This is a genomic window from Amycolatopsis sp. lyj-112, assembly GCF_046549055.1.
Lineage (GTDB): Bacteria > Actinomycetota > Actinomycetes > Mycobacteriales > Pseudonocardiaceae > Amycolatopsis.
Window position 1 is genome coordinate 278,271 of the sequence record NZ_JAJPWS010000007.1, and the last position, 57,671, is coordinate 335,941.

The window sequence follows — 57,671 nt, forward strand, 5'->3', positions numbered from 1 at the left end:
GGCCGCGTCACGGTCGCGGCCACCGAGGTGGCGGGCACCAGCACCGGGACGGCCAGCACGGCGGCGGCGACGGCCACGGCTCGCAGGAACCTCGGCATGTGATCTCCCCACGTCTTCGTTCGACAGTCAGGGAGATCCTGTCATTTCTCGCCGAGACTTACGACCTGCCGGTAGACGGTGCGCATGCCTCGATCTAAACGTGGGTCAGCTTCGCGTAGGCGATCACGTTGTCGAGGTAGTTGCCGGTCGAGGAATCGAAGTCCCCGCCGCAGGTGATCAGGCGCAGCTCCGGGCCCGCTGTGTCGCCGTAGACCTTCTCCGTCGGGAAGGACGCCTTCGCGTGCTTCTCGACGCTGTACACGGTGAACACCGCGGTGCTCCCGTCCTTGCGGTGGACCCGCGCCTCGTCACCGGACTTCAGATCCTTGAGACGGACGAAGATCCCCGGCACCTTCTTGTAGTCGACGTGACCCGCGAGCACGGCGGGCCCGATCTCGCCCGGCGCCGGGCCGCCGGTGAACCAGCCGGTGGTGACCGCGTCCTGCGGCACCTGCAGGCTGCCGTCCCCGGACAGGCCGAGGTCGATGATCTCGCCGGTGCGCACGCCGATCGCCGGGATTTCGAGCGTCGCCGGTTTCGCCGAAGTGAGCGGTGGTGGTGCCGCGGCCGAAGACGCGGTGGAGGGACCGGCCGGCGTCGCGACCGTGCCCACCGCCGGACTGGCGCACGCGGTCAGCGTGGCCGCGAGCACCACCCCGAGGAGAGTGCCGATGACCAGCGGAAACGGCCACCGGCGCCAAGAAGCCTTGGTCATCGCTCGGCACGCCGCCGGAGGGCGAGGGCCGCACCCGCGGCCGTCACGGTCAGCAGAGCCGCACCGGTCAGCGCGACCGCGCCGATCTCGAGGAGGCCGCCGTTGGCTTCGACGACGTCGCCGCCACCGGTCGCGACACCGCCGACTGGCTTGACCTTCACCTGGCCGGACTTCGCGGGCTCACCGAAACGCGACTCGCAGGCATACCCGTCGTGATCGGCGTCCAGCTTGTGCGGGTCACGCGGGTTCTTCTTGAGTTCGGCCTGGGCCGCGGCCTGGCTGGGGAAATCGGCGCAGTCCTTGTCCGTGGATTTCGTGGTGCCCGGCGCGGGTTTCGTTTCCGTCGTGATCGGCGGAAGGGTGGGGGTGATCGTTTTCGTAGCCGAAGATCCACGCTTCGGCCGATTCTCGCAAGCTATTCCGTCTTTGTCGCGATCAAGATCGTGCGGATCGGATCGATCTTGGTCGAGCACCGCTTGCGCGTCTTCCTGATAAGCGAAGTCTTCGCAGTTCAGATCGGCGATCGCAGGCGCGTCTGCCAGCGCGAAGGCGACCGAAGCCGGACCGAACAAGGAGAATCCGGCGAGGATCACTGCCGTGCCGAGGGCGCGACGAACCGAGGACATGAGGTGTCCTTTCAAGGGAGAATTAACGCTTGGAACGCGTTAGATACCCCTACAATCGCGCCCTGGCCCCGACTGTTACGGATTAATCGGAAAACTCGAACCATCACCCGATCGAGCGACCGAAATTCGTTAATTTCACACGGGCTGGTCGAGGGGAACGTCGAAAGCGACCAAAGTCCCCAGGCTCGGCGAGGAATTGATCGAGAACCGCCCGCCGGACGTCGTCGCGCGTTCGTCGAGGTGCTTCAGGCCCCGTTTGGCGACACCCTGCGGGACACCGGATCCGTTGTCCCGCACCCGGAGTTTGACGCCTTCGGCATCGCGGCTCAGCGTCACACGGGTCTCGCTGGCGCCGGAGTGCCTGACCACATTGGACAGTGCTTCGCGCAGGGCGGCACGGACGTGGTCGGCCTGTTCGGCCGGGATATCGGCCAATTCCCCGGACAGTTCGAGGGTGGGCGGGTAACCGAGCAGCTCGCCCGCGATGCGCACTTCGCCGCGCGCGGACTCGGCGAGGTCGGTGGCGGACGGTACTTCGTGGGCGGGTTCCGGGCTGCGCAGGGCGCGCACGGTGCCGCGGATCTCCTCGATGGTCTGGTCGAGCTGGTCGATCGCCTCGGACAGCCGCGCGCCATCGGCCTGGGCGAACCGTTTCCGCATGTTCTTGCGGACGCGGTCGAGTTGCATCCCGGCGCCGTAGAGCCGTTGCACGATGACGTCGTGCAGTTCGCGAGCGATACGTTCGCGCTCCTGGTAGAGCGTCACGCGGTGGCGGGCGTTGGCGCCTTCGGCCAAGGCGAGGACGACGCCGGCCTGCGCGGCGAAAGCGGTGAGCACCTCGACGGTGCTGGCGGAGAACGGCTCACCGCCGTGGCGCCGGTACACGGTCAGCGCGCCGAGAACACGCCCTCCGGCGCCGAACGCCGAAGCCGCGAACGGACCGAAGCCCTGGAGTTCCGCGGGGACGAACCGTGCCGTCCGAGGGTCGACGGTGAAGTCCTCGCTCACCACCGGTTTCCCGCCGCGGGCGACCTGGCCGGCGGCGGAATCGGCGGGGAACGCCAGCCCTCGCAGCCCTTCGGTCAAGGCACCGTGCGCGGCCTCGGCGACCAGCTGGCCGTCGTCCGAGCGCACCATGACGAGACCGAGATCCGCCTCGGCCAGTTCGACGGCGCGCGCCACGACGGTCTCCAGCACGTCACCCGGGTCGTCGCCGGACAGGGCGGTGCCGGTGATCTCGGTGGCGGCGGACAGGGCACGCGCGGCAAGGGTGGGATCCATGAGCGTCACCGACATTAGCGCGCTCCCGCCGGGGTGCGTGTGGTGACGCGACCCTCTCGCACCTCCAGGACGACGTCGGCGTCCGCGGCCTCGGCGGCGTTGTGCGTGACGTGGATGACGGTCTTCCCAGCCAGCGCCTCGCCGAGGCGTTCACGGATGGTGCGCGCGGTCGGCTCGTCGAGGTGCGCCGTCGGCTCGTCGAGCAGGACCAGGTCGGCCTGGGCGGCGCCGAGCATCGCGCGGGCGAGCGCGACCCGCTGCGCCTGCCCGCCGGAAAGGCCGGCACCCGCGCTGTCCAGCATCGTGCTGATCTCGACGTCTTCGAGAACGGCCTGGTACAAGGCTTTTCGCAGGTCCGCCTCGGACGCCGCCGGCTTGGCGAGGCGCAGGTTCTCAGCGACCGTGGTGGACACGAGCATCGGCTCCTGCGGCGCCCAGACGACGTTCTCCGGGGTGGTGACCTCGCCGCGGCTCGGCTTCAGGAAACCGAGCAGGGCCGCGACGAGCGTCGACTTCCCTGCGCCGCTCGGGCCGACGACGGCGACGTGCGTGCCGGGCGCGATGTCGAGGTCGACGCCGGTGAGCACGGGGTCGGAGGCGCCGGGCCAGCCGAGGTCGGCGTTCCGGATCCGCACCCCGCCGGTGTCATGAAAGGGACTAGGAGGACAAAAAACGTCCCGCAAGTCCCTTTCATGACACGCGGCGAGGCGCAGACGGGCCTGGCGAAGGGTGTCCCAGTGCTGCGCGGCCGGAGGAAGAAGGGAGAGGACTTCCGCCAGCGCGAGCGGGACCAGGGCGACCACGGGCGCGAGTACCGGGTTCAGCGCGCCGGCGGCGACGGCGCTCACCGCGAATCCGGTACTCACGATGGCGGCCACACCCGTCGCCAGGATGATCAGTGCGTCGGCCGCTCCGGCACCGAAGGCCTGACGCCGCGCTTCGGCGGTCAACGCGGTGTCGGTAGCGGCGATTCGGCGACGTCGCTCTTTGTCGGCCCCGAAGGCGACCAGCTCCGCCGCGGCCTCGAACAGGCTCAGCACCTGCGCCGACACCGAACGTCGTCCGGTGGCCAAGGCGCTCGTCGCCCGTCGTTCCACAGCCAGCGCGAGCAGCGGCGCGAACGCGCTCACCAGCACCGCCGCGGCCAGTGTGAGCCCGGCTTCGGGCAGCACAGCGGCCTGCACCGCGACGGCGCCCATGGCCACAAGGCCGACCACGACCAGCGGCGTGATCACGCGCGGCAGCAGGTCGCGCACGGTGTCGGTGTCCCCGACCAGCCGCCGCTGCTCCTCACCGGCGCGCAGTGCCCGCGCCGGGCCGAGCCGCACCAGCGAAGTCCACAGCCGGACCCGGAGCCGTCCGGCGATCCGGAACGCGGCGTCGTGCGTGACCAGCCGTTCGAGGTACCGCAGCCCCGCGCGGCCGAGGCCGAACGTCCGTACGCCGACGATCATCACGGTGAGGGTCAGGATCGGCGGCTGTTGCGAGGCCTTGGCGATCAGCCAGCCCGACAGCGCGGCCAGCGCGACGCCGGCGAGCAACGCGGCGGCGCCGAGCAGGGCGCCCCCGAGGAACCTGCGGTGCAGCAGACCGCGCCACGGCAGCGGCCGGACCGACGGCACCTCGTCCGTCGTGCCGGCCTCGACGGTCGAAGTAGTCGGCATGTCGACACCCGAGCTGCGTTCGTGCGCGGCGATGATCGCGGCGGCACCGTCGCCGACTGCCTTCCGGACGGCGGCCATGACGAGTCCGGCGTTGGCTTCGTCGAGGTGGGCCGTGGGCTCGTCGAGCAGAAGGAGCCATGCCCCCGACCGGACCCGCACCAGCGCCCGCGCCACCGCGACCCGCTGACGTTGTCCTTGCGAAAGCTTCGAAACCGGGCGATCGGCCAGGCCGGTCAGCCCGAGTTCGCCGAGGATGCCTTCGGCCCCGACCTCTTCGCGGACCGTTCCGCCGCCGAACACCGGCGACTGCGGCACCCACGCGACGTTCTCACGCCAGCGGTCGAGATCGGCGTCGGCCAGGCTGGTGCCGCCGACGGTGATCGCCCCGTCGTGCGCCTGCACGAAGCCGAGCAGCGCGGCCAGCGTCGTCGACTTGCCGCCGCCGCTGGGCGCGCGCAGCCAGGTCAGCTCGCCCGGCCGGACGGTGAACGTCTCGCCGTCGGGCGCGAAACCGCCACGCCGCGCGACACGCAACCCTTCGACGCGGACCTCGCCCTTGGCCGGCGTCTCGGAACCGTTGACGGGTAAGGGTTCCGCGAGTACGTCCGCGACCCGACGCACCGCCTCGACGCCGTCTTCACTGGCATGGAAAGCGGTGCCGACCGCGCGCAGCGGCTGGTAGCACTCCGGCGCGAGGATCAGCACGCCGAGCCCGATGGCCAGCGGAAGTTCGCCGGACACCAGCCGGACGCCGATGACGACCGCGACCAGTGCGACCGAAAGCGTCGCGATCAGTTCCAGGGCGAACGCCGACGCGAACGCGACCTTCAGTGTTTTCAGCGTCGCGCGGCGATGACGTTCGGAGATCTTCCGCACCGTCTCGGCCTGCGCTTCGGCACGGCGGAACGCGCTGAGCACCGGCAGCGCGCGGACGAGTTCGAGCAGGTGGCCCGACAACCGGTGCTCGGAGTCGGCGGCTTCGGCGACGCGCTCGGCGGTGTGCTTGCCGATCAGGATGGCGAACACCGGCACCAGCGGCACGGTGATCGCGATGAGCACGGCCGACGGCCAGTCGGCGAACAGGATCGCGACCCCGGCGGCGAGCGGCACGATCGCGGCGGTCACCAGCGCCGGGAGGTACTGGGTGAAATAGGCGTCGAGCGCGTCGAGTCCCTTGGTGGTCAACGACGTCAGCTCGCCGTGGCCGCGGCGGGCGATCCATTCCGGGCCCAGCCGCAGCGCGTGGTCGACGGCCTTGGCGCGCAGTTCTTCCTTCGCTCGCGCGGCCGCCCGGGCGGAAACCGTCCGCACCGCCCAGCCGGTCAACGCGCGGCCCGCGACGAGCGCGAGCAGCACGGCCAGCTGAGCGGTGCGGCCCCCGGATGCTCCGCGAACGACCGCGGAGAGGACGTCGGCCAGCAGGAACGCTTGTCCCACCAGCAATGCGGCGTTGACGAAGGACAGGAATCCGCTGAGGATCAACGCCCGGCGCGCCGCCGCCGAAAGCGGGGCGAGCGCGCCGAGCGGACCCTTTCCCGGCCGCGCTGGGTCCATTGTGGACTCCTTGGCGGAAAGGGTGTCGCGGCCGGGAAGCTCGGTCATGGTGCGTGCACCGGTGGGATGTGCCGGGTGCCGATGCGTTTGCGGAACACCCAGTACGTCCAGCTCTGGTAGACCAGCACGGCCGGGGCGCCGAACAGCGCGACCCAGCTCATCACCTTCAGGGTGTACGGGCTCGATGCCTCGCCGGCGATGGTCAGCGTGTTCGCCGGGTCCAAAGTGGACGGAAGGACGTTCGGGTACAGCGCGACGAAGATCGCGACGGCGGCTGCGGCGATGACCCCGCCGAGCGCGGCGAACGCCTGGCCTTCCCGGCCCGCGCGGATCTTGAACCACGCGAGAGCGGCCGCGAGGACGGCGATGCCGATCAGCAGCAGTGTCCACAGGTCACCCGAGCGCAGTTGCACGACGATGAGGAACGCGAGCAACGGCAGCAGCGCGAACGGGAGCAGGCGCGTGGCCAGCTTCCGGGCCCGGTGGCGGAGGTCGCCTTCGGTCTTGAGGGCGAGGAACGCGGCGCCGTGGACCAGCGAGAACCCGACGACCGCGATCGCGCCGAGCAGTGTTTCGAAGCGGATCGCGGCGAACGCGGAGCCGACCCGGTCGCCGTTCGCGTCGAGCGGGAGCCCGAGGACGGTGGTGGCGAGAAGCAGCCCGACGCCGAACGGCGGGATCCACGAGCCGATGCCGATCACGCGGTCCCAGTTGCGGCGCCAGCGATCGGAGTCGACCTTGCCGCGGTAGTCGAACGCGACGCCGCGGCCGATGAGCGCGAGCAGGACGACCAGGAGCGGGAGGTACGCGGCGGAGAAGAGCGATGCGTACCAGCCGGGGAACGCGGCGAACATCGCTCCGGCCGCGACGATCAGCCAGACCTCGTTGCCGTCCCAGACCGGGCCGATCGTGTTGACCAGGACACGGCGCTCGGTGTTGTCCTTCGCGAGCGCCGGCATGAGCATGCCGACGCCGAAGTCGAACCCTTCGAGGAAGAGGTAGCCGAGCCAGAAGAGGGCGATGACGCAGAACCAGATCGTTTCGAGGGTCATCGGGTGCTCCTGCTTGCTTCGTTCGCCTGGGCCTGGGCTGCTTGCCCGCACCGGACGTTGTGAAAGCCACTTTCACAACCTTCAACGTTGTGAAAGTGGCTTTCACAACCCGCCCGTACCACGCCGAGGCGACCAAACCGGCCCCTCGGCGCCTCGTCGCCCTGAGTTATCCACAACCGGCCAAGTTGTCCACAGATTGGCTGTGGGTAACCCGCCTGAGCGACACCCCCGATACGCTGGGTGCGGGGCCGTCCCCCGGGAAGGGCGGGGGGCTGGGTACGTGAGGTCAAGAGGCGATCAGTAGGCGAAAGCGAGTGCTTCGTCATCGCCGTCACCGCCTTCTGGGTCGTCGTTCTTGCTGGTCGGGCCGGGTTTCTCGGGTGGCATGACAGCGTCGACACCGCCTCGGACGTACTTGCGCATGAGGAACACCTCGACGACGCCGAGTGCCAGGTAGACGGTCGTCAGCGCGATCAGCGAGGTCCACACCTCGCCTGTGGACAACTTCGAGACCGCCTGCGCGGTGAACATCCACACTCCGTCGACACCGGTCGGATTCGGCACCACCACGAACGGCTGACGGCCCATCTCGGTGAAGATCCAGCCGGCGCTGTTGCCGATGAACGGTGTCGCGATCCCGCCGAGCAGGAGCCACGGGAACCACCGCTGTCCGGGGATCCGTCCGCGCCGGGTCAGCCACAGCGCGAGGACGCCGATCCCGGCCCCCATCGCGCCGAAGCCGATCATCGCGCGGAAACCCCAGTAGGTCACCGGCAGGCTGGGCACGTAGTCGATCGGCTTGCCCGCGAGCGAGCCGAGTTGCGGGTCGTCCGGGTAGTTCGTCCCGTACTTCGCCTGGTATTCCGTCACCAGGTTCTCCACACCCTTGACCTCGGTGGAGAAGTCGTTGTGCGCCAAGAAGGAGAGCAACGCAGGCACGTTGAACGTCTTGACGTCCTCACAGTTCGCGTCCCGGACGTCCCCGATCGCGATGATCGAGAAGCTCGCCGGTTCCTCCGTGTGGCACAGCGCTTCCGCCGACGCCATCTTCATCGGCTGCTGCTCGAACATCAGTTTGCCCTGCACGTCACCGGTGATGGCCAGCACCGCGAACGCCACCACCCCGACCCAGCCGCCGAGCCGCAGCGACGAACGCCACACCGCGCGGTGCTCGTCGTCCCCCGAACGCTTGCGCCACAACTGCCAGCCGGCCACCCCGACCAGGAACGCCGCCGCCACCGAGAACGCCCCGGCGATGGTGTGCGGGATCGCGGCCAGCGCGGTGTTGTTCGTCAGCACCGCCCAGATCGAGTTCATCGTCGGCTTCCCGTCGACGAACTCGACCCCGACCGGATGCTGCATCCACGAGTTCGCGGCCAGGATGAAGTACGCGGACGCCACGGTCGCCAGCGAGTACGCCCACGCGCACGCCAGGTGGACCTTCTTCGGCAACTTGTCCCAGCCGAAGATCCACAGCCCCAGGAAGGTCGACTCGACGAAGAACGCGACGAGCCCTTCCATCGCCAGCGGCGCACCGAAAACGTCGCCGACGAACCGTGAGTACGCGCTCCAGTTCATCCCGAACTGGAACTCCTGCACGATCCCGGTGACGACGCCCATCGCGAAGTTGACCAGCAGGAGTTTCCCCCAGAACTTGGTCATCTTCAGATAGCGACGATCACCTGTCCGGACCCAGGCCGTCTGCATCCCGGCGACCAGGATCGAAAGCCCGATGGTCAGCGGGACCATCAGGAAGTGATAGACGGTGGTGATGCCGAACTGCCACCGCGCTAGATCGAGGACCTCCACGCCTCAAGCCTGGTCACCGCGCGGGGTGCCCGCCAGTTCAAGTGGTCCTGATCTCGGCGGGACGTAGGTCCCGCACGCGGCTCAGCCGAGACCGGTGAGGGCGAGCCGCGCCTCCTCGGCGATCTGCCGCCGCGGGCCCGAATCCCCCAGTGTCAGCACGTGTTCCAGCGCCAACGCGTACGCGGTATCGAACGCCGCTTCGACGTCGACTGCGATATCGGGCTGGACGCCGACGCCTTCCCAGTTGGTCCCCGTGACCGGGTTCACGGCCCGTCCACCCGGGACGGTGATGTCCAGATGAGTGTCCACTTTGTACTGCCGACGCGGATTCGCGCCGCCGCCGGTCACCGCGCCGACCGTCTTCGCCCGCCCCAGCTGCTGGAGCGAGTAGCCCAGGTCCTCCGCGCCGGAGAAGGTCTTCGGGCCGGTCAGCACCCACACCGGTTTGTCCGCGCCGAACTTGCGTCCCGGCACGTACGGCAGCGTCCAGAACTGGTTGGTCACGTCGCCGTCGCGCAGATAGATACCGTTGAAGTGGGTCGGCTCGTCGACCAGGTAGCTGATCAGCATGGCCACCGCCATCGGGTCGCCGCCCCGGTTCTCCCGGACGTCGATCAGCAGCGCGTCCGCGGTCGCGAGCAGCGTCATCGCCGCCGCCAAGGCCTCGCCGGAGAGGTCCGGCTCGTAGAGCAGCTTCGTCTCCAGGTAGCCGACGTTCCCGGACAGCCGTCGCGCCGACGCGATGCCGAAGCCGTTCAGTTCGGCCTCGCGTCGGTACACCTCGGGATCGAAGGACCAGCCGTCCACCTCGGGCACCGGGTCGACGTGGTGGCGCAACCGCAGGTGCCCGTCCCCGTTGACCGACTGCAGGTCCTGCGTGACCGCGACGGCGAACGCCTGGTCGTCGAGCCCCGCGTACGCGCCCTCGCCCAGCCTCGCCTGCAGGAACACCACCAGCTTCTCGGCCACCTCGGGGAACACGTAGTGGGCCCGCAACCGTCCGCATACGTCCTCGATACGCGCTCTCTCGTCCATGATCGGCGACGCTACCAGCGGGCCGGAAAAAAGAATTCGGTTCGCCGAAATCTCATTTCAGCCCGGCCAAGAAATGCAATTCGCCCGCACATGCCGCCTGATTCGGAAAAGCCATCAGCTTGCCCTTTTCTGAATCGCCCCTTTATCGTTGCAGCGAAAGGGGTGAGTAATCGTCATGTCGAGCGGGATGCTGGCGCTCATCAGCGCATTCGGCCTGGTACTGGCCGTGGAACTACCGGACAAGACCCTGGTCGCCACCCTGGTTCTCACCACTCGTTTCCGCGCCTGGCCGGTATTCGCCGGGGTCACCGCCGCGTTCGCCGTGCAATGCGCGATCGCCGCCACATTCGGCAGTGTGCTGACTTTGCTGCCGGAACTGCTGGTGACCGCGATCGTCGCCACGATGTTCGGTATCGGCGCGTTCATGCTCCTTCGTGAAGGATTCACTCCGGGAAAGGACGGCGGGGAAGACGCGTCGCGTTCCGGACCGAGTCCCGCGACCTTTCTTCGCTCGGCCCTGACGTCGTTCGGCGTGCTGTTCGCCGCCGAGTGGGGCGACGCCTCCCAGCTCGCGACGGCCAGCCTCACGGCCCGTTTCGGCAACCCGTTCGCGGTCGCGCTCGGCTCCTTCGTCGCGCTGGTCGCCGTCGCCGGGCTCGCGGTGTTCATCGGCGCGAAGGTCCGGAGCCGCATCAACCCCAAGCTCATCCAGCGCGTGGCCGGTTTCATCTTCGCCGGGTTCTCGCTGTTCGCGGTCAGCCAACTGGTCTTCTGACCGGGGCATATCAGGTCTTTCACAGGTTCGACGGGTAACCTTTCGGAAACGAAAAGGTGTGGGCAAGGTGAACAGTCACCTTGCCCACTGCTTTGTCTCGTTCCCCGACGTGCCTGGAGTACCGCTCGTGACCTCGCCGAAGATCCTCGCGGCCCGTGCCGTCTCCCCGGTGCACGGCAGGCTCGCGATCGGCGGCATGGCCGTGGCCGTCGCGATTTCGATCGACCTCCACCTGCGGCTGTCCAGCCAGGTCAGCCCGATCTGGCAGACGCTGTCCGAGTACGTCTACGGCTATCTCTCGCCCGGCTCGTCGGCGGCGCCGTTGTTCGGCGCGATGTGCCTGGCGCTGGCGCTCGGCTCGCTCGCGCTGCTCGGCGGCATCGCCAAGGCGCACCGCACCGGCTACGGGGCCGTCCTCGTCCTGCTCGGCGTGTGGTGTGCCGGGCTGCTGACCCTGGCGCTCGTCCCCGTCGATCCCGAAGGCCAGGCCCGTTCGCTGGCCGGGCAGATCCACAACTACGCCGCGCTGACGGCCTTCCTCGCGCTCCCCGCCGCCGCCTGGGTGCTGACCAGGCCCGGCCGGGCACGCTGCCCGTGGGAGCCGCGCCGCACGACGATCCGACGGCTTTCGGTGGCCAGTTTCGCCGCCGTGGTGATCGTGCTCGGCGGGTTCGTCTGGACGATGCTCACCGGCCCCTCGCACCAGGAGATCACGCTCGGACTGTTCGAGCGGCTGCTGTTCGCGGTCGACCTGACGCTGCTCGCGACCATGGTGCGCCCGCTGCTCAGCGACCGCTGAGGGCTACTCCGGCTGCTTCAGGACCTCGGCCAGCCGCAGGGCCGCCGCGACGACCGCCGGTCCCACCACAGAGGCGTCCAGCGGCTCCAGGGAGACGACGCCGATACTGGCGCGTAGTCCCGGCACCCCGCGCACGGGCGCGGCGACACCGCACGCCCCCGCCTCCAGTTCACCCGCCGAGGTCACCCAGCCGTCGCCGCCCGGACGCAGCGTCATCGCCTTGCCCGCCGCGCCGGCGGACAGCGCATGACGCGTGCCGACGCGGTAGGCGACGTGGAAGCTCGTCCACGAGGGCTCGATGACCGCGACGGCTTGGGCCTGGTCGCCCTGCGCGACGGAGAGGTGCGCTGTCGCGCCGACCTTCTCCGCCAGCTCGCGCAGGACCGGCCGGGCCGCCTCCCGCAGCTGCGGGAGGACCTGCCCGGCGAGGCGGAGCAGGCCGACACCGAGGCGCACCTTGTTGCCGTCGCGCCACACGAGACCGCGTTCGGACAACGGGACGAGCAGCCGGTAGACGGCCGCGCGGCTGGCGCCGATGGCGACGGCGAGCTCGGAGATCGTCGCCGCCTCGCCACCGGCGTCCGCCACGGCTTGAAGTAACGCCAGTCCTCTGTCCAGGGTCAAGGACCCTTCGCGGGTCACAAGAGCTCGAGTTCCCCGAGGTCGGCGACGGGCTCGTCGAACGACGCGGCCGCGTAGGACGCGAAGAGCCCTCGGACGGCCTTCGCGGCCGGCTCGGGCATCTCCTTGGCCTCCGCGGCGAGCGCGGCGCTGTCGGTCGACTCGAGCGCTCCGCGCACGTCGCCGCCGGAAAGGCTGCGCGCGCACGCGACGATGAGGTTCAGGAACCCGTGGTGGGTGAAGCCCGAGGTCTCGTCGGTGTGCCGGACGGCGCGGTGCAGGCTGTTCGTCGCCTTGAACGACGCCCCGCTCGAACCGCTGACCACCGCGAGGAAGTCGGCGACCTCGTCGACGCTGGGGAAGTTCTCGCCCGCCTTGCCGCCGCAGCGGATCTTCGGCCAGCTGCCGTGCTCGATCACCTTCCGCACGCCGTCCAGCCAGCCGACACCGCGCCGCGGCTCGACCACCCGGATGACGTCCTCGGGCACGAACTCGGAGACGCGTTCCAGCCAGACCTCGTCGACGTCCGACGGCGCGGGCATCTCCACCATCCGCAACGCGAGGATCTCGCTGCGCGATTCGACGATCGAGATCGCCTTCGGGACTCCGCCGAGCCCGGTGTCGATGATCAGCGACAGTGGCAGCGGCTCCTTCGGCTTGATCTTGATCAGCTCGGTGATGAGTTCGGGCAGCCTCGACGCCTGGCACAGGAACACGCCCAGTACTCCGGAGTGTTCACCCGCCCTCGACGCGAAGTGCGCACGCAGCGCCTCGGGCATGGACGCCTCACCGGGCGGGAACAACGCCGAGTCGTCGACGAGCCGCGCGAACAGGGGAGGAATTCCTCGGGGGCCGGGTGGCGTGAGTTCCACAGCGCTTGACACGACTGACACGCTAGTAGCGTACGACATCAGAACAAAATCGTTCGCACAACGGACACGTTCCGGGGAGATTCCGATGCCTTACTACCGGCAGGTAGGCGAGATCCCGCACAAGCGCCACACGGCGTTCCGCAAGCCCGACGGTGGCCTGTACGCCGAGGAGCTGATGGGTGTCGAGGGCTTCTCGGCGGACTCCGCGCTGCTGTATCACCGCGGCCTGCCCACCGCGATCGTCGACGCCGTCGCGATCGAGGACGAGCGCGGGCCGATCGCCCCGAACCACCCGCTCAAGCCGCGGGCCTTCAAGACCCAGGACCTCAAGTTCGGTGACGGGGCCAACGCGGTCACCGACCGGCGGCGGCTGTTCGGCAACGCCGACGTCACCATCGGTTTCGTCCACGCGACGCAGCCTTCGCCGCTTTACCGCAACGCGGCCGGCGACGAGCTCTTCTACGTCCAAGGCGGCAGCGCGACCGTCGAGACGATCTACGGCACGCTCGAAGTCGGCGACGGTGACTACCTGGTCATCCCGACGTCGTGCACCTATCGCGTGCTCCCCCACGACGATGGCGGAGTCAAGCTGCTGACCATCGAGGCGCGAGGCCACATCGGCCCGCCGAAGCGATACCTGTCGGCGAAGGGCCAGTTCCTGGAGCACTCGCCGTACTGCGAGCGCGACATCCGCGGCCCGTCGGAACCGCTGGTCGTCGACGGCACCGATGTCGACGTCCTCGTGCGGCACCGCGCAGGTCTCACGCGCTTCACCTACGCGACCCATCCGTTCGATGTCGTCGGCTGGGACGGCTGCCTGTATCCGTGGGTGTTCAACATCGACGACTTCGAGCCGATCACCGGCCGCGTGCACCAGCCGCCGCCCGTGCACCAGACCTTCGAGGGCCCGAACTTCGTGGTCTGCTCGTTCTGCCCGCGCAAGGTCGACTACCACCCCGAGTCGATCCCGGTGCCCTACAACCACGCGAACGTCGATTCGGACGAGCTGATGTTCTACGTGCGCGGGAACTACGAGGCGCGCAAGGGTTCCGGCATCGAGGTCGGCTCGCTTTCGCTGCACCCGTCCGGTTTCACGCACGGGCCGCAGCCCGGCGCGGCGGAGGCTTCGATCGGCGCCCAGTTCTTCGACGAGACCGCGGTCATGGTGGACACCTTCGCTCCGCTGGACCTCGGCGAAGGCGCGGACGCTTCGGAAGACCACCGCTACGCGTGGACCTGGTCCGGACGGGGTCCGGGCGCCTAGTACCGACCGCGTTTCGTCCTCTGGTTGCGGTACTTGCACGAGCAACTACCGCAACTAGAGGACGAATTGCGACGGCTTGGCGGGATAACTACCGCCACCGCCGCAACGGTTCGGCAACGCAGGACCCATGCGGGACCGGTCCGGGCGAAACCTCCGGATAATCGGTGTTCAGACCGATTGGAGCTCTCCATGGTCGTGAATCCCGGCCCGTCCCGTGGCGGCCGCAAGGTCCTGGCGTTCGTGGCCGCGGCGGTGGTCGCCATCGGCCTGATCATCGGCTTGCGTGCCATCACCAGCGATTCCGGCGAAGACGCCGTGGCGGCGAAATGCACCACCGGCGACGCCGTCAAGCTGCAGATCTCGTCGTCACCCGAGAAGGCCGGGGTGGTCGCCGAGATCGCCCAGGGCTACAGCGGCCGCACGGTCGCCGGGCGCTGCGTCGACGTCCTGGTGCAGTCGAAGTCGTCGGGGACCGCGATGCAGGCGCTCGCGCGCGGCTGGAACGAGGCGGTGGACGGGCCACGGCCGGACGTCTGGACGCCCGCCGCGTCCGGCTGGGTGAACCTGCTGCGCCAGAACCTCGCCGGCACCGACCATCCCGCGCTGGTGCCGGAAGGGGACTCGGAATCGGTCGCGAACGCGCCCTTGGTGGTCGCGATGCCGAAGCCGATGGCCGAGGCGCTCGGCTGGCCGGGCAAGGGCATCGGCTGGAAGGATCTCGCCGCGCTCGCCACGGATCCGCAGGGCTGGGCGAAGTACGGCCATCCGGAGTGGGGCAGGTTCCGGCTCGGCAAGACGAACCCGAACATCTCGACGTCCGGCCTCAACGCCACGATCGGCGCCTACTACGCGGCGACCGGGACCTCGTCGGACCTCACCGCGGCCGCGCTCGCGAAGCCGGAGGCGCGGACGTTCGTGCAGAACGTCGAGCAGGCCATCGTCCACTACGGCGACAACACGCTGACGTTCCTGACGAACCTCCAGAAGGCCGACGATCGCGGCGCGGCGCTGTCGTACATCTCCGCGGTGACGGTCGAGGAGAACTCGCTCGTCGGCTACAACCAGGGCAACCCCACGAACGACCCGGTGAAGCGCGGGCAGCACGCTCCGCCGAAGGTGCCGCTCGTCGGGATCTACCCCAGCGACGGCACGCTCAACTCCGATCACCCGTTCACCGTGCTGAACTGGGCCGACGACGTCCACAAGCAGGTCGCGGCGGACTTCCTGGCGCATCTGCGCGGTCCCGAGGCGCAGCAGAAGTTCAGCGACATCGGCTTCCGCACGTTCGACGGGAAACCCGGCTCGCAGACCACCGCGCAGAACGGTGCTCAGCCCGACGCGAAGCTCAACCTGATCCGCCCGCCGAGCCCGCCGGTGCTGACCGAGGTGCTGAAGTCGTGGAAGGACCTGCGGAAGAAGGCGAACGTGCTGCTGGTCGTCGACGTCTCCGGTTCGATGGGCGACGGCGTCAGCGGGACCGGCAAGAACAAGATGGATCTCGCGAAACAGGCGGCCGTGGCGTCGTTGCCGCAGTTCAGCGACGCGGACAAGGTCGGGCTGTGGATGTTCTCGACGCGGCTGGACGGGGACAAGGACTTCAGGGAACTCCGGGCCGTGACCCCGATCGGCGGGGAGCCGGGCAGGCAGGAACTGGCGTCGCGGCTGAACGGGCTGACCCCGCAGAACGGGACCGGGCTCTACGACTCCTCGCTCGCGGCCTACGAATTCATGAAGCAGCGGCTGGATCCGAACGCGATCAACGCCGTCGTCGTGCTCACCGACGGCCGGAACGAGGATCCCGGCGGGATCGATCTGCCCAACCTCGTCGGGCAGTTGCGGAGCGAAGGTGGCGGTGAGGCGGTGCGGATGTTCACCATCGCCTACGGCTCCGACGCCGACTTCGACATCCTCAAGGAGATCGCCGAGACGACCCAGGGCGTGGGGTACGACTCGTCCAAACCGGACTCGATCGACCAGGTCTTCACCGCCGTGATCTCGAATTTCTGAGATCCTCGGATATGCGCTTCGTCCGTGAGCTAGCCGAACCGTGGGGATTGCTCCTCGCGGCGACTTCGGCGGGTGCGGCCTGGGCGGTGCAACTGCCGGTGCTCGCCGCGGTGGGCGTCGGCGCGGCCGTGCTCGCCGCGCGCGCCGGGATCGCCGCCGCCACCCGGCCGAAACCCGAGGCCGAACCCGAGGAGAAACAGCCACTGGACGTCGCAGCGGGCTCTCCCGAAGCGGGCTGGCTGCGGCGCGCGGAGGCCGCGGCCGAGGGGTTCGAGTCGATCTCCGGCTCGCTCGACGCCGGCCCGCTCGCCGACCGGGTGGCCGACATGGAGCCGGTGGTGTCGGAGACGGTCGACACGCTCCGGCGGCTGGCAGGGCGCACGACGGCCACCGGGAAGGCGCTGGCGCGGGTGAACCTCGCCGCGGTCGCCGCCGAGAAGGCCCGGCTGCGGAAGGCGCTGAAGACCGCCGACGACGACATCCGCGGCGACCTGCTGCAGTCGCTCGAATCCGTGCAGACTCAGGAAGACGTGCATGCGCGGCTGACGAGCGCACAGCGGAAACTGCTGGCACAGCTGCAATCGGGCGCGCTCGGGCTCGACGGCCTGGTCGCCAGGGCGGCCGAACTGTCGGCCGCCACCGGCGATTCGCTGGTCGACACCCGGACGATCGGTGAGCTGAGCGAACAGCTGGAAGGCATCCGGCGTGGTGTCGTCGAGACCGAAGAGGCGACGCGGCGCTCCAGCTGGTCGTGAGTGATTTGGGTCGTTCTAACGACCCAAATCACTCACGACACGTCCACGCTTCACCTGCCGAACTTGACCGGGCCGGATACCGCGTGACCAGGCACTCCGGCCTTCGCCGTCTTCCCGGCCACCGGTACGCCGAGCACCCACAGCCGACCGGTCGCGGCGATGTCCGCGGCCAGAGACGGGTCCGAGCCGCCGGCGCGTACCGAGACCTCGCGGCCGCCGGGCAGGACGGTCCGCCCCTTCACGGTGACCATGCCGAAGAGGTTGACCGACGCGGGCCCGGACACGACGAACAGTTCGGTCCACACTGGTTCGGGAACCGGCCTGGCCACCACGAGCGCGGCGACGGCGAGCCCGAGCGTCGCCAGTCCACAAAGGACCGCGAGGACCCCTGCGTTCGGGACGAGGGTGGAGCCGCGGTCCGGGAAATCGACGGCCACCCAGACCGAGAAGGCGCCGGCTGCCAAGGCGAGCCCGGCGCCGAGGACGTAATACGACGCCAGCAGCCGGCGTTGCAGTGAGACCAGGCGTCCCGGCGACACCGGCTCGGCGGCGAAGGGTGTCGAGCCCTTCGGCGGGGTATCGCGGAACGAGCCGCGCCGGGGGACGAGGACACCGGGGAGCAGGACGAACGGGCCCAGCACCCACAGCCTTCGCTGGGCCGCGAGTTGCGCCCGGTTCGGGGCGGGCTGCCGCACGACCAGCCACCGTCCGTCCAGCGGCACGCTCACCCGCGAACCGGCGACGACGGCGCCGTCCAGCCCGTTCACCAGTCGGAACGGCTTGTCCACCAGCTTCCGCATCGACAAGGATCCGGCAATCGTGAGGATGCCGTAGAAGAGCGAAATCGGTGTCATATAAGCGAGGAGGAAGACCGGTGCCGCGATCCCGTGCCGTCCGTTGACCAGCAGCACCACGCCCAGTACGACGAGCAGCGCGGTGGCGAAGGCCAGGGTGCCGGCGGTCGCGGCCGAACGGTCGAGTGTGGCCACCAGGACCGGCATGTTCTTGGCCGGAACCCCTTCGGGTGGTTCGAACACTGGGATTCTTCGGTCTTCCACCTGGTCAACCTATAGCCGTCAGGTGAGACGTGATCCAGGCTACTTCCACTGGGCGCGTAAATCAGGTTAGGCTCACCTAACTTAGGAGGTGAGCCGTGACCACACCGACGTCCATCCGCCGCCCGCCGGCGCCGAACCCCGCCGAGCGCGCGAAAACGATCGCCACCCGCAACGGGCCGGCGACGTTGATGCCGACAGCCGAGCAGCGTGACCAGCCAGGACAGTACGGCCGTGTCATCCCCGTGCTGCACCACGTGCACACGAGCGGCAGCGTCAGCATCCTGCTGCCGGACGAGCACCACCTGGTGAAACGGGCACACGAGGCCCAGCGCGGCGAGCTCGCGGTGATGGTCGAGCTGACCGATCAGGCGCCGGTCGAGCTGCGCGAACCCATCCGCGGGCTGCTGTGGATCACCGGCTGGCTTCGCCCGCTCTCCGCCGTCTCAGCGCGCGCCCGCGCGGTCTCCATCGCCGAGACCCGGCCGGACGAGCGGCTGCTCGACGTCGGGCACGGCGTGACCCTGCTGCGGCTGACCCCGGCGTCGCTGGTGCTCGCGGACGCCGAGGGCACCCACTCGCTCCGGCCGCATATGTTCAGCGCCGCGCCGCCGGACCCGTTCCACGACTACGAAGCCCAGTGGCTGCGGCATCTGGAGAGCGACCACGCGGACGTCGTCCAGCAGCTCGCCCGGCATGTGCCCGCCGACCTGCGCGGCGGGCGGATCAGGCCGCTGGGCCTGGACCGCTACGGCCTGCGGTTGCGCGTCGAGGCCGACTCCGGTGACCACGACGTCCGGCTCGCGTTCTCACGTCCGGTCGAAGGGCCGCAGCAGCTCGCCGGCGAGATCCGCCGTCTGATCGGCTGCCCTTACTCGTTCGAATGAGGCCCCGTATTTGAATGAGCCTTAGGCGAGTTCCGCCGGGAAGCCGCCCTTGGCGACCGGACCCCACGATTCGAGGGTGACGCGGATGATGCTCTTGCCCTGCTTCACCATCGCTTCGCGGTACTCGTCCCAATCGGAGTGCTCGCCCGCGATGCCGCGGTAGTACTCGACCAGCGGCTCGACCGAGTCGGGGATGTCGAGCACTTCGGCGACGCCGTTGAGCTGCACCCACTGGTCGTTCCACTCGTCGGACAGGATGCAAGCCGAAACCTTCGGCTCGCGTCGCACGTTGGTGACCTTCGCGCGCTTCGGATACGTCGAGATGACCAGCCGTCCTTCGCCGTCGACCCCGCAGGTCACCGGGGACAGCTGCGGGCCGCCGTCGGCCTTCGTGGTCATCAGGATCGCGCGGTGGCGAGTGGACAGGAACTCGACGAGCGCGGCACGGTCGACGGTTTCGTTGGTCGCGATGCTCCTTGGCATGCTTCGACGGTAGCTTGTGCGGGATGAGCTGGCTGCGTCCCGAACGTCCGGCGTCGCCGGAGTTCATCGAAGATCCGGCGCGCCGCCGCGCGATCGTCATCGAACTCGTCGTCGTCTTCGGGATCACCCTCGGCCTGTCCGGGCTGCGCAGCCTGCTGTCCCTTGTGGACTCGCTGCTGCAGCCGGTTCCGCTGGCGCAGCAACAGGCCCAGCTCAACGTTCCCCAGGCGACCCTGGGCCTCGTCGACCTGCTCAAGCAGGTGCTGAGCGCGGGACAGCTGATCGGCTGGGGCGCGCTCGGGCTGTACCTGCTGTGGCGCGGCGGGATGAAGCTCGCGCAGATCGGGCTGGACCGCGGCCGCCCGGGCCGTGACGTCGGGCTCGGCCTCCTGCTCGCCGCGACGATCGGGATCCCGGGGCTGGGCCTGTACTTCCTGTCCTACAGCCTCGGGTTCAGCCTGTCGGTGCAACCGTCCACTTTGGGCGAGACCTGGTGGCGCCCGATCACCCTGACGCTCTCGGCGTTCGGCAACGCGTTCGCCGAGGAGGTGCTCGTCGTCGCGTATCTGCTGACCCGGCTGCGGCAGCTCGGGCTGCGCGAGAACACGTCGCTGCTCGCCTCGTCGGTGCTGCGCGGGTCGTATCACCTGTATCAGGGTTTCGGCGGGTTCGTCGGCAACGTCGTGATGGGCCTGGTGTTCGGCAGGCTGTGGCAGAAGACGAACCGGCTCTGGCCCCTGATCGCCGCGCACACCGCCCTCGACTTCGTTTCTTTCGTCGGATATGCGCTGCTCAAGGGGCGAGTTTCCTGGCTTCCCTAGCTAGGGTGAACTGGTGATTGACGAGACGACTCCACCCCGAGTTGACAGCGAAGTCGGCCCCCTGCGCGCGGTGCTCCTGCACAGGCCCGGCAACGAGCTCAAAAGGCTCACGCCTCGCAACAACGACCAGCTCCTGTTCGATTCCATCCCCTGGGTGGACCGCGCGCAGGAGGAACACGACGCGTTCGCCGAGGTGCTGCGCGGCCGCGGTGTCGACGTCCTGCTGCTGGCCGACGCGCTGCGTACGGCGCTCTCGGACACCCGCGCCCATGCCGCCGGCGTGCATGCCGCGGTGGACGAACGGCGGCTCGGGATCGACCTTGCCGATTCGCTGCGCTCGCACCTGTCGAGCGTCACCCCCGAGGTGCTGGCCGAGGCCCTGATGGCCGGGATGACCTTCGAGGAACTCCCCGCCGCGGAGGGCGCCTCCCTCGTCCGGCTGATGAACCATCCGAACGACTTCGCCGTCGACCCGCTGCCGAACCTGCTGTTCACCCGCGACTCGTCGGCGTGGATCGGCAACCGTGTCGCGGTCTCCTCGCTCACCATGCCCGCCCGGGTCCGCGAGACAGCGGTACTGGACCTCATCTACGCCTACCACCCGTGGTTCCGCCACGCGGCGCGCGCGTACGGCGCGCATTCGGCGCCGATCGAGGGCGGCGACGTCATGCTGCTCTCGCCCGGGGTCCTGGCCATCGGTGTCGGCGAGCGCACCACCGCGGCCGGCGCGGAGTCGCTGGCGCGTTCGGTGTTCGCCGACGGGATCGCGCACACCGTGCTCGCCGTGCCGATCCAGCAGACCCGCGCGACCATGCACCTGGACACCGTCTGCACGATGGTCGCGGCCGACGCCGTCGTGATGTACCCGCTTTCCCGCGATTCGCTGACCGCATTCACCATGCGGCCCACCGACGACGGTTCGATGAAGGTCGAGGGCCCGGCGCCATTCCTCACCGCGGCCGCCGAAGCAATGGGAATCGAACGGCTCCGCGTCATCGACACCGGACTCGACCCGATCACCGCGGAACGCGAGCAATGGGACGACGGGAACAACACTCTCGCGCTCGCTCCCGGCGTCGTCGTCGGCTATGAGCGTAATGTCGAAACCAACGCCCGCCTGGAGGAAGCCGGTATCGAGGTACTGGCCATCACCGGCTCCGAGCTGGGCTCCGGCCGCGGCGGCCCGCGCTGCATGTCGTGCCCCGTCCGGCGCGAAAGCATCTGATACAGAAATTAAGTAAGCCTTCCCTCATCACCCGGAATTGATGAGGGAAGGCTTACTTAATTGAGGTGAACCTATTATTGGGAATGGTAACCTAATAGGGGGTAGATCACCAGGTAAAAGTGGAAATCGAATAGGCATTGACGTATCGTCGAACGCATGGCCCTCAAGAAGCAACCGCGCTCGAAGTTCTACGAACTGCTGCAGGCGCAGATCCACAACGAGTTCAACGCCTCCCAGCAGTACATCGCGCTGGCGGTCTGGTTCGACGCCGAGGACCTGCCGCAGCTCGCGAAGCACTTCTACAAGCAGTCCGTCGAGGAACGCAATCACGCGATGGCGCTGATCCAGTACATGCTGGACACCGACCACCACGTCGAGATCCCCGGCACCGGCGACGTGCGCAACACCTTCTCCGACGTCACCGAGCTCATCGAGCTCGCGCTGCAGCAGGAGAAGGATGTCGCGACCGACATCCAGCAGCTGGCCAAGGCCGCCCGCGCCGAAGAGGACTACATCGGCGAGCAGTTCACGCAGTGGTTCCTCAAGGAGCAGGTCGAAGAGATCTCCCAGATGTCCACGCTGCTCAACATCGTCAAGCGCGCGAACGGCAACCTGTTCGAGGTGGAGAACCACCTGCACCGCGAGTCCATCGGTGACGGCGGCGCCGACTCGGGGATGCCCCCGGTCGCGGGTGGATCGCTCTGACGCACTGATCCACCGCTCCCACCACACACACAGAGAAACCCGGGCTTTCTCCCCCTGAGAAGCCCGGGTTTTCCGTCTGTGCGGGACTTGGTCAGGCCGAGCAGGACCTGTTGACGTGGGAGATCTGCAGGTTGTCGACCACGCCCTTGTTGTCGATGAAGATCAGGTAGGCGCTCACCGGCCCGGTCGGCGCGGTGTACAGGTACTGGGCCTCTTTGGTCGCCCCCGGATAGGCGGCCTTGACCTCGGCCTCGGTCGACCCGGTGCCGATTCCCTCCGGGGTGTGCGCCTGCCCGGCCGGGCTGATCAGCTCCACACCCGAGGCCTGGGACACGACGACACTGGCCAGCGCCGGGCTCCGCACGGTGTACCAGGCGCAGGTCTCGGTGGCACTGTCCTTCTCGAGCGCGACGCCCGCCGCCTGAGCCTCGTCCGCCGACATGCCGAGGCGTAACTTCCCGAAGTTCGAGGCGTTCAGAAGCACGCCCGTCGTTACCTTGCCCTGCGGAGGCGGCTTCGCGGCCGAAGTTGTCTTCGGCGGCTTCGCAGGCCCGCCACCGGAGATGGTCGACGGAGGCGCGTCGGGGATCTGACTCGTCTGCACCGACGACGACACCGGTGCCGGCACCTGGCTCCCGGGGGCCGGCCGTATCTGGCTGCTCGCGGACGCCCCCAGGCTGAGCTCGTCGGCGGAGATGACCGCGCCGTTGTCCTTGTCGTGGATCGAAAAGACCGTGAGCCCGCCGCCCAGCATGACCACCGCGGCCGCCATCCCGGTCGTCGTCTGCATCAGCTGGCGGCGACGACGGCGGCGACGGGCGCCCGCCACGATCGTCTCGGGATTCAGCGTGGATCGCACACCGAGCCGCTCATCGGAGAACAGGTCGCGCAGCTGTCGCTGCACGTCCTCCTCGGACATGTTCATCCCGCTTCACTCCCTTCACCCTTTGGCTCGAGTAGCGCGAGCTTCGTTCGCAGCGATCCGATCGCCTTGCTCGCCTGACTTTTGACGGTGCCCTGACTGATACCGAGCGAGTCCGCGATCTCGGCTTCGGACAGCCCCTCGTAATAACGCAGGACCATCACCGCCCGTTGCCTCGGCGGCAGCGCACGTAACGCCAGCCACAGCGGCTCGTGCTCGAACGGGTCGGCAGGACTGTACGGCTCGGTGTCCGGAAGGTCGGCGACCAGGCTCTCCCGCTTGGTCCGGCGCCACCGGCTGACGTGCGCGTTGGCCATCGAACGGCGGATGTAGGCCATCGGGTCGCCGGTCTTGTGCTGGACGTAGGACCAGCGGGCGCCGATCTTCTCCAGGACGGTCTGGACCAGGTCGGCGGCGTCGTGCGGGTTACCGGTGAGGGCGTGGCCGTACCTCAGCAGACCCGGCAGGCTGGCCTGCACGAAGTCACCGAAGTCTGCGAGTTCGCCCGGCACGGACTCGGCCCTCCCTCGGGTCTCGCCGGACACCCAGACGTCCGTCCCCGACAGGACCGTCGCGGCAGCGGTCACCGTATCGCCTCCTCCCACGGTCACTCGGCCAGGCGTGCCTTGCTCGCCTCTCCTCAAACGCATGGCCACCCCCGCAGGTTGTCTCGTGCCGCGAACTCAGTTCGAGAGACGCCCGTATGGGTGAGGAGTTGCCTGCCTCAACGTCTCGACAAGGAGTCGGGAATTCTGAACGTACCGTCCCCCCGAACAGGGAATTCGTGCACGGCGATCACGGCGTTACTCGGGATGGGCCCGTAGAGGTGCGGGAACTGGATTCCGGCTGGATGCGGCGGGTCGCCGTCCTCCCAGACGACCGGCGCGCCGACGCGAGCCGGGTCGATCTCCAGCAGCACGAGGTCGGTGCGGCCGGCGAAGACGGCGTTGGCCGGGATATGCGCGGTGCCCGGGTCCGAGCAGTGGATGAAGCCGTCGGAGTCGAGGGACGCGGCCGTGTAGACGCCGCCTTCGGGCACTTCGGCCCACTCGCTCTTCGTGCAAATATGGAGGATCACGCGACCATCCTCGCGCAATTCGTCCTCTGGTTGCGGTGGTTGCGCGTGCAACTACCGCAACCAGAGGACGAAACGCGAGGGGGATCAGCGGATGGTGAGCTGACGGCCGATCAGGCCGTCGCGGGAGCGGCGCTCGGTGGCGTTGAGCGGCTCGGTGTCGAGCGACTTCAGCGCGGCGTCGAGGCGGACTCCGAGCTGCTCCTTCGCGTCGGCCCACTCGCGAGCATGCGCCTCGGGGTCGAGGTCCCACACCGGGACGAGCAGCCCGTGCGCACGGAACGAACCGGCGTAGCGCGAGCCCTCGCCGAGGCCCAGCTCACCGGCGGCGGACAGCCGCGCAAGCGCTTGCAGCAGCAGGTTCTCCGGCTCGGGGCGGACCCAGCGCAGGTGCGCCTTCTCGCCGGCGAGCACCCAGTACGCGCCGGCACCGAGGCGCTCGGTCGGCATGATCGCCGCGTTCGCGCGCTCCAGGGACAGCGCGACGTCGCCGCTCGCGTCCGCGTCCTCGGGCAGCCACCAGGCGAAGTCGTTGTACAGGGTGGCGTCGAGTTCGACGTCCGTGTCCAGCAGGTCCTGCAGGCGGGCCTTCTCGTCCGCGGTGGGCGGCGTCGTGGTGTCCGGCACGGACAGGACGTCGCCCTCCTTGGCGTCCAGCACCCACTGCAGCGAGCGGCCGAGGTCGCGGCTGATGTCCGAGGACCGGGTCTGGACCTGCATCCCGACGTACCGCTCGCCGTCGGACCGGACGAACGCGGCCGCCGCCATCGGCAGCACCGTGCCGAGGGTGACCTTCTCGCCGGAGCCCGCCAGCGTGAGCGAAGCCGTCGCCGAGGGGACGAACTCGCGCAGCGCGATGAGCTCGGTCTCGGCCGCCAAACCCTCGAAGGGCTGGCCGACGAAGACGTCGCGCACCTTCGGCTTGCGATCCGACGTCGTCTTGGGACCCTTCTTGCGCGAACCCTTGCCCACTGCAGCCTCCTCAAGCTCGGTTCGGAACGCTATCGCGGGAAGGGGACGCGCCGCGTAAGGCCCCCGCCGAACCCGGGCCGTCATCGCGGGTGAACCCCGCCTCTCCCGAATTAGCCGGATAGGCCGGTTTCAGCGGCCATTCGTGTACCACGCAAACGTGACTGAAAATGGTTGTCATCATCCGGATGATCTAACCGCGGGTGATCAGCCTGCCGTTTTCCCCTCACCGCACCGAATACTCGAGAGGACGCCACCTGGCGCCGTTCTGCGGAGAAGGGATCTACAGATGAGCACCTCCAGACGCCGGGCCGCGCTGGCCGCGTTCCCCGTGGCACTCGGCCTGCTGCTGGCCGGGCCCGCGGCGGGCACGGCCTCGGCCGCGCCGCAGTCCGGCTCGGCCGAGCAGTCCCGCCACTGCCTGCTCCTGTGCGTCGGCCACCACCATCACCCGCATCATCACCACGGGCATATCCACGTTCTGGGCTTGCACCTGGGACTCTGGCTGCATCTGTAGCTCCCGGCCGCGCCGGGGCGCCCTCCCCGGCGCGGCGCCGTCAAGGCCGGGCCGGGCTACAGTCGGCGGGTGTTCGACCTCGCCGATCCGGCCTTTCTCGCGAACCCGTATCCGTACTTCGCCGACCTCCGCGAACGCGGCGAAGTGCATCGTCACGAAGGGCTCGGCATCGCCGTGGCGGTGTCCCACGCCGCGTCGTCGGCCGTGCTGCGGCACCGCGGGCTCGGCCGGATCTGGCAGGACGCGCAACCGGTGGAACGGTTCGCGTCGTTCAACCTGCTGCACCGCAACTCGCTGCTGGAGAACGAGCCGCCCGCCCACACGCGGCTGCGGCGGGTGATCGCCGGCGCGTTCGGGCGCGGGCACGTCCAGCGGCTGCGGCCGAGGGTCGCCGAACTGGCGGACGGCATGGTGGACAAGCTCGCCGCCGAGATCGCCGAGACCGGCTCGGCCGACCTGCTCGAACATCTCGCGCAGCCGCTGCCGGTCGCCGTCATCGCGGAACTGCTCGGCGTGCCGATCGAAGACGGGCCCCGGATGGTCGTCCTGTCGAACCACATCGTGAAGATGTACGAGTACGGCCTCGCCGAGGACAAGCGCGACGCCGCCGAAGCCGCCGCGGCCGAGTTCGTCGAGTACCTGCGCGGGGTGGCGAAGCAGCGCGCAAGCTCTGCCCTGGGCGGCGACGGTGACGACATTGTCAGCGACCTCCTGCGCAGCGAGCTCACCGAAGACGAACTGGTCGCGACGGCGGTCCTGCTGCTGATGGCCGGGCACGAAGCGACGGTGAACGTCATCGGGAACGGCGTCAACGCACTGCTGACGCACCGCGACCAGTGGGACCGGCTGCTGACGTCACCGGATCTGCTGGACCCGTGCGTCGAAGAGCTGATCCGCTACGACGCGCCACTGCAGCTTTTCGAGCGGACGGCGACCACCGACGTCGAGATCGCCGGGTTCCGGGTCGCCGAGGGCGAGAAGATCGGCGCCCTGCTCGGTTCGGCCGCGCGGGACCCGAAGGTGTTCGAGCGGCCCGACACCCTCGCCATCGGCCGGACGCCGAACGCGCACCTCGGCTTCGGGATGGGCATCCACTACTGCGTCGGCGCCCCGCTGGCGAGGGTGGAGATCGCGGCCGCGCTCAACGCGCTGACCACGAAGCTGCCAGGGCTGAGGCTCGCCGAGGAGCCGGAGCGCAGGCCGGAGTTCGTGATCCGCGGCCTGCGGTCGCTACCGGTCACCACGCGATAGCAAAGGGGCTCTTCGCAATTTGACGGTGTAGCCGCGGGCCTGGGCCTGCGGGTCTTGGGCCAACACATCGGCACTCCCTCCTTCGTTGTCCTCACGGGGATGCCTCGCGAACACCCTTGGGGCGGTGGGGTTCATTCGCGGTCGGCGAAGCGGCGTACCGGGCGACGATGGTGCAGACGGCCTCGTCGACCACCTGAGCGACGCGTTCGGCGCTCACCTCCCAGCCCGGCACTAGGAGTGTCGGCCAGAAGACGTAGTTGGAGATCATGCCCAGGAACTGGGTGGCTGCGAGGTCCACGTCTTCGACCCGCACCGTTCCCGCCTCGTGCTCGGCTAGCAGGTAGCCGCGTACGGACTCGAAGTAGGGCATCTTCCCGTGCGAGAACTGCGCATTGGCGAGTTCGGGGAATCGCGGCAGCTCGGCGATGACGATCCGGAACAGGTCGGTCATCTGGGGCCGGCTCAACAGCTCGGCGTAACGGCGACCGATCGCGCTGAGTCCGTCGACGACGTTGCCTGCCGGCGGAGGATCCTCTTCGTCAGCGGTTGACCAGGACTCGGTGACTATGGCGTCGAACAGGGCGGCTTTGGTCGGAAACTGCTTGAACAAGGTGGCCCGCGAGACACCCGAGCGCTCCGCGATCCGCGCCAGCGACGTCCGGTCGTAGCCCAACTCGAGGAACAGTGCGGTCGCGGCCGTCACGATCAGCGCGCGCTTCTCCTGGGCGACGCGCTGGTGATACGTCGTCACGACCCTGCTCATGGGCCGAGCATACGAGGTGAGTGGCTTGACTCGCCACTGCCGCCGACCTAGTGTCAGGGGGGATGGTGAGTCGTCTGGCTCACCACTGGCCGGCCATTCATCGCCGATGATCCCGGTCCTTCACCCACCTACCGAAGGAACATCTGTTGCCCCGCTTCGACAACCAGACCGTGCTCGTGACCGGTGGGACCGGCGGCCAGGGAACGAGCCACGTGCGCGCCTTTCACGCGGAGGGAGCGAACGTGGTGATCGGCGACATCGACGCGGAACGCGGCGCCGCACTCGCCGCCGAGCTCGGGACCCGCGCTCGCTTCGCCCGCCTCGACGTCACCGACGAGAGCTCGTGGTCCGCCGCCGTGCTAGCCGCTGAGAGCGCCTTCGGCGCCCTGAACGTGCTCGTCAACAACGCGGGCGTCCAGAACCCGCCAGCGCCGATCGAGAAGACGGACCACGCCACGTGGTCGCGCATCCTCGACATCAACCTCACAGGGACCTTCCTCGGCATCAAGGTCGCCGCCCCCGCTCTGCGCCGCGCGACAGGGGGAGCCATTGTCAACATCGCCTCGACCATGGGCCTGGGCGGCACGGCGCACTACGCGCCGTACGTCGCCAGCAAGTGGGCCGTGCGCGGTCTCACCCAAACGGCAGCGCTCGAGCTCGGCCGGGACCACATCCGCGTGAACACCATCCACCCCGGTGTGATCGCGACCGCCTTCATCCAAGAACCAGCAGCCGGCGCCACCGCGGCAATCGCCGACTTCTACTCACCCGAGCCGTTCGCCATCCCCCGACTTGGAGAGCCGACCGACGTCACCCGGCTTCTCCTGTTCCTCACGTCATCAGACGCGTCGTTCATCACGGGGTCGGAGTACGTCATCGACGGTGGACTCCTCCTCGGCCCCGCCCTTCAGACCGAGACCGCATGAGCACTCCAGACACGACCGGATGGAACGACTCCGCATGGGACGCGTCTTTGTCGCACCTGCCCGATCACATCCGGCGAGCCATCGAGATCACACCTGCCGCGGGCACCAGAGAACGGATCATCGACATCACGACGCTGGGGCGCCGCACCGGCCGACCACGCCGCATCGAGATCTTCTTCTACCGAGCCGCGGGCACCACCTACCTGTGTAGCGGCGCCGGCGGGGCCGCTACCGACTGGCATGCGAACCTTCTCGCCGATCCTGCTTTCACGTTCCACCTCAAGAACGGGATCCGTGCAGATCTGCCTGCACGGGCCACGCCGGTCACCGCCCCAGACGAACGTCAGACCGTGCTGGCGGAGATCGTCGCGGATCTCAATCAGCCCCACGACCCCGGCACCATCCGACCGACACGGCTCGAAGACTGGGCCGACAGCCGGCTGATGCGAATCAGCTTCCGCCGCCGGTCGTGATCGCGAGATCCTTGACAGATGAACCTACTCCCAGGGACTGGGTGTAGGTCATGGCCCAGAGCGGCTCTTCGCCACATGAAGCTCATCCTGCCCGGCTACACCCTGGATTGGACTGAGCCGGCAAAGGTCCCTTGCTCTCTTTCCTCAGGTCAGCGGGCCAGGGTACTCGACGACGACCTCGTAGAGCGCGGCGTTGGCGGTGGCCGTCTCCGCGGCGCGTTCGGTCGACGCCTGGAAAACCTGGTTCTTCCCGGCCGCCTCCCAGGCTTCCTTGCTGTCGTAGTGCGTGACGTTGACGAGCTGGAAGCGCGAATCCGGCAGCAGCGCACGGTGGAGCTTGGCATCGCGGAAGCCGGGCGCGTCCCGCATGAGCTTCGCGCGCTCGCCCCACTTTTCGACGAAATCGTCCACGCCCTCCGCGGGGATCTCGAAGACATTGATGAAGGTGACGCCGTCGTCGCTCATGATCGCCAGTCTGGAACCTCCAGCGAACTGGAGGTCAACAGTGACCTGTGTTACACCTTCCCGCGAGACGACAGCAAAGGTCCCTTGCTCTCTTTCCACAGGTCAGCGGGCGGAGGCGGCGGGACGTTCGCGGCGTTCCGGGTCCGGGGCGCCGTCCACCTTCAGCACGCGAAAGTGCCGAAGCCGCTTCTCCGCGACAGGCGACAGCAGGCCGGACATGCGCCGCACGAGCAGCGCCGTCGCCACCGCGAGCCCGGCCGCGGCGAGGTCGGTCAGCGCGACCAGGATGACGCCGTCGGCCAGCGCCTGGACGCCGTCACGGAACCGCCAGACGACGACCAGCCCGAGCAGCAGCCAGTTCAGCACCCAGACGCCCCACCAGACCAGCACGAGCCTCGACGGCTTCGGGCGGTCGCCCCGCGAGCGGCGGAGGACGGCGTGTTCGAGCTCGGCGATGATCGGCAGCACCAGCAGCAGGTTCACCACCGGCACCAGCACGAACACCAGCACCTGCCACAGCGGCCTCGGCGAGACCTCGCCGGAGGCGTCCGCGGCGGCGTGCCGCGCCACGAGCAGCCACCACACGGCGAGCCCCGAGGGCAGCAGCGAAAGGATCGTCGTGAGCAGGCCAGCGGTGATCACGAAGCTGTCGGAAACCGTGACGACGGACGTCGACAACGCGGAGTCGCGGCTCTGCACGAGCAGGATGTAGCGCCAGGTTTCGGCGGCCGACGCGACGAGCGCGAGGGCGGCGAAGGTCCACAGCACCGGCAGCAGGCTGCGGGTGATCACGCGGAGCCGTTCGCCGGGCGTGACCTCGCTGGACGCCGTCCCGGGGACCGCGGTCGAGCGGCGCCAGACCAGGTTCGGGAAACCCCAGCGGGGCGGGACCGGATAGGACGGCGGCCCGGCGTAGCGCTCGGCCGCCGGTTTGCGCCGCTGCGGCCAGGCGCCAGGGGGCGGCGAAGCGACCCAGCGGACGCGATGACGCACCGGCTGGGCCCGCGGGTGCTGGACCGGCGCCGGGCGCACGGGCGGCGCCGGCGTCCTGGGCGGATAGTGGCCTGGCTGCACGATTACAGGACTTCGGGTTCGACGCCGGGATGGTCGCCGACCATCGGGCGCCCTTCCTGCTTCCACGAACCCATCCCGCCGGCGACGTTGACCGCGTCCCAGCCGCTCGCGTTCAGCCACGCGGCCGCGCGGGCGGACCGGCCGCCGCTGCGGCAGATCACGTGCACCGGCTGATCGTCGGGCAGGTCGTCGAGTTCGCCGACGCGCGCGGGCAGTTCACTCATCGGGATGTGCTTGGCGCCCGGGGCGTGCCCGGCTGCCCACTCGTCGTCCTCGCGGACGTCGAGCAGCGCGACGCCGTCCTTGGGCAGGTCACGCACGGCAACGGTCGGGATGTCAGCAGGGCTCACCACCGTGCCATCCTCGCATCCCGTCCCGTTGCGCGCGCGTGAAGAACGACTCAATGCTGCGTCGCCTTTTCCGCGCCCGCACCGGTGAGCGACCGGACCTCCATCTCGGCGTACTTCTTCTCGTTGTGCTCCTTCGACAGCACGGTGCCGAGCCAGCCGAGGAAGAACGCCACGGGGATCGAGACCAGGCCCGGGTTGTCGAGCGGGAACCAGTGGAAGTCGACGCCCTGGATCATCGAAGCGCTCTTCCCGGTCGCGGGGTTGACCGGTTTCCCGGACACCGCGGGCGAGAAGACGATCAGGACGACGCAGACGATCAGCCCGCCGTAGATGCTCCACACCGCGCCCTGGGTGTTGAACCGTTTCCAGAACAGCGAGTAGAGGAGGGTCGGCAGGTTCGCCGACGCCGCCACCGCGAACGCGAGCGCCACCAGGAACGCCACGTTCTGGTTCTTCGCGAGGATCCCGCCGACGATCGCGACCGCCCCGATCACCAGCGCGGTGATCCGCGCGACGCGGACCTCGCTGTCGGAGTCGGTCTTGCCCTTCTTGATCACGTTCGCGTAGACGTCGTGCGCGAACGACGCCGACGCGGTGATCGTGAGACCCGCGACCACCGCGAGGATCGTCGCGAACGCCACCGCCGCGATGAACCCGAGCAGCACCGGGCCGCCCAGTTCGAGCGCCAGCAGCGGCGCCGCGGAGTTGGTCGTCCCCGGCGCCTTCGAGATCACCTCGGGGCCGACGAGCGCGCCCGCGCCGTAGCCGAGCACCAGTGTGAACAGGTAGAAGATGCCGATCAGCGCGATCGCCCAGACCACCGAGCGGCGCGCGTCCTTCGCGGTCGGCACGGTGTAGAAGCGCATCAGGACGTGGGGCAGGCCCGCCGTGCCGAGCACCAGCGCGATACCGAGCGAAAGGAAGTCGAGTTTGGTCGTGCCGGTCTTCCCGTACTGCTTGCCCGGGCCGAGTAGTGCTTCACCGGTCGCGCCGCCCTTGTCGACGGCGGCCTGGAACAGGCTGGAGAGGTTGAAGCCGTATTTCCCGAGCACCCACAGGGTCATCGCGAACGTCCCGGCGATCAGCAGGACGGCCTTGATGATCTGCACCCACGTGGTGCCCTTCATCCCGCCGATCAGCACGTACACGATCATGATCACGCCGACGACGGCGATCACCAGGTCCTGGCCGAGGTTCCCCTCGATGCCGAGCAGCAGGTTCACCAGCCCGCCCGCGCCCGCCATCTGCGCGAGCAGGTAGAAGAACGAGACGGCGAGCGTGGAGATCGCGGCCGCGGCGCGGACCGGCCGCTGCCGCATCCGGAACGCGAGCACGTCACCCATCGTGAACTTGCCGATGTTCCTCAGCAGTTCCGCGACCAGCAGCAACGCCACCAGCCACGCGACGAGGAACCCGATCGAATAGAGGAAACCGTCGTAACCGTTGATCGCGATCGCGCCGGCGATACCCAGGAACGACGCGGCGGAAAGGTAGTCGCCCGAGATCGCGATCCCGTTCTGTGGCCCGGTGAACGCTCGCCCGGCGGCGTAGTAGTCGGACGCGGTCTTCGAATTCCGGCTCGCCCGGAAAACGATCACCAGGGTGATCGCGACGAACACCGAGAAAATGGTGATGTTGAGCGCGGGGTTGCTGCCTTCGACGCCTGCCGCCAGCGTGGTCACTGTTCGGTCCCCTCGACCTCGTGCCGGATCTTGTCGGCGAGCGGATCCAGTTTACGATTCGCATACCGGACATAAAGCCCGGTGATCACGAACGTCGAGACGAACTGCAGCAGGCCGAAGACGAGGCCCACGTTGATGTTTCCGAAGAGCTTGGTGCTCATGAACTCGGTCGCGTAGTCGGCGAGGAGCACGTAGAGCAGGTACCAGAGAAGGAACACCGCCGAGACCGGGAAAACGAATACCCGGAGCCTTCTCCGCAGTTCGGTGAATTCAGGACCTGCCTGAATCTTTTCCCAGTCGGATTCCGGACCTGACCCGAGGTCTTGCTCGGTGTCACTCACGTCGGACCTCCACCTGCCGCGACCATGGGGTGATTTCGATGTCACGGAAGATCATGCCCCTCAAAGGACTCGAGGGGAGCAATCCATTTGAGTGAACGGTACGACTCTGAGTAGAGGATCGCACCCCGACCGGGTGAACTACTTCCGGTGACGGCCCTTTCCGGCGGTCCGGGTCTTCTCTTCGGCCTGCCCGAACCGGGCGACGGCGCGGTCGCGCATGAAGCCGAGCGGATCGGGCGCGTGCAGGCGGAGCATCACGCCGTGGACGTCGTCCGGCCGCCCGTAACCGGTCGCCCGGCTCACCACGTAGGTGGTCAGGAACGCGGCGGGCACGGTGATCAGCGCGGGCTGGTTCGAGAACCACGGCGCCCAGCCGCCGGTGTACTTGCTGACGATGTTGACCACCAGCGCGGTCAGTACCAGGCCGCCGCCGACGACCATTCCGGCCAGCGCGCCGGGCCAGCTGAGTTTTCGCCACCACACCCCGAGTAACAGCAACGGGCTGAAGGTGGACGCGGCCAGCGCGAACGACATGCCCACCGAGAGCGAAAGGTCCTCCGAGGGCAGCAGGACCGCCAGCCCGAACGGGATCAGCGCCACGATCGCCGTCGCCACCCGGAAGTCGCGGACCCGGCCGGGCAGCACGTCGGTCGACACCACCCCGGCGACGCTCACCAGCAGCCCGGACGAACTCGACAGGAACGCGGCGAACGCGCCCGCGGCCGTGACCGCGCCGAGGATCTGGCCCGGCAGCCCGGGCAGGACCGCGGATGGCAGCCGCAGCACCGCCGCGTCGGTCTTCCCGGTCACCAGCAGTTCCGGGACGTACATCCGTGAGAGCGCGCCCAGCAGCGTCGGGAACAGGTAGAACAGGCCGAGCAGCAGTAGGACGTGCACCGTCGTGCGGCGCGCGGCCTTGCCGTCCGGGTTGGTGTAGAAGCGGACCAGGACGTGCGGCAGTCCCATCGTCCCGAGGAACGTCGCGAGGATCAGCGAGTAGACCTGCAGCAGATCGGTGAGACTGCCCGACCCCGGCCGCAGCCAGTCCGCATTGGACGCGGGCGCGTCGCTGACCACCGGGACCGGCGTGCCCGCGGTGAACTTCAGCGTCGTGCCCTCGGAGACCTTGTGCGGGGCTTCGGGCGTCCACACCGCGAAACCGTTGGCGCGCGCGCCTTCCACCTCGCCGTACGCCTCGAGGACGGTCACCGAGGTGACCTTCACCGTGACGTCGGTCTGCACCGAGACGGTCGTGTTCTCGCTGAAGGTCGGCGGCGCGGGCTGCCCCAGCGGCCGCGCGTTGCCCGCGCCGTTGTCGCCGAGGAACACGATGCACAGGATGAACGTCGGCACCGCGATGGCGAACAGCTTCAGCCAGTACTGGAAGGCCTGGACGACGGTGATCGCGCGCATCCCGCCCGCGATCACGTTGAACCCGACCACACAGGTCACCAGGATCGCGCCCGCCCAGGCGGGCACCGGCAGGATCGTCGCCAGGGTCAGGCCGGCGCCTTGGAGCTGCGGGACCATGTAGAGGATCCCGATGAACACCACGAACGCCGTCGAAACCCGGCGCAGCAGCGTCGATCCCAGCCGCATCTCGACGAAGTCCGGCAGCGTGTACGCGCCGGATCGCCGCAGCGGCGCGGCGACGAACAGCATCAGCGCGAGATAGCCCGCGGTGAAGCCGATCGGGAACCACAGCGCGTCGGCGCCGTCCTTGAGCACGATGCCCGCGATACCCATGAAAGAGGCGGCGGACAGGTACTCACCGGAGATCGCGGCGGCGTTGCGCCGGGAGCGCACGGTGCGGCGGGCGACGAGGAAATCGTGCGTGCTGACGGCCGACCGCGAGGAGCGATGTCCCAGGTAGAAGGTCAGCACGGCGACCAGCACAATGCCGGCCACAGCCCACGGATTCAGCGCCACGGCACGAATCCTCGCATGGGCCGCTCCGGATCAGTTTTCGATCATGTCTACGAAGTCGCGTTCGTGTCGTTCGGCCAGCCGGTTGTACCAGAGCCCGATGCCGAACAGGAACGGAAAAGGTGCCACACCGAGGATCAACCAGGGCAACGGAATGCCGACCACCATCACCCGTCCGAATGACGGGACCAGATAGAAGAGCACCGGCAACGAGCACAGCGTGACCATCACCAGCAGCGCCAGCAAGGCCGCCGTCCGCAACTGGATCTTCACCAGATCCTTGACCAGCAGCTTTCCCCAGCTGGTCTGCTCTTCGAGCTCGACCCTGGCCCGCAATGTGCTGGTGGCCTGCCGCGGGTCGGCGAGGATCACCCGCTGCCGCTTGGGTTTCGCGTGATGTTCGGGCTTCGGCTGCTCGTGCTTCGGCCCGGTCGGCGCGCCCGGCACCGGCTCGACGGCGGCGCCGTCGGACGGCGCGGGCTTCTTGTGCCTGCCCTTGCCCAAGGTCGGGTCCGGCTCACGAACACCGTTGACCCGCTGGTAGTACTCCTCGCTCATGAGCGGCGGCCGGTCACGCTAAGAGCTGCGGTTGGCGCCGACCAACCGATCCTTCAGCGCACGCGTGTGACGCCGGCTCACCGGCAGCACCTTCTCCTCGTTGCCGATGACGACCTGGTAGCCGCCCTGTCCCATCCGCAGCTCGGTGATGAGCGGCAGCGCGACCAGGAAGGACCGGTGGATCCGGACGAAACCCGCCTTCTCCCAGCGTTCTTCGAGCTGGGCGAGCGGGATGCGGACCAGATGGCTGCCGTCGGTGGTGAACAGCCGGGCGTAGTCGCCCTGCGCCTCCACCCAGCGGACCGAGGAGCGCGGGATCAGTTTCGTCGTGCCCGCGAGCTCGACGGGGATGACCTCGTCGTCGTTCTTGATCTGCCCCGGCCCGGCGACACCGGGCGGTGGCGCGGCCGCGGCGGCGAGCTTGTCGATCACGCGAGTGATCGCACGGTCGAGGCGATCCTGCTGGTACGGCTTCAGTACGTAGTCGAGCGCGCCGAGGTCGAAGGCGTTGACGGCCTCCTCCGCGTGCCCTGTCACGAACACCAGCGCCGGTGACGGCCGCAGCGCGGCGAACACGCGCGACATCTCCATCCCGGACAGGCCGGGCATGTCGATGTCGGCGAACACCGCGTCGACGATCGGCAGGCCACGGGCCTTGCGATCACCCAGCCGCGGGTCGTCGGTGGACAGCAGGCGCAGAGCCTCCGAAGCGTCTATCGCCGGGAAGACCAGGGCGACGTGCGGGCTGTTCCGGAGACAGTGGACCAGTTCGTCTAGCCCTTTGGGCTCATCGTCCACCGCAAGGACAATGAGCTTCCGGGTGTCATCGTGAGCACTCACAGTGAGTCGCATACTGCCCATTTGCGGGTTCCTTGTCCAGCCCGCTTCACGAATGTCGAACGAAAGGACGGCACCGGCACCCCCGCGCCCGGGGTGGCCGGTGCCGTCATTTTTTCCGGTGACACGAACCGCCTAGCCGTGCCACACCTTTCCCTTCTCGCCCCGGTCAGGGTGTGAAGGTGAACCAGTTGACGCTCACGAAGTCGGCGGGCTGTCCGCTCGTGAAGGTCAGATAGACGTTGTGCTTCCCGGTGATCCCGCTGACGTTCGCCGGTACGGTCCGCCAGTTCTGCCAGCCGCCGGTGTTGGCGATGGCGAAGCTGCCGACGGGCGCGCTGGTGGGACTGTCTAGCCGGACTTCGACGAGGCCGCTCACCCCGCCCGCCGCCCCGGACGCGACCCGCGCCTGGAACTGCCTGCCGGTCTGGGTCCCGAAGTCGACGCCTCGATACAGCGCCCAGTCGCCGTTGCCCGCGGGGCCGATGTTCTGGCCGCCGCCGGTGTCGCTGGTGGCCTGCTTGGCGATCCCGGCGGCCTGGCTGTAGGACTCCGCCTGGATCGTGCCGTACGCGCTGCCACCGCCCGGATTACCGGTCGTCGGAGTCGTCGGGGTGGTCGGTGTCGTGGGTGTGGTGGGGGTCGTCGGGGTGGTCGGGTTCGTGCCGCCGCCTCGGGTCAGGACGGTGACGTAGTCGACCAGCATCGGGCGTCCCGGCACGATTCCCGGGCCCGGCGTGACGGTGCCGGAGTTGTTGTTCGGGAACGCGCCGCCGATGGCGACGTTGAGCAACACGAAGTAGCCCGCATGGTTGGTCATGTTGGCCCAGGTGGTGGCGTCGACCTGGTTCTGGCTGACCGAATGGAACTGCTGGCCGTCCACCATCCAGCGGAACACGTGGGGGCTGACGCTCGTGTCCCATTCGAAGGTGTAGGTGTGGAACGCGCTCTGGCAGCTGGCGCCGGGGCAGGCCCGGTTGGCGACGATGCCGGTCGTCTCGTTGCACGGGCCGCCGGGGTTGACGCCGCAGTGCAGCACGCCCCAGACGCTGTTGATCCCGTTGACGTTCTCCATGATGTCGAACTCGCCGACGGCGGGCCAGTTCCAGTAGTTGCCGCGATACGGCGAGCCCAGCGCCCAGAACGCGGGCCAGTAGCCCAGCGCCGCGGCGCCGGTGACGTTCGGCATCTGGATGCGGCTTTCGATCCGCAGCGCGCCGCCCGCCGGCGGTTTGAAGTTGGTGCGCTGGGTTTCGACCCGGCCCGAGGTCCAGTTGCCCGCGCCGTCGCGCAGCGGGGTGATCCGCAGGTTGCCCGCCCCGTCGTGGGACAGGTTGGCCGGGTCGGCGGTGTAGTTCTGGATCTCGCCGGTGCCCCAGTTGCCCGGGCCGCCGGGATAGGCGTGGCCGGTGTCGATGATCCAGTTCGCGCCGGACGGGAGCGAGCCCGCGGCGCCGGTGAAGTCGTCGGTGAACACGGTGGTCCACCCGGACGGCGGCGGCGGAACGGCCGCCGAAGCCGGAATCGTCAGGGGGACCGCGATCAGTGCCGCGCCGATCGCCGAGCCGAGCGCGATCTTCCAGCGTCGTGGAGAGGAAACGGACATCGGACCTCCTCGTCACCATTGTCGAGGTTTGTTGCCGCTCACAACAAAGCGGTATGTCCGATATGACACATGGTCTGAACCACCTGTGCCTACCACCGATCGGGTGAACCGGCCGGCGCGCGACTGCCCCCCAAACGCCATGAACGGCCCGTTCCTTGCAAATTTCGCAAGGAACGGGCCGTTCATGGCACGAGGGTCAGAGACCGAAGCGGCTCCATGCGGCCTTGTGCTGAACCGCGTCCAGCAACGCGCTCGCCGCGGCGGGAGCGCCGATGCCGAGCCGCGCCAGAAGCGCCTTCTTCGGCTCGGCGACGGAGATCTCGGCATTCGGGTACCGCTCGGTGATCACCTGGCGAAGGCTGCCGACGCCGTCGATGAGGCCGAGTTCGACCGCGCGGGCGCCGAGCCAGATGTCCCCGGTGAACAGGTCCTCGGCTTCGGCGAGCCGGTCTCCGCGACGCTCGGTGACCCAGTCGACGAACAGTTCGTGGAGCTGGCTGTGCATCTTCTTCAGCCACTCGACGTCTTCCGGCTTCTCCGGGCTGAACGGGTCGAGCCGGGACTTGTTCGCCCCCGCGGTGTGCAGCCGCCGCTCGATGCCGAACCGCTCCAGCAGGCCGGTGAACCCGAACCCGCCGCTGATCACGCCGATGGAGCCGACCATCGACGTCCGGTGCGCGAAGATCTCGTCGGCCGCGCAGGCCAGCCAGTACCCGCCCGACGCGGCGACGTCCTCGGCGAAGGCCAGGACCGGCACGTTCTTCTCGTCGGCGAGCTGGCGGATCCGTTCCGCGATCAGTCCCGACTGCGTCGGCGCGCCGCCCGGCGAGTTGATCTGCAACGCCACGGCCTTCAGCCGCTCGTGCCCGAACGCGCGGGTCAGCGCCGATTCGACGGCGGTGAGGTTGATCGACCCCCTGGCCAGCGGTGACGGGGTCGGCGTGATCACCCCGTGCAGCTTGACCACGGCGACGACGTCTTTGCGCTCACCCCGGTCGCCGATCATCGGGAGACGGGAGGTCAGCTTGTCCGCAACGCTCATACGGCCAGGCTACCGACGTTCGGCGTCTCGCTCAGGACGGCAGCACGCCGCTGCGCGATCCGCTCACCCCGCTGGATTCGTTCGGGCCGCCCTGGGGCGGCACTGCGGTGGCGTCGGTGGAGAAGTCCGGCAGGTTCGGCCGCACGCCGGGCATGAACTTCGGCACCCGCAGGGTCACCTTCATGCCGGCGCCGGGGGCGGTCTCCACCATGAGCGCGTAGTCGCGGCCGAACACCTGCTGCATCCGCTGGTTGATGTTGCCGAGCCCGACGTGCGCGCCCGTGCGGTGCTGGCTGCGGAGGTCCGCGAGCTTCGCGGGCTCCATGCCGATGCCGTCGTCCTCGACGCTGATCAGCGCCTCGGCGCCGTAGTCCTCGGCGATCACCGTGACGCAGCCGCCCGCCGGTTTCGACGCGAGGCCGTGCTTGACCGCGTTCTCCACCAGCGGCTGGATGATCAGGAACGGGACGACCACCGAAAGCACCTCGGGCGCGATCTTCATCCGCACCTCGAGCCGCCCGCCGAACCGGGCGTTCTCGATGGTCAGATACCGGTCGATGTTGCGCAGTTCTTCGGCGAGCGAAGTGAACATTCCAGACGTCCTGAACGAGTAGCGCGTGAAGTCCGCGAAGTCCTGAAGGAGCTCTCGCGCTTCCTCCGGATCGGTCCGGATCAGCGACGAGATGGTGTTGAGCGCGTTGTAGACGAAGTGCGGCGAGATCTGCGCGCGCAGCGCCTTGATCTCGGCCTGTTGAAGCTGGTTCTTCGACTCGTCCAGCCGCGCCAGCTCGAACTGGGTGCAGACGAACTGGGCGACGGCGTCGGCCATCTGCACCAGCCGCCCGCGCGTGCGACCGACGACGAGCAGCGCGGCCTCGGTCTCGCCCTCGACGATCAGCGGCACGATCACCGCCGTCCGCATCCGGCAGGTGCCGCGGTGGTTGCACGGCATCTTGTCGTGCGCGACGACCTCGCGGCGATGCTTGCGGATCGCGTTGCCGATGGCGTCGACGAGGTCGACGTAGTGGTCGTTGGCCTCGCCGTCCCAGGACAGCAGCGTGCCCTCGCTGTCGGTGATGCCGACGGCGACGCAGTCGAGCATCTCCAGCAGCTGGCTGGTGATCTTGTCGGCGACCTGCTCGTCGAGGCCTTCACGGAGGTCCGGTGTCGCCTTCGACATCCGGTGGACGGCCTGCAGTACCGCGTTCTCCACGATGCTCGCCGGCCGCCGCAGCTTGATCAGCAGCACCACCACGAGGACCCCGAGAAGCACCGCGACACCCCAAGGGATGATCTGCGCGATATCGAGCCCGGACACGGCGTCCATGCTCTGCGCTCGACCAACCGGGTGCAAGGCCTACTCCCCACTTTCTGTTGAGTTGTGACAACTGAGGGTGGGGCCGACCCTACCCAAGACGGGGGTGTTCTCCCCATGGTCACTCTTGGTGGACCTCGGAAGACTGTGCGCAGGCAATCGCTTCCGGGGGAGGAACACCATGCGCGGAACGGTGAAAGTCGCGGCGGGGATGCTGGCGGGGGCACTGCTGGTGAGCGCGTCGGTGGGGACGGCGGCCGCGTCGGGGGACGCGGTGCGCACGGCCGTCGGGGATCTCGTCGACCGAGGGGGATTCCCGGGAGCGGTCGCCCACGTCCGGAACGGTGATGCGGTCTCGCGGTTCGGAGCCGGGTACGCGAACACGGCGACCGGCGAACTCGCGGGACCGCACCACCGGTTCCGGATCGCGAGCAACACCAAGGCGTTCGTCGGCACGGTGGTGCTGCAACTGGCGGGTGAGGGGCGCCTGTCGCTGGACGACACGATCGAGCGACGGCTGCCGGGCGTCGTCCGCGGGCCGGGCTACCAGCCGGAGAAGATCACCCTGCGGATGCTGCTGAACCACACCAGCGGCGTGCACGACCCGCTCGACCCGCACTTCTTCGACCCGTACCTGGTGGACGGGAACCGCGCGCACATCTACACCCCGGCCGAAGTGATCCGGCGGTCGCTCGTCGACCCGCCTTCGTTCGCACCGGGTTCGAAGGCCGACTACTCGAACACTGGATATCTGTTGCTGGGCAAGGTGATCGAGAAGGTCACCCGCAACGACGTCCGCGAAGAGATCCAGCACCGTCTCCTCGACCCGCTCGGCCTCGGCCGGACGTACTTCCCGCTCTGGTCGCCGTTCCTGCGCGGCCCGCACCTGCACGGCTACGACCTCAGTAAGCCCGTGAAGGACATGACGGTGTTCAGCCCGTCCTACGACTGGACCGCCGGCGCCATGGTGTCGACCGTGGACGACCTCGCGACGTTCCACCGGGCACTCCTCGCGGGACGACTGCTGAAGCCGTCGGAACAGGCCGAACTCAAGCGGCTGGTGCCGAACGACGAGGGCGGCGCGTACGGGGCCGGGATCGAGACGATCAACGTGCCGTGCCCTGGCGGGACGAAGACGATCTGGGGTAACACCGGTGCCGGCCCCGGGTTCTACAGCGTGTCGATGAGCTCCGGAGACGGCTCGGAACAGCTGGTCCTGGCGCTGAACGTCTACGACCTGGCCGCCGACGTCCACGGCGGGAAGCGGGTGCCGAAGTCCCCGATGCCCGCCATCACCGCCGCGCTCTGCTAATTCAGTGAGTGGCTGATTCAGTGAGTGGCTGACTCACTTGAGGAGTCGCGACATCCGCCGGTCCGCGAGCGGCTTCCCGCCGGTCTGGCAGGTCGGGCAGTACTGGAACGACTTGTCCGCGAAGGAGATCTCGCGGATCGTGTCGCCGCAGATCGGACACGGCAGACCGGTCCGCGCGTGCACTCGCAGCCCCGAACGCTTCTCCCCTTTGAGCCGGGCCGCGGACTGCCCGACCGAGCGCGTCACGGCGCTGGTCAGCACCTCGCGAATCGCCTCGGAAAGCCCGTCCAACGCACCTTCGGCCAGCTTTCCCGTTGTGGCGTAGGGGGAAAGTTTCGCCATGTGCATGATCTCGTCGGAGTAGGCGTTGCCGATCCCGGCGATCAGCGACTGGTCCGTCAACGCCGTCTTCAGCCGCTCGGTGCGCCCGGCGAACAGCTTTTCGAGCCCCGTCCGGTCCAGCGACAACGCGTCCGGCCCGAGCCGCGCGATGCTGGGGACCTCCTTCTCCGGATCGCGCACGATCCAGACGGCCAGGCCCTTCTTCGTGCCCGCCTCGGTGAGGTCGAAGCCCGGCCCGGCGGCCGCGTCGAGGTGGACGCGCAGCGAGATCGGGCCCTTGCCGGGTTTGAGCGGTGTCGGCGACAGCGCGTCGGACCAACGCAGCCAGCCGGCCCTGGCCAGGTGGACCACCAGGTGGAGGTCGCCGGCCACCAGGTCGAGGTGCTTGCCGAACCGGCCCGTCCCGGTGACCTCGCGGCCGTGCAGCTCGGTCCACGGCGGTGTCGCCGTTTTCAGCACGCTGAGGGACGACACGTCGACGCGGAAGATCGTCTTCCCGACCGCGTGTTCACGCAGGTGGTGGGCGAGCGCTTCGACCTCGGGTAGCTCCGGCATGAGCCCAGTCTCGCGTGTTCAGGCCGCCGCGACTACTCCACCGGATGCAACGGGCCGTCGAAATCGGGCAGCGAATGCTTCTGGATGGTCTTGCTGATCTTGGAGACCTCGCCGCGCACGGTGAACATGCCGCGGATGGTGCCCACCCAGCGCTCCGACGGCCTGTCGCCCGCCAGGTCGCCCTCGGTCTCGGCGACCACGGTCCACGGGCGGCGCAGGATCCAGCGCAGAGGGAAGAACAGCGCGATCAGCAGCAACGCCAACGGCACCCACGACGGGATCATCACATCCACCGGCGTCCACACGATGAGCACGATCGCGAGCACCGACGTCACGACGATCATCGCGATGCCGGGGCCGTAAGTGCCCGCCACATCGTGCTCGAAGTCGTCCGCTGTCGCGGGAGCACGCCATTCCATCTGGGCTCGGACCACCCAGTCACGGCCGTCCTCGCCGTGCACCAGCCGGTTCATTCAGTCGCCTCCCGCGCGGCCGCTCGCTCGTCGTGAGCGAGCTCAACCGTACCGTGATCACGGTCGGCTTCGCGAGAGTTCGAAAGCGATATGTCCCTCTCGAGCGTTACGGGCACGTCGGGTAGTCGACACCCGGCTCCGGGTAGTGAGGAGTCGGTTTCACCGGGCTCGGCTCGTCGTACCGAGGCTCCTCGGACGAACTTTCGGAGTCGTCCGAGGTCGGCGAAGAAGACTCTTCCGGGTCAGTCGACGACTTGGGCGTGTTCGACTCCGTGGACTCCGGCGGCGTCGTCGTGGTCGTCGGGCTGAGCGACTCCTCCGTGGGATTCAGCGATTCCTCGGTCGGAGGGAGGTCGTCCCGCTTCGTCGTGGTCCCGTTAGGGCTGGTCCCCGGCGGATCAACGCGCGGAACCGTCCCCTGCGGCGGAGTGTCCTGGCCCGCCGGTGGCTGCCCTGCGTCGCCGCCGTCGAGCCCGTTCGAGGGAGTGTTCACGCCGGGCAGGCTCGGCATGTCGCCCGCCCCGAGTTCGGAGCCCTGGCCGGGTACGGCAGGCGTGTAGCCACGGCCGTTCAGCTGAGCGACGCCGACCCGCTCCGGCGGGATGTGCACGGCCGGCGGGGCGATCTGCACCGGCGGCAGCAACGCCAGCTCCGGCAGCCCTCCCCCGGACAACCCGATGGTGTGAGTGACATCGGTCCCGAAGACGGCCGGGCCGGCGACGATTCCGACCGCGCCCGCGGCCGCCGTCGACGCCACCGCCATGCCGACCTTCATCTTCGAGCCCAGCAGGATTCCCTTGACCGAAGCGGCGAGCCCGGACAACGCCCCGGACGACCCGCCCGCGTAAAGCCCGGCGATACCCGGCAGCAGCAGGGCCACCACACCGGCATGCGCCCGCAGCGACGAGCACACGTCCCGCAGCTCGTCATGCGTCGCACGGCAGGACTGGCACGCGATCAGGTGAGTCTTGATGCGGCGCGCCTCGGCCCCGGTGACACTGCCCGCGGTGAACCCGCCGAGCTTCTCCACCACCGCCCGGCACGAATCCGGCCCGCGGTTCACCGACAGATGCGCCTGCAGATACGCCGCCCGCAACCCCTGCCGCGCCCGGCGCGCCAACGCCGCCGTCGCGTTCGCGCTCAGCCCGAAGTGCGGCGCGACCATCGCGGGCTGCTCACCCTCGACCTCGGTCTGCCACAACACCGAACGCCAGCGCTCCGGCAGGCTCGTGAACGCGGTCGTGATCAACGAATGCTCGGCCGTCCGGGCGTTCGTGTCCGCCCCGGCCCCGGCTCGGAAGGTCAGCTCGTCGTCGCTCACCGGCACGTCACGACGCGCGCCGTGCCACTCCCACGAGACCCGGCGGGCCACCGTCAGCAGATACGCCCGGACGTAGTCCCGCGGCCCGGCGCCCCGGCGCAACGCCTGGAGCACCCGGAAGAAGGTTTCGGCCGTGATGTCCTCAGCCTCCGACCGATCGGAGGCCAGGCTTCTCGCCAGTCTCCGCACAGCGGCGGCGTGAAGCTCGAAAAGCTCCCCGAAGGCGGCGTCCTCCCCCTCGCGGAGCCGCTGGAGCAATGCCTGCTCGTCGGATTCCGAGGCCGCCTGTAGCGGCACCGTGCCCTGCTCGGTCATCCGGCCAGGCACCTCCTCCCCGAAGGACTCACCATTCGGTCGAATGGGGACACCATACGGAGGTATGCAGCCGTCGTCACCCCTTGTACGCCAGCTGTGACACCGAAGCACCGGTCGGGGTGGGTAAAAACGGCTACTGACGGTCGGTGTAGGGTGTGTACACACTGCTTCAAACGAGTGTTGACGCAGAAAACTTCACATGCGGATGTAGCGCAGCTGGTAGCGCATCACCTTGCCAAGGTGAGGGTCGCGGGTTCGAATCCCGTCATCCGCTCGCAAGTGGGTAGGTCATGTCCAGGGAACGCCTGGACCTCGACTTGCTCACCATAATTCCCGGGGGCCCGAGCCCCCGGACCCCCACGTCGCTTGTGCCTCGCGTTGGCGGGTGGGTTGTCGGTACATCGATCTTGGTTGCTGGTCGATGGTTACCACGTGCTACAGGTCCGGTGAGCGGAGTCACACGACCGTAGTAATTCGGATTTGTGCATAGGCAGAGGCGAGGGCGCACCGGCAGTGAGCGGGTGCACCCTCGTTTCGTCATGACTCAGGACGGCACGCAGGTGGGCTGCGGGCGCTTCCACAAGGTCACCGACCAGCCGTTCGGCAGGGGATGCGTCGCGACCGGCATGAACCCCGAAGCCATTGCGGCGGACACCATGGACGGCGGATCCACCTTCGGCTCGAACTCGTTCACCGTCCCGGTCGCGGTGAACAGCAGGCACGTCTTGCTCGCGTCACCGCTGTTGCTCCGGTACGAGGTCAGCCAGGCCCGATAGTCCGGCTCGGTGTTCCCGTTCTCCGTCGGACTGACCTGCGGCAAAGCCACCCCGTAGCCGAACCTTCTCAACATCTCCAGCTGCAGGGTGTTGATGTTGAAGAGCCGGTCACGGAACCCGAACGCCGTCGCGCCGCTGAGCGCGTGGTGCTCCGCCACCTGCCCGGCCGCCCACTCCGAAACGGCCCGCCACTCCCGCACGGTCTCCACACTCAGCGGTTCGGTGACCTGGCCCCCCGGATCGACGTAGACCTGCGGCGCACCACGTCCGTCGGTGACCTTGGACGATCCCAGCACGGGCAGATCCACCTCCCAGGGATGCGCGGTCGGCAGCCGCAGATCCACCATCGGCACCAGCGCCAGCAAACCCACCAGCGCGACCGCCACCGGCAAGGCCTTCCGCAGCGAGCGGTGCGCCCGGTACAGCCCCCACAGCGCCAGGATCGCCATGGACGGAATCAGCGGGAGGAAGAAGGCGGTCCCCGTGTTCTTCGACGTCAGCACCGCCACCCCGCCTTCCGCGACGAGCAGCGCCGACGGGAACAGCGCCGACGCCACCATCGAGCGGAGGGTGTCCTTCGCCGGACCGGTCCGGACCTTCGTGACAGCCACGACGATCGCGGCGACCAGTCCGGCGCACAGCAGCAACGCGTGCGGCAGCCCGTGGTCAAGGATCAACAGTCGGAGCCGCTCGACCCAGGCACCAGGATTGAACACACCCGCGTCCTGACCGAACTCCACCGATTGCTTCCCGTAGCCGAAACCCGTGAGGTACTTGAAGACCCCGACGCCGTTGGGCACCAACCAGATCGCCGCGACGCCGGCGCCCACGGCCGCCGCGAGGGCGAAGTACTTCAACCGCTTCTTCCGATCGTGCGGGACCGCCGCCTGAATCAGGGCAGCCAGCACCAGCCCGGGTACGAACGCGATGGCCATCGTCCTCGACAACGGCATCAGCCCGACAAAAACTCCGAAGGGCACGACGAACTTCAGTTTCGACAGGCCCTCGGAACGGACCAGGAAGTAGATCGCCGCGGTCGTCATGACGGCCGCAGGAAGAGCGAAGTGGTAGGCGCGTGCCTCGTAGATCACGCCGGGGGCGGTGGCGACTATTGCCGTGGCGATCCAGGCGAACGGACGGCCCGCCACTCTGTTCGCCAAGGCATGTGTGAGCAGGATCAACGCCACTCCGGCCACCAGCGGGACGACGAACGCGGCTACCGTGCCCGTCCCGGTGGCGAAGAAGTGCAGCGAGGTCAACGCCGGCAACAGGGGCGCCTGGATACCCGACGACTCGACGGCCTCGACCCAGCCGACGACACCGTCCCGGAGTGCGGCGCCATGGTTGTTCAAGGCCATGCCGAAGTAGCCGGCCTCGTCGATGTCGAAAACCTGACCATCGCGGTAGAGAACGATCCACCGGAAGTTGACGGCCAGCCAAGCGACCGCCACCCCGAGCAGGACCCATGTGTTCACCTGTACGCGGCGAATCCCCCTGGTCAAGACCATGGTCGAGAATCTAGCCGCGCGCCCGGACCGGCTAGAGCGCGGGCGCTTTGAACGGGTCGTGCTCGGCCAGGAGTTTGTCCACCCTGGCTTGATCGACTCTGCCGACGACCGAGTTCTCGTCCTGCCGGTCGCGGATGCATTTGGCGAGGGTGAACGCCGACGTCGTCAGGAAGAGCATGCCGAGGGCGAGGAACCCGCGGACCCAGCCGTCGACCGGCAGGTACCAGATGCCGACGATGACCGCGAGCAGGGCCAGGCCGAACGAGAGGGCCGCCTGGACGAAGAACGCGACGGTGGTGGGGGGCGCTGCGGAGAGTGGTTTCGTCATGCGTACCAAGGTCGCGCTGAACACCCCGCGGTGTCTTGAGTACGGCTACTCAAGAAGTGTTGCGATTCAGGCCTCGTAGCTGCCAAGCATGGTCGGCGCGACCGGGACGCGCTACCAGACAAGGTTCAGATCAGAATCCCATCGGCAAACCAGATCACCCGAACTGTCCGCCTGCACAACGCAAAGCGCTCGACCATCTTCAGTGCCGGCCGGGTACTCTATCCATCCCAGTTCGCCGCCACTGGGAAGACTTTCCATATCCTGCAGGACAATACCGCCAAGGAATAATTCAAAAGATAATTCAGTACCAACAACAGGACGATTGAAGACGACAACCGAAGCCTCGTCGCCAATTTGTTCACTTATTCTGTCGATAATCGTCGCACGCGGACACCACTCTATCCTGGCGCCGACCATCGCGACCACGGCCATTCCTGGCGAAATCACGTCCGCCAGGCACTCGACGGTGCCATCGCCAACAAGGTGCCATTGCTGTCCCCACCTGCCGTTTCCCCAGCAAACAAGAACGGCCACCTCGCCTTTGAGTGTCGCTGATCGCACGCTTTCCCAGAAACTCGAGTCAGCTCGATTATCAATAGTCCCATCAGCTGAATCCGGCAGCTCAATGGTCTCGATATCGCGGCGCAATGCCGACCTGTCCACCAGCTCTTCCAATACTGAGAGTTCTCCTGGGACCTCCACCGACAGATACATGTCGGTGGCCACCGACAGACTCAAGCCCTCAGGGCTAACCAAAGAACAAGACGGATTTCCATATCTGAGCATCTGACGAACCAGCAAGAGGGAAGTTTCTCTTGAGAGCACAACCCCAGCCCTCAAGAACCCCAGCCAGGACGGCAAAGGTTCTCCGATGGTCAAGGCCCTGACCTGGAGTTTCTCCACCTCAAATCGGGAAAAGAGGTCACGGCCGAAGTCGACGTACCTGTCTTCCACTCGATAGTACTCGTCCGCAGTCAAGGTCTTGCCACAGAAAACGTGGCCGATGTCCTCGTAGCCCGTCCACGTATTCAGTGCACCGGAACGCTCCTTGTCGGCATACCTGGAAATCAGCAATCCGTCCACTACTTCCGTATCCGATCCAAGAATGGGCCCGATTTACCACTATAAGAGACATCGTAAGAGCCGCTACGCGACGTACTACTCGTAGTTTGGATTGATTCCATAGTACGACCCGCTTTGAAGAGGCTTCCAGCATGCCCCGTCATGTCCTGTGCGATAAAGCGCAAGTCGGCCGGTGCGCCATTATTTTGCCAAATCTTCGGCTGCCCCTTTCCTGCTGAGCGGAACTTAGTCGGCGTATACCCGAGAGCACTTGCAACATCGTTGGATTGCGATTTCCCGAGAACCGGTTTTTCCGGCCTACCTCCGGTCCCCTTCTTGGCCGCACAGTTGTGAACGAGGACGCTGGTTTCGCTGGCACCGACATAGAAGGCGTGGATGTCATCGATCGTGAGGTCGTGGACGGAAGACACCTGCGTGAAGTGCCGAACTGCGGTGACGACCGATGACCGACCATCCGGCGAGTGTAGATGCTGACCAGGAGCCAGGTCACCGATCGCTAACCAGTCACCGACCTCCTCCACCCAGACGAGGTGCCAGTCCGTGGCCACGATGGTGCCCGAAACGCCGCCGGAGGCGACGGTGACCTCGGTCCGCTCGTCCTCATCGCCGTGCACGATCGTGCCGACAACACGTCTCCGATCGACACCACCGGTCGCCGGATCCGTCGTCTGCACTTCATCGCCGATCCGAACGTCCTCGATCGGCTTCGTCGTGCCATCCGCCATCAAGACCTGGGTACCGGGGACGAAGCTGTTGCAGCCCGAGTCGCTCGCCGCGGCGGCACCACCCATGGCCGCGGCGGCCGCACCGACGACCCCTTCACCCTCACTGACGGCGACGACCACTTGCACCGCATTCGCCGCCATCGCGGCGTCAGAGAGGATGCGCTCCGTATCGGCGATGACTTTCTGGGCCTTCTCCACTTCACGACCGAAGGTGGCCAGTGCCCGCGCGCCCTTCCAGAAGCTCGCGACGATCTCGCCGACCTTCAGGATCTTGCCCCACGGGATGAAGTTGAGGAGGGTGCTGATGCACGAGCCGACCGAGCCCTCGATGCAGCCCATGATGTCGTCCCAGCCGATGAGGCTCTTGATCAACTCACCGGCCGCGTCCACGAAGACGTCCCACTTGGACTTCTTCACAACGGCTTGCGCATCCTTGTAGGACTTCTCGTTGTAGCCCCGTTTGGCCTTTTCCCGCTGTTCGGCCGCGTATTGCTTTCCCTTCGGTGAAGACGGAGAGCTCGCCATGACAGTGCAACTGCCCGTACACGCAGCCGCTTGCTCAGTGCCTTCGCGACAGAACAAACCGTCCTCGCCCATGTGGAAACAGGCCGACATGCCGGACGGATCCGTCATCGTCACGGGCGAGTTGTTCGCGTAGGCGTAGGGATTCCAAAGCTGCGGAACCGCCGGATCCAAGACCGGATCGGTCTTGGTGAACCGGCCGATCGTCGGGTCGTACTCCCGCGCGCCGAGGTGGGTCAGACCCGTTTGATCCTGGTAGCCACCGACAAAGCCGTGCTTGTCCGGCCAGGTGGACGGTGCGGGCCCACGCACGTTGCCGAAGGGATCCATGTAGCGCTGGGTGGTTGTGAGCGTCCCCGCGGAGATGGCCATGCCGTTCGTGCCATGCAGGTCACCGAGCATCCACTTGAGGCCGGCTCCGCCTACTCGCTCGGCGACCTGGAGGCCGCCATGCTGGTAGTAACGGATCGCGGACACACCGACCGTGCCGCTGGTGACCACCAGCTCGAGGTCGCCGATCGCCAACGTGGTGCCGGTCGGATCGCGCGTGACAAGACGGTTGCCGTCGGCATCGTAAATGTACTTGGAGTCACCGGACTTGGTAGCGACGCCGGCCGTTCTTCCTTCGTGGTCGTAACTGAAGGTCTGGGTATCGCCACCGACGTTCCTGGTCAGCATCGACCCGGCTTCATCGTAGGTATAGCCGCTCGTCGATGTCCCGTTCGGGCCGCTCGTGTCCACCTTCTCCAGAGCGTGCGGCTTGACTGCACTCGGCCCAGCCGCCGGATAGGTGGAAATACTGGTCACGTCACCGGTCGACTTGTGGTCGACCTCCTTCGTGCGGTTTCCGGTCTTGTCGAAGGAGTACGACTTCCAGTACGGCGCGGCACCACCCAACGCGGACGCCGACTTCGCCGTCGCACAATCAGCGGATGAGGGAGTCCACGCCTCGCTCATCCGCCGTTGGTAGTCGTACTCGAAACACTGGGTATCGGCGGGCGCACCCGATGGGGTGTCAGAGATCTTCGTGACGTTGCCTGCCGGGTCATAGCTGTAGGTCCGGTTGGTCAGCTGCGATCCGACCTGGGTGGCTCGGTTGACGGTGGTCGTCTGGGGGCGTCGGGTGATCTCGTCGTAGGTCTGGGTCACTCCGACGTTCGAGGTGGACTTCTCACCGTCGAACTGCATGCGGGACATCTCGTTGAAGGAGGTGTAGTCGGTCTTCGACACCAGGTTCGTGGTCGTGCCAGAGGAGTCGATCGCGTACGTCGTCGACGGCAGTCCGAGCTCGTTGTACGTGTGTCGAACGTGTTCGAGCGGCAGATTTCCGGCCTTCGGGCTCACCGTGGACGCGACAGCGCCCGTAGCTGTGTATGCGGTGCTGAACTCGTACGTACCTGCCAAAGCCTTTTCGGCGGCTGGAACGTCGACGGCCTTCTTGGTCGGCCTGCCGTATTTGTCGTACGCCACGACGCGGGTGACGTACGCGTCGGTGCCCGCCCAACGGGTCGACGAAGCAGGCAGACCGATCCCGTTGGGGATCGTGTCGTAGGTCCAGCTCGCCAATTTGGTGCCGGCGGCCGAGTCCGCGTTGCTCTGTGTCTTACGTCCGAGCTTGTCGTAGGTGAAGGCAACGGTCTTGCCTCGGGAATCTTTGGTCGACGTCAACTGGCCGCTGTCGTCATAGGCGTAGGTCGAACTGCCTGCGTCCGGGTCGGTCTGCGAGATCTTGCGGCCACGGAGGTCGTACCCGGTCGACCAGGCGTTTCCTGCGGCGTCGGTCATCGACGTCATGGCGCCGGCGGCGTTGTAGGTGTAGTTCGTCGCGTCAGCCGGATTCGATGCTCCCGGCGTGTATCCGTTCGTGTAGAGCAAACGCTGGACGGTTTGTCCGTGTACGTCTGTCACCACGGTTTCCGGCGATACGCCCCGCGGCGGAATGGTCGTGACGCGGTCGCCGCCGTAGATGGTCGACGTCTGCCATTGCTTGACGCCCTTGGACATCAAGATCGATGCCGTCGCACGGGCACGGCTGTCGTACTCCGTCACGGTCTGGTTCAGTACCGTGTTGTCCGCGACGGTCACCAGCTTCGCGACTGGCCCGGACGCGTTGTTGAAGTACCCGTTGTTCGTCTTGAACGGAAGCCCTCGCGAGTCATAGACGGTGTCACTGATGACTCGGCCGCCACCTGAAGCCGGGGACTGTGCTTGCCTCGTCCGCCCGAGACCGTCGTAGATCGCATACGACGTCGTGTATGTACCGTTGTCCTGCAAGGCTTTCGTCGCCACCGTCGCAGGGACGGCGGTCGGCGAAGTCGAGGCATTGGCGTATTCGAAGGTCGCCGTTGCCTTGTCGCCACCGAGCTTGCTGCGTCCTGGATTCCAGACGGCTGTCTTACGCCCCAGAGCGTCGTAGGTGATATCCGTGCGGACCTTGTTCACATCGACCGAGAACACCGGGTTCCCCCGTGCCGGCTCCTTCGTGGTCGTCGCGACCCAGCCAAGGGGGTTGGTCACGGTGACTTCGGCGACCTGACCACCGGAACTGTGCACATACGCGGTCTTCGTCAAAGCCCCGGACACGTCGGTCGACGAAGTCTCCCGGCCGTACCTGTCATATTCGTTCTTCGCGGTCGTCACGAATTTCTTGCCCGCGGAGTCCCAGGAGCTCAGCGTATCGGTCTGCGTGATGTTGCCCGATGTCGGCGCGGCTCCGAACGCCTGCTTGTCATAGGAGACCTGGACATTGGTGATGACCGTGGCCGCGGTCTCCGTTCCCGAACAAGTCCCGGCGAACATCACGACTTCGCTCGACTTGTCGAACATTCCCGTCGCGGCATTCGCGACATACTTCGTCTTGGTGCACGTGTCGTCCGTAGCGACAGCGGTATCACCGAGATCCTCTTGCTCGAAGACAAGCCCGTTGTCGTTGATCTTCTTGTTCACCTGGTTGCGACGAGAGGTCTTGCCGTCGGACAGCAGAGTGCGACCTCGTACGGTCGCGACGTCCACCAAGTGCGCCTTGAGCAGACCATCCGCGCTCGTCGCCGTCGGCCCGCGTACCCAGGGGTCGTTGATGGACGAGTTGTCGACGATCGTCGTACCGGGGAGATAGGTCCTCGACTCACGGAGAAAGCCTTGCAACGGATCCTGATCGACGATGGATCCGTTGTCCGAGTCCTCGACGACGGCCTTGCGCTTCCCGTCGCCAGGCAGATGGTCACCGTCCATCCCTCGCATGTAGACCGACTCCGTCACCGTTTGGGTGCCGGTCGGTACACCGATGGATGTCCGCACCACCTTGTAGCCACGCCACTGGCTCCAGGTCTTCCGCGCCTTCGGTGTGAACTGACCTTCGTCGTAGTGCCAGGCGGCGTCACCGAGATAGTCGTAGTGCGTCTTGACCGCGACCCCGCCACCAGTGAGGTCTTCTTCGGAGATATCCGTGACGACGTACTTGTGGAACCAGTCGAGGACCGGGTCTTTGGCCGACGGCGGACTCCAGAACGACGCGTAGCAGCGCATCGTGTCGGTCTCGGGCGACGCGGGCATACGCGTCTTCGCGACGCAGTCCGGGCCGGAGTACGCGACACCGATCCGCCCGCCGGTCTCGGTCCGGATCTCGTTCACCCGGTATCGGGTGATCGGTGAGTACTGGTCGTCCGCGGTGTCGACTCGGTTCGCGAACATGAATCCGCCGAACGTCGTGGCGGGAAGGGTGATGCTCGCCCCACCGCCCTTTCCGGTGTGAGTGACCGAAGAGAGCCACAGCGCGGACGGGGAGGCGTCTCCCGTACCGGGGAACGTTTGGGCCAGATTCCAGACGTCGACGTCGGTCTGGGTACCCGCGTTGTTGTACTGCGTCCGGACCGCGGTCAGCCGCTTACGGGTGAAGAAAGCGGGCGATCCGTAGTCGCAGGGTTTGTCCTTCGCGCAGATCTGCTCGAACGGGACATCCGGCCACGACCCTGCCGTCGTCGAGTTCAACTGCGAGGGATCACAGGTCACCGCCCCCGCGGGGAGGCACCGCTCCGCAGTGTCGAAAACGACCTGGTTGGTGGGCGCGGAACCGTAGACGCTGCCCGCGTCGAGCCGCAGACCGTACTCGATCCGCAAGGGATACCCGCCGGCCGTGTACTCGGTACCGGCGGTCGTGACGTTCTGATTGAGCCCGTAGTGGTTGTTCTCCTGCTGGTAGTAGTACGTGCTGGCGTTCCCGTGCGGATCCACCACATAGTCGAGGTTCCAGCGCCAAGGCTGCCGGCACGACGAACCGGCGAAATTGTTCGGCTTGTAGCAGGCTTCACCGTCGTTGTTGCCGAACACCGGGACCGACCAGGTGGACTGGGTCTCGTGCTTACCGGAAGTCCAACCGGGCGGGCGGTTGAGTCCCAGGAAGTACTGAGTGCCGTCGCCGGTGGTGACTTTCCAGTGCTGCCCGTCCTGAGCGTTGTTCGCGGCACCGGTGAGAAGTTCGATCTTGGAGCCGTCGTCGTTCTTCGGCCGCCATTGATTCGTCCCGCCGAGCTTGATCAGCTCCGTCGACTTGCCGCCGAGGACGAGTGTCGCGTTGTCGATCCCCCAGCACTGGTCACCGGTCTTGGTCTGCCCGTTGTTGCCACCGAGGTCCTCGCTGCACGGCAGGTAGTTGCGGACGACGTAGCCGCCGGGTGTGAAGTCCCATCCGTCGCCGACCCAGGACGCCTGGTTGTTGGTCGCGGAAGTCAGTCCGTCGATGCCGCTGGACGAGTACGAAAGCGCGAGGCTCGGCGACGCGCCACTCGGCGCGGTCGGGACCGCGAACGGATAGCTGTAGGAGAAGCTTCCGGAAGACCCTCCACTGGACCACGATCCCGCCGCCGACAACGGCTGAGCGGACACACTCCCGGCAGAGCCGCTCGCCGCGGCCGTCACCGCGAAGACCCGTGGTGCCGGGCGGGCACCGGGAGCGCTGGCGAGCGCGACATCCGCCGAGACCTGCCGCGTCTTGCCGTTGTTCACCGTCCCGGGAACCGGGGTCTTCGTCCGGCACTCGGCCTTTTCCGGCGTCACCAGCGCACAGCCCGGCAGTTCCACCAGCTGCAGCCGATCGGCCCAGCCACCCCCGTACGCGCCGGCGAACCCCTGGTAGTCCACCGCGACATTCACCGTCTCGGCGCCCGCACCGCTATCGGCAACGGAAAGCACCACACCGTGAAGCCCCAGCGCGCCACTGGCCTTCTGGTCCGCGACACGGACCCGGACCTTCGGTGCGGGTCCTGCCTTTTTGGCCGTGGCAGCGTCCTTCGCCCGCACCCAGCCGACCTTCACCGGGGTGCCGTTCGCGGCGCTCTGGACACCGAGCCCTTGTGGCTGACGGCTGTCGCGCGCGCCGGCGAGCAGTTCGACCTCGGTTTCCGCCGCCCCAGGCCAAACCGGCGGCGTCACCTTCGCATCGGCCAGTACAGGTGGCGGCGACGGCGGGGCGACGAGCGGCGTGACCGGGACGCTCTGGTCCTTCTGCCCTGGTCCGAGCGACCAACCGGGTGCGCTCCCCTTGCTTTCGAGCGCGATCGCCGCGCCACCGGACGCGAGCATGATCGCCGTCACGGCCAACGAGGTGACCTGAGAAAACCGGCCGATCCGAGTCCAGCGAGTGTCTTTACGCATGACGAAGCCTGCCCAAGGTTCAGATGGAGCGTCTGCCGAGCGGGAGAAAGAAGAGTCAGGGGTGGTCGAGAATCATGTCCACATTTATGCGTTGTGCGTCCAGCACACCGGTGTACACGCGCACTCCGCGAACATCGCCATACCAAAAATCGGATCTGTATCCGTCCCAGATACCTCGCCCGATCAGCAAGCTCGCAATGTCACTGTTGCCCGCCCAGCCGACGACGCCGGTGCGGCACACGGGCAAGAACTGCCTCTCGTCGGTCTCCGCATAGAGACAGGCAACGTCGGAGACCGCATCGTAGGTACCGGTCAAATGCGTCCAGGTGTTTTCGTCGATGCTCTCCGAAGTGACACCGATCGCCGGGGTCGGCTGGCCCGCGGTAGCGGACGGTGAACTGGCCAACCAGCTCCACTTGCCGTACCAGTTGCCGGCCGTGTCCTTGGACGGCCTGTACCCCAAGAGGAAGGGCGAGAACTTCGGGTCGTTCAGCGCGACAGCGGCTCGAGTGGCGTCGTCTCCGCCTACGCTGTTCGAAGGACTGCGAAGCTTGGCGTCTTGGACGTCCTCCGGAGTCCACTTGTGCCGCACCCAGGCTTCCACGGTGAAACTCCGGTCGGCGCGAAGCGCGGGCGGACGCGGGCTCTCGATCTGCCCACTCCAGGACTTGTCGAACTTCGCGACGTTGACGCCGTCGTCGTTGACCATCGCCGCCCCGCCGGAGACGGCACCGGCAGCTCCGGTGACCCCGTCGACGGTGCTGCCATCGAGTTGGTAGTTGGCCCGGAGTACAGCGGTGTTGGCGAGACCGGCGGTCTCCGCTGCAGGCAGGGCGCGATCCCAGACCTGGACCTGGTCGATGCTGCCCTTGAAGTAGGGCGCCGGCTGGCCTTGCCACCGCACCTGCCCAACGGCGAAACCGCCGGTCGCGGTCCACGTAGTCCCTACGGGAATGGCTGTCTGCCCTTCAAGAACACCGTTGACATAGATCAGCACTTTGGCCGTGGAAGAGTCATAGACGCCGGTCAAATGCGTCCAGACACCCGCCTGCGGGGTGCTGGTGGAGGACGCCCACCGATATCTGTCCCCATCGTCGTCGGCGGCCGAAATCCCCATGATCCACTGGTTCACGTCCGGGGAGTAGCGCAACTGGAAGGCGCTGGAGCGGATGCCGTCTTGTCCGGCCACGACGTAGTAACCGTTGGCGTCGGCCAGCTTCGCCCACGCCGAAACGGTGAAACTCTGCGCGGTGTCGATCACCGGTGTTTTCGTCTGCCCGTATCCGGGTCCGTTGCTGACGAAAGCCTGTCCGGAGGACTGTCCGACCTTGCTCTCCGTTGCGGATTGTGCGGCCGAGTCGCTGTAGCCGGTCGCGAATCCCGAACCGGAGGAGAAGGTGAGCGCACCGTCGTTCCCGGTCGCGTCCACAGTGTTGCTCTCGAACGCGTATTCACGGGTGGCCGACAGGCCGGTCGGAACGCCGTTGTTCCCGTGCAGCGAACCGGCTTCCGCCGCGGTCAGCGCCCGGTCGAAGAGCGTGACCTCGTCGAGTTTCCCGGAGTACAGGTAGGTCCGTGCACCGCCGGACTTCCCGCCGCCGACGACCAGCGGTCCCGAGCCGCCGGAGCCGGTGGCGGCGACCGTCGTCTGTGCTTGTCCATTGACATAGAGCGTCGCTGTTTTCGCGACGGCGTCGTACACGCCGGTCAGATGTGTCCACGCCCCGACTGCCGGAGCGGAGGTGGAGAAGGCGGAACTTTGTGCCGGATTTGCCTGAGCCGGGTCAGCGATGCTGAAGGCCCATTTCCCGGATTCGTGGTACTGCAAAGCGAATCCGCTGCTCTGGCTGCCGTCCTGGGACAGCACGACACGTCTGCTGTCCAGACTGACCGGATTCACCCACGCGGACGCCGAGAAGGACTTCGTCGTGTCCACTACTCGCGCGCCGGTCGCGAAGTAGTCGCCTGCCTGGCCGGACAAGGCCGCGCCTTCCCCGAGCTTCCCGGCGGCGAAAGCTCCCCTGCCTTCACCGACGTAACGCAGACCGGTCGCCTGGGAAGCGCCGTCCCCTTCGAACTGCCAGGACGCGAGGGGGGCGGTGACGTCGCGGACGCTGAAGTTGTAGTCGACCCGGGTCGAGGGTGTCTTGGCCCGGTTGCACGACCAGACACTCAGGACGTGCGTCCCCTTCGTCTGCGGCGCGATGGCCACCGTGGCCGGCCCGCTGTACGCGGCGGGTTTCACGGTTCCAGGCTCGGTCCCGTTACAGGTGGGTGGCGCGGTGTTGTCGAGCTTCCACACGTAGCTCCCCACCGAAGTCGGCGTGTTGGCCACAGTGAAGGTGAAGTCACCTGCCCGGCCGGGGCCACCTCCGAAGGTGCCGCTGGGATATGTCTGGGACGACACGGTCGGCGCACTCGGAGCAGACAGCTGAACTTCGACCTCGCATGCGGCCGCCCAACTGGTTTCGCGACCGTCGGTGACATGCGCGTCATAGGAGTAGATGCCGTCCGCGTTCATCGAGGCGGTGGACAAGGTGGCCTGGGCGTTACGGTTGGAGACGTT

The 57,671-nt window shown here is 67.6% G+C and carries 50 protein-coding genes and 1 tRNA gene (2 of these 51 cut by a window edge); 15 read left to right on the forward strand and 36 right to left on the reverse strand.

What is annotated here, in order from left to right; genetic code table 11:
- The 8 genes from ACLJRL_RS24400 to ACLJRL_RS24435 form a co-directional block, all read right to left on the reverse strand.
- Positions 1 to 98: the 5' end (the start) of a haloacid dehalogenase-like hydrolase gene (locus ACLJRL_RS24400; RefSeq protein WP_410658574.1), read on the reverse strand. It extends 1,171 nt beyond the left edge of the window; the window shows 98 of its 1,269 coding nt (coding positions 1-98); its start codon is at positions 96 to 98; its stop codon lies beyond the left edge, outside the window.
- A gap of 95 nt (positions 99 to 193) precedes the next feature.
- On the reverse strand, positions 194 to 814 hold the full coding sequence (locus ACLJRL_RS24405; RefSeq protein WP_410658575.1) for a class F sortase: 621 nt from the start codon (positions 812 to 814) through the stop codon (positions 194 to 196).
- Positions 811 to 1,440 (reverse strand): excalibur calcium-binding domain-containing protein, encoded by a 630-nt coding sequence (locus ACLJRL_RS24410; RefSeq protein ID WP_410658576.1) that lies wholly within the window; start codon positions 1,438 to 1,440, stop codon positions 811 to 813. The genes ACLJRL_RS24405 and ACLJRL_RS24410 overlap by 4 nt, the downstream gene beginning before the upstream one ends.
- Positions 1,441 to 1,575: 135 nt before the next feature.
- Entirely contained in the window at positions 1,576 to 2,721 is a 1,146-nt protein-coding gene (locus ACLJRL_RS24415; protein WP_410658577.1) for a GAF domain-containing sensor histidine kinase, read from the reverse strand.
- Between the two features lie 14 nt (positions 2,722 to 2,735).
- Entirely contained in the window at positions 2,736 to 5,987 is a 3,252-nt protein-coding gene (gene cydC, locus ACLJRL_RS24420) for a thiol reductant ABC exporter subunit CydC (protein ID WP_410658578.1), read from the reverse strand.
- Positions 5,984 to 6,991 carry a cytochrome d ubiquinol oxidase subunit II gene (gene cydB / locus ACLJRL_RS24425; protein ID WP_410658579.1) on the reverse strand — a complete coding sequence of 336 codons (1,008 nt, stop codon included), beginning with the start codon at positions 6,989 to 6,991 and terminating at the stop codon, positions 5,984 to 5,986. The genes cydC and cydB overlap by 4 nt, the downstream gene beginning before the upstream one ends.
- Positions 6,992 to 7,288: 297 nt before the next feature.
- A complete protein-coding gene (locus ACLJRL_RS24430; protein WP_410658580.1) occupies positions 7,289 to 8,800 on the reverse strand; it encodes a cytochrome ubiquinol oxidase subunit I in 1,512 nt (503 codons plus the stop codon).
- Positions 8,801 to 8,881: 81 nt separating this feature from the next.
- Positions 8,882 to 9,835, reverse strand: coding sequence for a S41 family peptidase (locus ACLJRL_RS24435; RefSeq protein ID WP_410658581.1), 954 nt, complete (start codon positions 9,833 to 9,835; stop codon positions 8,882 to 8,884).
- Between the two features lie 187 nt (positions 9,836 to 10,022).
- Between ACLJRL_RS24435 and ACLJRL_RS24440 the strand changes: the two genes are divergently transcribed.
- Positions 10,023 to 10,610 (forward strand): TMEM165/GDT1 family protein, encoded by a 588-nt coding sequence (locus tag ACLJRL_RS24440; protein ID WP_410658703.1) that lies wholly within the window; start codon positions 10,023 to 10,025, stop codon positions 10,608 to 10,610.
- Between the two features lie 127 nt (positions 10,611 to 10,737).
- Positions 10,738 to 11,409, forward strand: a complete 672-nt coding sequence (locus ACLJRL_RS24445) for a DUF998 domain-containing protein (RefSeq protein ID WP_410658582.1) — start codon at positions 10,738 to 10,740, stop codon at positions 11,407 to 11,409.
- A 3-nt stretch (positions 11,410 to 11,412) separates the two neighbouring features.
- On the opposite strand, the gene ACLJRL_RS24450 is transcribed toward ACLJRL_RS24445, so the two are convergent.
- Together ACLJRL_RS24450 and ACLJRL_RS24455 are read right to left on the reverse strand one after the other, a co-directional pair.
- On the reverse strand, positions 11,413 to 12,051 hold the full coding sequence (locus ACLJRL_RS24450) for an IclR family transcriptional regulator (RefSeq protein WP_410658583.1): 639 nt from the start codon (positions 12,049 to 12,051) through the stop codon (positions 11,413 to 11,415).
- The gene (locus ACLJRL_RS24455) at positions 12,048 to 12,902 is read right to left on the reverse strand and encodes a hypothetical protein (protein ID WP_410658704.1); all 855 of its coding nucleotides are present in this window, start codon (positions 12,900 to 12,902) and stop codon (positions 12,048 to 12,050) included. The genes ACLJRL_RS24450 and ACLJRL_RS24455 overlap by 4 nt, the downstream gene beginning before the upstream one ends.
- Positions 12,903 to 12,987: 85 nt before the next feature.
- On the opposite strand from ACLJRL_RS24455, the gene ACLJRL_RS24460 reads away from it, so the two are divergent.
- The 3 genes from ACLJRL_RS24460 (at position 12,988) to ACLJRL_RS24470 (ending at position 16,928) form a co-directional block, all read left to right on the forward strand.
- Positions 12,988 to 14,166, forward strand: coding sequence for a homogentisate 1,2-dioxygenase (locus ACLJRL_RS24460; RefSeq protein WP_410658584.1), 1,179 nt, complete (start codon positions 12,988 to 12,990; stop codon positions 14,164 to 14,166).
- Between the two features lie 189 nt (positions 14,167 to 14,355).
- On the forward strand, positions 14,356 to 16,173 hold the full coding sequence (locus ACLJRL_RS24465; protein ID WP_410658585.1) for a substrate-binding and vWA domain-containing protein: 1,818 nt from the start codon (positions 14,356 to 14,358) through the stop codon (positions 16,171 to 16,173).
- Positions 16,174 to 16,184: 11 nt separating this feature from the next.
- Positions 16,185 to 16,928, forward strand: coding sequence for a hypothetical protein (locus ACLJRL_RS24470; RefSeq protein WP_410658586.1), 744 nt, complete (start codon positions 16,185 to 16,187; stop codon positions 16,926 to 16,928).
- A 50-nt stretch (positions 16,929 to 16,978) separates the two neighbouring features.
- Here ACLJRL_RS24470 and ACLJRL_RS24475 read toward each other — a convergent pair whose 3' ends face one another.
- On the reverse strand, positions 16,979 to 17,965 hold the full coding sequence (locus ACLJRL_RS24475) for a hypothetical protein (protein ID WP_410658587.1): 987 nt from the start codon (positions 17,963 to 17,965) through the stop codon (positions 16,979 to 16,981).
- Positions 17,966 to 18,081: 116 nt separating this feature from the next.
- Here ACLJRL_RS24475 and ACLJRL_RS24480 point away from each other — a divergent pair, with 116 nt between their 5' ends.
- Positions 18,082 to 18,870, forward strand: a complete 789-nt coding sequence (locus ACLJRL_RS24480) for a DUF2470 domain-containing protein (RefSeq protein ID WP_410658588.1) — start codon at positions 18,082 to 18,084, stop codon at positions 18,868 to 18,870.
- Positions 18,871 to 18,891: 21 nt separating this feature from the next.
- Here ACLJRL_RS24480 and ACLJRL_RS24485 read toward each other — a convergent pair whose 3' ends face one another.
- On the reverse strand, positions 18,892 to 19,353 hold the full coding sequence (locus tag ACLJRL_RS24485) for a PPOX class F420-dependent oxidoreductase (RefSeq protein ID WP_410658589.1): 462 nt from the start codon (positions 19,351 to 19,353) through the stop codon (positions 18,892 to 18,894).
- 23 nt (positions 19,354 to 19,376) lie between these two features.
- On the opposite strand from ACLJRL_RS24485, the gene ACLJRL_RS24490 reads away from it, so the two are divergent.
- From ACLJRL_RS24490 to ACLJRL_RS24500, 3 genes are all read left to right on the forward strand, one after another.
- On the forward strand, positions 19,377 to 20,174 hold the full coding sequence (locus ACLJRL_RS24490; RefSeq protein WP_410658590.1) for a CPBP family intramembrane glutamic endopeptidase: 798 nt from the start codon (positions 19,377 to 19,379) through the stop codon (positions 20,172 to 20,174).
- 13 nt (positions 20,175 to 20,187) lie between these two features.
- Entirely contained in the window at positions 20,188 to 21,399 is a 1,212-nt protein-coding gene (locus tag ACLJRL_RS24495) for an arginine deiminase (protein WP_410658591.1), read from the forward strand.
- Positions 21,400 to 21,555: 156 nt separating this feature from the next.
- A complete protein-coding gene (locus ACLJRL_RS24500) occupies positions 21,556 to 22,104 on the forward strand; it encodes a ferritin (protein ID WP_410658592.1) in 549 nt (182 codons plus the stop codon).
- Between the two features lie 91 nt (positions 22,105 to 22,195).
- On the opposite strand, the gene ACLJRL_RS24505 is transcribed toward ACLJRL_RS24500, so the two are convergent.
- The 4 genes from ACLJRL_RS24505 to ACLJRL_RS24520 form a co-directional block, all read right to left on the reverse strand.
- Positions 22,196 to 23,029, reverse strand: a complete 834-nt coding sequence (locus ACLJRL_RS24505) for a hypothetical protein (protein ID WP_410658593.1) — start codon at positions 23,027 to 23,029, stop codon at positions 22,196 to 22,198.
- Positions 23,026 to 23,538 carry a SigE family RNA polymerase sigma factor gene (locus ACLJRL_RS24510; RefSeq protein ID WP_410658705.1) on the reverse strand — a complete coding sequence of 171 codons (513 nt, stop codon included), beginning with the start codon at positions 23,536 to 23,538 and terminating at the stop codon, positions 23,026 to 23,028. The genes ACLJRL_RS24505 and ACLJRL_RS24510 overlap by 4 nt, the downstream gene beginning before the upstream one ends.
- 212 nt (positions 23,539 to 23,750) lie before the next feature.
- On the reverse strand, positions 23,751 to 24,104 hold the full coding sequence (locus tag ACLJRL_RS24515; protein WP_410658594.1) for a DUF952 domain-containing protein: 354 nt from the start codon (positions 24,102 to 24,104) through the stop codon (positions 23,751 to 23,753).
- An 84-nt stretch (positions 24,105 to 24,188) separates the two neighbouring features.
- Entirely contained in the window at positions 24,189 to 25,073 is an 885-nt protein-coding gene (locus ACLJRL_RS24520; protein ID WP_410658595.1) for a DUF5926 family protein, read from the reverse strand.
- Between the two features lie 286 nt (positions 25,074 to 25,359).
- Between ACLJRL_RS24520 and ACLJRL_RS24525 the strand changes: the two genes are divergently transcribed.
- Together ACLJRL_RS24525 and ACLJRL_RS24530 are read left to right on the forward strand one after the other, a co-directional pair.
- Entirely contained in the window at positions 25,360 to 25,587 is a 228-nt protein-coding gene (locus tag ACLJRL_RS24525; RefSeq protein ID WP_410658596.1) for a hypothetical protein, read from the forward strand.
- A 69-nt stretch (positions 25,588 to 25,656) separates the two neighbouring features.
- On the forward strand, positions 25,657 to 26,838 hold the full coding sequence (locus ACLJRL_RS24530; RefSeq protein WP_410658597.1) for a cytochrome P450: 1,182 nt from the start codon (positions 25,657 to 25,659) through the stop codon (positions 26,836 to 26,838).
- 91 nt (positions 26,839 to 26,929) lie between these two features.
- Here ACLJRL_RS24530 and ACLJRL_RS24535 read toward each other — a convergent pair whose 3' ends face one another.
- On the reverse strand, positions 26,930 to 27,601 hold the full coding sequence (locus ACLJRL_RS24535) for a TetR/AcrR family transcriptional regulator (protein ID WP_410658598.1): 672 nt from the start codon (positions 27,599 to 27,601) through the stop codon (positions 26,930 to 26,932).
- 146 nt (positions 27,602 to 27,747) lie between these two features.
- On the opposite strand from ACLJRL_RS24535, the gene ACLJRL_RS24540 reads away from it, so the two are divergent.
- On the forward strand, positions 27,748 to 28,527 hold the full coding sequence (locus ACLJRL_RS24540) for a glucose 1-dehydrogenase (protein ID WP_410658599.1): 780 nt from the start codon (positions 27,748 to 27,750) through the stop codon (positions 28,525 to 28,527).
- Positions 28,524 to 29,000 carry a nitroreductase/quinone reductase family protein gene (locus ACLJRL_RS24545; protein ID WP_410658600.1) on the forward strand — a complete coding sequence of 159 codons (477 nt, stop codon included), beginning with the start codon at positions 28,524 to 28,526 and terminating at the stop codon, positions 28,998 to 29,000. The genes ACLJRL_RS24540 and ACLJRL_RS24545 overlap by 4 nt, the downstream gene beginning before the upstream one ends.
- A gap of 144 nt (positions 29,001 to 29,144) precedes the next feature.
- Here the strand turns inward: ACLJRL_RS24545 and ACLJRL_RS24550 are convergent, their stop codons facing one another.
- The 11 genes from ACLJRL_RS24550 to ACLJRL_RS24600 all read right to left on the reverse strand — a co-directional run bounded on the left by ACLJRL_RS24550 (position 29,145) and on the right by ACLJRL_RS24600 (position 40,208).
- Entirely contained in the window at positions 29,145 to 29,465 is a 321-nt protein-coding gene (locus tag ACLJRL_RS24550) for an antibiotic biosynthesis monooxygenase family protein (RefSeq protein WP_410658601.1), read from the reverse strand.
- A gap of 102 nt (positions 29,466 to 29,567) precedes the next feature.
- Entirely contained in the window at positions 29,568 to 30,497 is a 930-nt protein-coding gene (locus tag ACLJRL_RS24555) for a DUF4328 domain-containing protein (protein ID WP_410658602.1), read from the reverse strand.
- Between the two features lie 44 nt (positions 30,498 to 30,541).
- Positions 30,542 to 30,892: a rhodanese-like domain-containing protein gene (locus tag ACLJRL_RS24560; RefSeq protein WP_410658603.1), complete on the reverse strand. Its 351-nt coding sequence runs from the start codon at positions 30,890 to 30,892 to the stop codon at positions 30,542 to 30,544.
- 47 nt (positions 30,893 to 30,939) lie between these two features.
- Positions 30,940 to 32,571 (reverse strand): cation acetate symporter, encoded by a 1,632-nt coding sequence (locus ACLJRL_RS24565; RefSeq protein WP_410658604.1) that lies wholly within the window; start codon positions 32,569 to 32,571, stop codon positions 30,940 to 30,942.
- The gene (locus ACLJRL_RS24570) at positions 32,568 to 32,912 is read right to left on the reverse strand and encodes a DUF485 domain-containing protein (protein WP_410658605.1); all 345 of its coding nucleotides are present in this window, start codon (positions 32,910 to 32,912) and stop codon (positions 32,568 to 32,570) included. The genes ACLJRL_RS24565 and ACLJRL_RS24570 overlap by 4 nt, the downstream gene beginning before the upstream one ends.
- A 138-nt stretch (positions 32,913 to 33,050) precedes the next feature.
- Complete coding sequence (locus ACLJRL_RS24575) at positions 33,051 to 34,841, reverse strand: cation acetate symporter (RefSeq protein WP_410658606.1); 1,791 nt, start codon at positions 34,839 to 34,841, stop codon at positions 33,051 to 33,053.
- A 30-nt stretch (positions 34,842 to 34,871) separates the two neighbouring features.
- Positions 34,872 to 35,396, reverse strand: a complete 525-nt coding sequence (locus ACLJRL_RS24580; RefSeq protein WP_410658607.1) for a hypothetical protein — start codon at positions 35,394 to 35,396, stop codon at positions 34,872 to 34,874.
- Positions 35,397 to 35,414: 18 nt separating this feature from the next.
- Positions 35,415 to 36,248 (reverse strand): LytR/AlgR family response regulator transcription factor, encoded by an 834-nt coding sequence (locus tag ACLJRL_RS24585; RefSeq protein ID WP_410658706.1) that lies wholly within the window; start codon positions 36,246 to 36,248, stop codon positions 35,415 to 35,417.
- Between the two features lie 154 nt (positions 36,249 to 36,402).
- Positions 36,403 to 37,839, reverse strand: a complete 1,437-nt coding sequence (locus ACLJRL_RS24590; RefSeq protein ID WP_410658608.1) for a carbohydrate-binding protein — start codon at positions 37,837 to 37,839, stop codon at positions 36,403 to 36,405.
- 196 nt (positions 37,840 to 38,035) lie between these two features.
- Entirely contained in the window at positions 38,036 to 38,881 is an 846-nt protein-coding gene (locus tag ACLJRL_RS24595; protein ID WP_410658609.1) for a S49 family peptidase, read from the reverse strand.
- Between the two features lie 31 nt (positions 38,882 to 38,912).
- A complete protein-coding gene (locus ACLJRL_RS24600) occupies positions 38,913 to 40,208 on the reverse strand; it encodes a histidine kinase (RefSeq protein ID WP_410658610.1) in 1,296 nt (431 codons plus the stop codon).
- A gap of 169 nt (positions 40,209 to 40,377) precedes the next feature.
- On the opposite strand from ACLJRL_RS24600, the gene ACLJRL_RS24605 reads away from it, so the two are divergent.
- Entirely contained in the window at positions 40,378 to 41,508 is a 1,131-nt protein-coding gene (locus ACLJRL_RS24605; protein WP_410658611.1) for a serine hydrolase domain-containing protein, read from the forward strand.
- A gap of 33 nt (positions 41,509 to 41,541) precedes the next feature.
- Here ACLJRL_RS24605 and ACLJRL_RS24610 read toward each other — a convergent pair whose 3' ends face one another.
- The 3 genes from ACLJRL_RS24610 to ACLJRL_RS24620 all read right to left on the reverse strand — a co-directional run bounded on the left by ACLJRL_RS24610 (position 41,542) and on the right by ACLJRL_RS24620 (position 44,514).
- Positions 41,542 to 42,405: an Fpg/Nei family DNA glycosylase gene (locus ACLJRL_RS24610; RefSeq protein WP_410658612.1), complete on the reverse strand. Its 864-nt coding sequence runs from the start codon at positions 42,403 to 42,405 to the stop codon at positions 41,542 to 41,544.
- Positions 42,406 to 42,437: 32 nt separating this feature from the next.
- A complete protein-coding gene (locus ACLJRL_RS24615; protein ID WP_410658613.1) occupies positions 42,438 to 42,878 on the reverse strand; it encodes a DUF983 domain-containing protein in 441 nt (146 codons plus the stop codon).
- A 106-nt stretch (positions 42,879 to 42,984) separates the two neighbouring features.
- Entirely contained in the window at positions 42,985 to 44,514 is a 1,530-nt protein-coding gene (locus ACLJRL_RS24620) for a sigma-70 family RNA polymerase sigma factor (protein ID WP_410658614.1), read from the reverse strand.
- A gap of 201 nt (positions 44,515 to 44,715) precedes the next feature.
- Here ACLJRL_RS24620 and ACLJRL_RS24625 point away from each other — a divergent pair.
- Positions 44,716 to 44,788, forward strand: a tRNA-Gly gene (locus tag ACLJRL_RS24625).
- A gap of 270 nt (positions 44,789 to 45,058) precedes the next feature.
- Here ACLJRL_RS24625 and ACLJRL_RS24630 read toward each other — a convergent pair.
- From ACLJRL_RS24630 to ACLJRL_RS24650, 5 genes are all read right to left on the reverse strand, one after another.
- Positions 45,059 to 46,765, reverse strand: coding sequence for an ArnT family glycosyltransferase (locus ACLJRL_RS24630; protein ID WP_410658615.1), 1,707 nt, complete (start codon positions 46,763 to 46,765; stop codon positions 45,059 to 45,061).
- A 64-nt stretch (positions 46,766 to 46,829) separates the two neighbouring features.
- Positions 46,830 to 47,126 carry a YiaA/YiaB family inner membrane protein gene (locus ACLJRL_RS24635; RefSeq protein ID WP_410658616.1) on the reverse strand — a complete coding sequence of 99 codons (297 nt, stop codon included), beginning with the start codon at positions 47,124 to 47,126 and terminating at the stop codon, positions 46,830 to 46,832.
- A gap of 111 nt (positions 47,127 to 47,237) precedes the next feature.
- Entirely contained in the window at positions 47,238 to 48,209 is a 972-nt protein-coding gene (locus ACLJRL_RS24640) for a hypothetical protein (RefSeq protein WP_410658617.1), read from the reverse strand.
- Positions 48,209 to 55,105, reverse strand: coding sequence for an RHS repeat-associated core domain-containing protein (locus ACLJRL_RS24645; RefSeq protein ID WP_410658618.1), 6,897 nt, complete (start codon positions 55,103 to 55,105; stop codon positions 48,209 to 48,211). Before ACLJRL_RS24645 ends, ACLJRL_RS24640 begins: the two co-directional genes overlap by 1 nt.
- Before the next feature lie 55 nt (positions 55,106 to 55,160).
- A protein-coding gene (locus tag ACLJRL_RS24650) for a LamG-like jellyroll fold domain-containing protein (RefSeq protein ID WP_410658619.1) crosses the window boundary here: on the reverse strand, positions 55,161 to 57,671 show its 3' portion. 1,704 nt of this gene lie beyond the right edge of the window; only the last 2,511 of its 4,215 coding nucleotides appear in the window; the start codon falls outside the window, past its right edge — the gene reads right to left on this strand; its stop codon occupies positions 55,161 to 55,163.

Bases quoted from the DNA above. Each gene is read 5' to 3' on its own strand.
- ACLJRL_RS24535 (WP_410658598.1), bottom strand. From the start codon at position 27,601: ATGAGCAGGGTCGTGACGACGTATCACCAGCGCGTCGCCCAGGAGAAG.
- ACLJRL_RS24645 (WP_410658618.1), bottom strand. From the start codon at position 55,105: ATGCGTAAAGACACTCGCTGGACTCGGATCGGCCGGTTTTCTCAGGTC.
- ACLJRL_RS24415 (WP_410658577.1), bottom strand. From the start codon at position 2,721: ATGGATCCCACCCTTGCCGCGCGTGCCCTGTCCGCCGCCACCGAGATC.
- ACLJRL_RS24460 (WP_410658584.1), top strand. From the start codon at position 12,988: ATGCCTTACTACCGGCAGGTAGGCGAGATCCCGCACAAGCGCCACACG.
- ACLJRL_RS24590 (WP_410658608.1), bottom strand. From the start codon at position 37,839: ATGTCCGTTTCCTCTCCACGACGCTGGAAGATCGCGCTCGGCTCGGCG.
- ACLJRL_RS24485 (WP_410658589.1), bottom strand. From the start codon at position 19,353: ATGCCAAGGAGCATCGCGACCAACGAAACCGTCGACCGTGCCGCGCTC.
- ACLJRL_RS24545 (WP_410658600.1), top strand. From the start codon at position 28,524: ATGAGCACTCCAGACACGACCGGATGGAACGACTCCGCATGGGACGCG.
- ACLJRL_RS24410 (WP_410658576.1), bottom strand. From the start codon at position 1,440: ATGTCCTCGGTTCGTCGCGCCCTCGGCACGGCAGTGATCCTCGCCGGA.
- ACLJRL_RS24615 (WP_410658613.1), bottom strand. From the start codon at position 42,878: ATGAACCGGCTGGTGCACGGCGAGGACGGCCGTGACTGGGTGGTCCGA.
- ACLJRL_RS24635 (WP_410658616.1), bottom strand. From the start codon at position 47,126: ATGACGAAACCACTCTCCGCAGCGCCCCCCACCACCGTCGCGTTCTTC.
- ACLJRL_RS24465 (WP_410658585.1), top strand. From the start codon at position 14,356: ATGGTCGTGAATCCCGGCCCGTCCCGTGGCGGCCGCAAGGTCCTGGCG.
- cydC (WP_410658578.1), bottom strand. From the start codon at position 5,987: ATGACCGAGCTTCCCGGCCGCGACACCCTTTCCGCCAAGGAGTCCACA.
- ACLJRL_RS24440 (WP_410658703.1), top strand. From the start codon at position 10,023: ATGCTGGCGCTCATCAGCGCATTCGGCCTGGTACTGGCCGTGGAACTA.
- ACLJRL_RS24405 (WP_410658575.1), bottom strand. From the start codon at position 814: ATGACCAAGGCTTCTTGGCGCCGGTGGCCGTTTCCGCTGGTCATCGGC.
- ACLJRL_RS24605 (WP_410658611.1), top strand. From the start codon at position 40,378: ATGCGCGGAACGGTGAAAGTCGCGGCGGGGATGCTGGCGGGGGCACTG.
- ACLJRL_RS24490 (WP_410658590.1), top strand. From the start codon at position 19,377: ATGAGCTGGCTGCGTCCCGAACGTCCGGCGTCGCCGGAGTTCATCGAA.
- ACLJRL_RS24435 (WP_410658581.1), bottom strand. From the start codon at position 9,835: ATGGACGAGAGAGCGCGTATCGAGGACGTATGCGGACGGTTGCGGGCC.
- ACLJRL_RS24580 (WP_410658607.1), bottom strand. From the start codon at position 35,396: ATGAGCGAGGAGTACTACCAGCGGGTCAACGGTGTTCGTGAGCCGGAC.
- ACLJRL_RS24525 (WP_410658596.1), top strand. From the start codon at position 25,360: ATGAGCACCTCCAGACGCCGGGCCGCGCTGGCCGCGTTCCCCGTGGCA.
- ACLJRL_RS24600 (WP_410658610.1), bottom strand. From the start codon at position 40,208: ATGGACGCCGTGTCCGGGCTCGATATCGCGCAGATCATCCCTTGGGGT.
- ACLJRL_RS24500 (WP_410658592.1), top strand. From the start codon at position 21,556: ATGGCCCTCAAGAAGCAACCGCGCTCGAAGTTCTACGAACTGCTGCAG.
- ACLJRL_RS24470 (WP_410658586.1), top strand. From the start codon at position 16,185: ATGCGCTTCGTCCGTGAGCTAGCCGAACCGTGGGGATTGCTCCTCGCG.
- ACLJRL_RS24595 (WP_410658609.1), bottom strand. From the start codon at position 38,881: ATGAGCGTTGCGGACAAGCTGACCTCCCGTCTCCCGATGATCGGCGAC.
- ACLJRL_RS24550 (WP_410658601.1), bottom strand. From the start codon at position 29,465: ATGAGCGACGACGGCGTCACCTTCATCAATGTCTTCGAGATCCCCGCG.
- ACLJRL_RS24585 (WP_410658706.1), bottom strand. From the start codon at position 36,248: ATGCGACTCACTGTGAGTGCTCACGATGACACCCGGAAGCTCATTGTC.
- ACLJRL_RS24610 (WP_410658612.1), bottom strand. From the start codon at position 42,405: ATGCCGGAGCTACCCGAGGTCGAAGCGCTCGCCCACCACCTGCGTGAA.
- cydB (WP_410658579.1), bottom strand. From the start codon at position 6,991: ATGACCCTCGAAACGATCTGGTTCTGCGTCATCGCCCTCTTCTGGCTC.
- ACLJRL_RS24620 (WP_410658614.1), bottom strand. From the start codon at position 44,514: ATGACCGAGCAGGGCACGGTGCCGCTACAGGCGGCCTCGGAATCCGAC.
- ACLJRL_RS24505 (WP_410658593.1), bottom strand. From the start codon at position 23,029: ATGAACATGTCCGAGGAGGACGTGCAGCGACAGCTGCGCGACCTGTTC.